The sequence below is a fragment of the Ruegeria sp. AM9 genome (genome assembly GCF_056540565.1).
Genome location: NZ_JBQFWY010000002.1, coordinates 1 through 55,807, shown reverse-complemented (window position 1 = coordinate 55,807; position 55,807 = coordinate 1). Strand labels below are relative to the sequence as shown.

The window sequence follows — 55,807 nt, the reverse complement described above, 5'->3', positions numbered from 1 at the left end:
GGGTCGAGGATGACGGGCCGGGCATACCGCCCGATCAGCGGTCCGAGGCGGTGAAACCCTTTTCGCGCCTCGATCCGGCGCGCAATCAGAATCAGGGCACCGGAGTCGGGCTGGGCCTTGCTATCGTGTCGGATATCGCGCGCGCGCATGGCGGCGTGCTGCGCCTGAGCAAGAGCGAACGTTTGGGAGGCCTCTGCGCCGATATCATCATCGGACGTTGACGCCGTGGCGGTCATCGCAGCCCGGCAACCGACTTTTGCATGGCAACGATCAGGGCGTCCCGCGTCCGCGCCAGTTCGGTCGTGGATTTTCCTGCGGCTGCGGCCTCGACCCCCTGTGTCAGCACGCGTGTGACCCCTTCGGTAAGGTGGACCTGACCCAGATCATCCCACCAGCCGTTGAACGTGTCCGTGAAGTGGTCGCAGAAGGCCTGCAACCCGCCGTCACCTGCGCCGAGGTTGAACAGCATGGTCGGCCCCATTGCCGCCCAGCGCAGGCCGGGTCCGGCCCAGATGGCTTTGTCCACATCCTCGACCGACGCGACGCCAGAGACGACAAGGCTGATCGCCTCGCGCCAGATCGCGGCCTGAAGGCGGTTGGCGACATGGCCGGGGACCTCTTTGTGTAGCCGGATCGTGGTTTTCCCGACGGCCTGATAGAAGTGCTCAGCCGCATCAACCACGCCGTCGGCGGTGCGCGTGTTGCCCAGCACCTCGACCAGAGGGATCAGGTGCGGCGGGTTGAACGGGTGCCCCAGAACGAAGCGCGACGGGTCGGTCCATCCCGGCTGCATCTGGCTGAGGGTCAGCCCCGAGGCAGAGCTGGCAACGATCGCATCGGATGTCAGGGCGGGCTCGATCTCGGCAAAGGTGGCGTGTTTGATCGGCAGGCGTTCAGGGACGTTTTCCTGTACGAAAGCGGCACCCTCGACCGCACGGGCCGCGCTGGTATGAAACGTGATGGCATCGGGCGTGCCGCGGGCCGCCAGCCCAAGCTCGGTCATTGTGGGCCAGGCGGTTTCAATATAGGCCCGAACCTTGTGCTCGACATCCGGGTCCGGATCGAACATCGCCACTGATCTGCCCGAGGCCAGAAACAGCGCCGCCCAACTGGCGCCAATGGTGCCGCCGCCCAGACAGGCGGTGTGTGCGAACTCCATCAGAATAGCCCCGGATTGAGGGGAGAAGCCGCCGTCAGGCCGCCATCCACGGTGAACAACTGGCCGGTGGCAAAAACGGCCTCGTCCGAGGCCAGCCAGACCGCCATGCTGGCGATATCCTCGGGCTTGCCAAATCGGCGTGTCGCGTGTCGGGCCAACGCGTCGCGCCGGGCGGTATCGGGGTTGGCTGCCAGATCAAAGCCAGCTTCCAGCATTCCCGTTTCGATCCAGCCGGGGCAGATCGCGTTGCAGCGTATCTTGGGGCCGTGATCCACCGCAATTGACCGGGTCAGCCCATGCACAAACGCTTTGGACGCGTTATATAGGGCCATCGACGGGTCCGCGACCTGACCCGAGATTGAGCCGATATTTATGATCGATCCACCCTCGGACATGCGCGGGATGTAGGCGCGGCACATGTTGAAAACGCCTCGGCAATTGGTGCCGATCACCGCGTCCCAATCTGCGTCCGTGCTGCCGGTCACAGTCTTTTCAACCTGAACGCCCGCGTTGTTGACCAGAATGTCCGTGCCGTCCGTTACGTAGGCCAATTCGTCGACTGCGTTGGCATTGGTGACGTCCAGCGGATACCAGATCACGCTGTCCGACAGCTCTTCGGGCCTTGCGCCGCGTCCGCAGGTCGTGACGGCAGCCCCTTCGCGCAGGAAGGCCTCGACAATCCCGCGCCCGATGCCTTGGCGGCCACCGGTCACCAGTGCTCGTTTCCCAGCCAACCGCATCAGTGTGCCACCATCACATGCCGCACAGATGTATAAGCATCCAGCGCGTAGACCGACATGTCACAGCCGGTGCCCGAACCCTTCATTGCGGCCCAGGGCATTTCCGCTGCGGGCATCCCATGCGTGTTCACCCAGGTCATGCCATAGCGCAGTTGCGCGGTCATTTTCATTGCGGTCGAAACATCCCTTGTCCAGATCGACGAGGCCAGACCATAGCGCCCGGAATTGGCGATCCGCAGCGCGTCTTCAGCCTCGGAAAAGCGCGACAGGGTGACGACCGGGCCGAAGACTTCGCTACACGCGATCTCGGCACTATTGTCGACATTGGCCACAACGGTCGGCTGGTAGAAAAAACCGGGGCCGTCTGCGATCCGCCCGCCCACGGTGATCTCGCAACTGCTGCGGGTGCGGTCAACGAACCCCGCAACGCGGTCCCTTTGGGTGGCCGAGACGATGGGGCCCATTTCGGTGCCCTCGGCCTTGGGGGCGCCGATCCTGATCTGGCTGACCTGCTCCGAGACAGCCGCAATGAGCTTGTCGTAGATCCCGTCCTGCACCATCACCCGGCAGGGTTGGGCACAGTCCTGACCCGCGTTGAAGAATGATCCGTAGCGGATCGTTTCCGCCACCGTGTCGATATCGGCATCGTCGAATACGATGACCGGGGCTTTGCCGCCAAGTTCCAGATGCACGTGGCGGATTTGGTTCGACGCCGCCCTCATCGCTGCCATTCCCGTGGCGGGAGAGCCGGTGATCGAAATCCCCTCGATCCGCGGGTCGTTGATCAGAGTGTCTCCGACCGAGGTCCCCCGACCATGCACCACATTCAGCACGCCTTTGGGCAGCACATCGGCCAGCAATTCCGCCAGCCGCAACGTGGCCAGAGGGGTAATCTCGGAGGGCTTCATGACGATGGTGCAGCCCGCCGCCAGCGGGGCCGCAATCTTCCAAGCAGCCATCATCAGCGGATAGTTCCACGGCGCGATCGAAGCGACAGGGCCGATCGGGTCCTTGCGGATCATCGAGGTATGCCCCGCGGCATACTCCCCGGCCACCGACCCGGTCATCGTGCGCGCAGCTCCGGCCATGAACCGGAACGTGTCGATGGTCAGCGGCATTTCCTCATCGCGGGCCATGGGCCAGGGTTTGCCAACATCCAGCGTTTCCAGTTCCGCCAGTTCCTCGATGTTCTCTTCGATCACGTTGGCAATCGCGTTGAGATACCCGGCCCGGTCGGCGGGGGTGCTGAGGCGATAGGTTTCAAACGCCTCATGCGCCGCACGTGTCGCAGCCTCGATCTGATCTGGCGTGGCTTCGGGCACTTGCACGACGGTTTCTCCGGTCGTCGGGTCCAATACCGAGAGAGGTTCTCCATTGCCAGCGACCATCTCTCCGTTGATCAGCATCCGTGTTTGCATGTCTTCCCCCATCTGTCCGGTAATCTCATACCTTCATCTGCTGAACCTGCGCGCTCAGCCCACCGTCCAGAACCCATAGCTGGCCGCTGGCATAACGCGCCTCGTCCGAGGCCAGCCAGTTGACCAGATTGGCGATGTCGTCCGGCGTTCCATAGCTGCGCATCGGGTGCACATCGCGTACGGCTTGCTGCAACTGATCGATGGTTTTGCCGCCGCCACCTGAGCCATCGCCGGAAAAAAAGCTCTGCAACATGGGGGTGTCCACGTAGCCAGGGCAGATCGCGTTCACGCGGATACCTTCGGGGCCATGATCGCAGGCCATCGCTTTGGTCAGCGCATGAACCGCGCCCTTTGTGGCGCAATAGGCGGCAAGGCCGGGATCTGCGATGAACCCGTCATAGCTGCCGAAATTGATGATCGAGGCGCCGCCGCCTGTGGCAGCCTTCCGCAGCAAAGGCAGAGCGTGCTTCGAGGTCAGAAAGGTGCCGGTGACGTTGACCGCGAAAGAGAGGTTCCACTCGTCAAGGGTGGTGTGCTCGATGGTCTTTTCGATCTCGATCCCTGCGGCATTGACCAGAATGTCCAACTGGCCCGCGTCCTGAGCGACCTGGTCCATCGCCGCAATGGCGTCTGCTTCCTGTGTCACGTCGAGTTTGACAAAAATGCTGCCGTCATCGTCATGTGCGGCCAAAGACCCTTTGGGCGTCAGGTCGGCGGCATAGACCCGCGCACCTTCACGCAGAAACCGGGCCACGATGGCGCGGCCGATCCCGCCGCGTCCGCCGGTGACGAGAGCGGTCTTACCTTCCAGCATCATTCTTTGGTCTCCTGCAAAGGCGGATAGCGATAGCGTTTGGCCGCAATGGTCCAATCCATGTGATTGCGCACATAGTCCTGTGAGGCATCCCGTGGTGGGTTGTAGTCCCAGCTTTCCCCGGGGTTAGCCGCCATCGCAGCGTGAAGGGCGCGCCGGGATTTTTGCGTGGCGATGATATCTGCGCGCAGTTTTTCACTGTCCCACCGCTGAGAAACGCGGGCTGCGAAGTGCGCGGCATGATCCGCATAGTCCGGTTCAGTCGCACGGTTCATCTTTTCCATAGGATCAGTGGACAGATCATAAAGCTGCGGCGGGTCCGGGTCGCAGTGGATATATTTCAATGGTCCGCTGCGGATCATGAAAACCGGATAGGGCGTCATCTCGGCGCAGTACTCGCCGATGGCTTCGTCCACCGGGTCAGCCTGTCCGCGTGCCAGTGGCATCAGCGAGCGACCGTCCACGGGTTCTCCGAACACGTCAGCGCTGCCTCCGGCGATGTCGACGAAGGTCGGCAACAGGTCAAGCAGTGAGCAGGCGTTTGATGCGGTGCCGTGTGCGACGCCCGGTCCGGCCATGATCAGCGGCACGCGGGCAGAGTGTTCGAAGAAGTTCATCTTGTACCACAGACCCCGCTCGCCCAGCATGTCGCCGTGATCGGCGGTGACGATGAGGATGGTGTTGTCCAGCTCTCCGACATCACTCAGCGTCTTCACCAGCGCACCCAGCTTGCTGTCGAAATAGCTGACATTGGCCAGATAGGCACGGCGGGCGCGGCGGATTTCTTCATCGGTCAAAGGGACATAGCTGGCCTCGATCCCATCCATCACCCGGCGCGAGAACGGGTCCTGTTCCTCGGGCGTCAGGGTGAATTCCGGCATCGGAACATCGTCGTCCGAATAGAGGTTCCACCACTCCGGCTTGGCGACATACGGGTCATGCGGGTGGATGAAACTGGCGACCAGGCAGAACGGAGCCTCGTCCCCTGCGGCCCGATCCCGGCCCCGGTCGATCAGCCAGCGGCGGGCGGCAAACTCGACCTCGTCATCATAGTCGGTCTGGAAGGTGGCGATGGCCTCGCCGCTTTCCTTGACGGTTGCCATGTTGTGATACCACTTGTCGATGCGCTCGTCCGGAGCCTCCCAATCGGGGGTCCAGGCAAAGTCCGACGGATAGATGTCGGTGGTCACGCGATCCTGAAACCCGTGTTTCTGGTCCGGGCCGATGAAATGCATCTTGCCCGACAGACACGTGCGATAGCCCAAGGCCTGAAGGTAATGCGCGAAGGTGGGGACCGAGGCGCGGAACTCGCTGGCATTGTCATAGGCGGCGATCCGGCTGATCAATTGCCCCGCCATGAAGGCAAACCGCGACGGCGCGCAGAGCGGTGAGTTGCAGTAGGCTGCGTCGAACCGCATTCCACGCGCGGCCAGCGCATCCATATGGGGCGTTTTCACCGTTGGATGGCCGTAAGCACCGCAGAAATGCGGTGCCAGCTGGTCGGCCATGACCACGACGATATTCGGCGGTGTCACGGTGCTGCCTGCGCGTAGGCGTCCAACACCAGCCCGTGGAAGTGATGCACGGCATGTTCCGATTTTCCCGAGCCGTTCGGGTCATGCACGATGCGCCCCTGAGTAAACGCAGGCGTGCTCATACCGCGCTGTACGCTTTCGACGATGTCGATATCTTCACGTTGCAGAACCTCATCTAGATAGCGGATGGCTTCCAGTTCCGCCGCATCCGGCTCGGGGGTTTCGAGGAAGAAGTCATAGGTTTCCAGCGTGCGGTCCGGACCCATCGGAATGATGTTCAGCACAATCATCGACGACCGACCCGGATAGCGCATCAGGCAGGTCGTGGGCCACAGCCACCAGACCGCATGGGTGCGCACCGTCGCATTTGACACGTCATAGGCGGCGTTCGCACCTTTGCCCGCCTCGGCCATGTGGCTGGAGTAGATGCCGTAGGTGGTCACTTTGTAGGTGTCCATATCTACCAGATCACAGAAATCCTTGTGGGCGGTCGGGCAGTGATAGCATTCAAGGAAATTGTCGACGACATTCTTCCAGTTTGACTTGATTTCATAGGTCAGGCGGTGGCCGAATGTCAGGTTCTCGATGTCCGGGGCCCAGTGGCGAATTTCGGTCTCCAGATTGCCGGAAACCTCGCGCAGAGGTCGCGCGTCAGGGTCGAGATTGACGTAGATGAAGCCTGCGAATTCCTCGACCTGCACCTGATCCAGGCAGATCTCCTTGGTGTTGAAATCGGTCAGACTTTCGGTTTCGGGCGCGCGGACCAACTGGCCGTTCAGCTTGTAGACCCATGCGTGGTAGGGGCACATGATGCGGGTTGTTTCGCCCTCGCCGGACAACAGGTGATGCGCGCGATGCTTGCAGACATTGTAGAAGGCGCGCAGCGTACCTTCGCGGTCGCGCACCACGGCAACGGGCCGGTTTGCAATCTCGACAGTCACATAGGATCCGGGCGCACGAAGCTTTTCGACATGGCACACCCATTGCCACGTCTTGGCGAGGATTCCATTCAGGTCCACCTGATGCCATGCCGGGTCCACATAGGCCTCGGCCTTCAAGGATTGCGTGTTGAACGGGTCGGGGCTGAACCCTTCGGATATCCGGTCGAATTGCTCTTTGGACGGCAGCGCGCTCATTTTGGGGGCTCCACAAAAGTCGTCCGGGACTGGCCCGGCGGGTTGCTTGCTGTGGGTATGATCCCCGGAAACGGGCTATGGCGCTTAACTTAGTACGCCACGAGTTTAACTTTTAACGCCATCTGAAAATGTCAGGCTTTGGGCTTACGGTGCATCGGCCAGGCACGGTATTCGAAAGGTACGCGGCCTTCGGTGCGGTCCTGGCTTGGGGGCAGTCCAAAGCGATCCTTGTAGGCCCGACTGAAATGGACCTGACTTGCAAAGCCCGACGCCATGGCGACCTGCGCAATCGGCAATTCGGTCTGCGTGACCAGACCGCGCGCCCGATCCAGCCGGATGTCACGATAATACAGGGCAGGGGTCTTCTTGATGTAGGTTGCAAACAATCGGTCGAGTTGGCGATGTGAGACACCTACCTGTTCGCAGATCGCAGGGATTGGCAGGGGGTCTTCCAGATGCGCCTCCATCACCTGAATTGCCGTCTTCAGGTTGGCCGGAACCAGCGCGCCCAGCGGCTCGCTGCCTTCGGGCTGCTGCATGGCGGCAGGGCCGCGCAGACGGTCGTGAAAGATATACCGCGCGGCCGCATTGGCCAGCGCGCTGCCATGGATGCCCTGCACGATCTTCAGCGCAAAATCCACCGAGGCGCCGCCACCGCAACAGGTGATCCGGTTGCCATCCAGTGCAAAGAGGTTCTCGACCACTTCGGTATCGGGGTACAACTCCTGAAAGGCGTCGATATGCTCGTAATGGACGGTCGCGCGTCGCCCTGTCAGTAACCCGGCCTGTGCCAGCACGAATGCGCCTGTGTCCAGCGCGCCCAAGGTGGCACCGGACCGCGCCCATTGGCGCAGGACGCTGCCGAGCCTGTCGGTCAGGTGCCTCTCGGGGTTCCAACTGGTCGAGACGATGGCGATGCCGGGCGGCTCGGGGCCGAGATCACCCAGCGCTTGCGTTTCAATTCCCGCCCCATTGCTGGACACGCAGAAGCCGCCGGTTTCCGACGCGAACACCCATTTGAAATAGGACCGTCCATCCAGATAATTGGCTGCGCGGAACGGATCGATGAATCCCATCGTAGCCGACATGTTGAAGCTGGGCGCGACGATGACGACAAGGCGGGTCGGGGGCTGGATCGTCTCGACCATGTCTTTTTGACCTCGCGCTTTGTCCTTCGGTTCAAAAAGAAAGCGATTTGGGAAAACAGTGCAAGATCGGATGCGGTGGAACGTTATCGTCAAGGCAGGGATATGGTAGGCCCGGCAGGACTTGAACCCGCAACCAAAGCGTTATGAGCGCTCTGCTCTAACCAATTGAGCTACAGGCCCGCCTGAGCGCTTTGAGTACCACGGTGAACGCCCGCGTCAAGCCTGACCGTTGCAACAGGGCGCACAATCGAATAACCCGCGCGGGAACCATTCATGAGGGGCTGGCCATGACGACGGGCAAGAACGGAATCACCTATGCCGATGCAGGTGTTGATATTGATGCGGGGAATGCTCTGGTCGACCGGATCAAACCTGCAGCCAAGCGGACCAACCGCTCGGGCGTAATGAGCGGGCTGGGCGGATTTGGTGCTCTGTTCGATCTGAAAGATGCCGGGTATCAGGACCCGATTCTGGTTGGCGCGACCGATGGCGTGGGCACCAAGCTGCGGATCGCCATTGATACTGGCGTTGTCGATGGCGTGGGTATCGATCTGGTGGCGATGTGCGTCAATGACCTGATCTGCCAGGGTGCCGAGCCGCTGTTCTTCCTCGACTATTTCGCCACCGGCAAGCTGGACACGGACACCGCAGCGCGGATCATCGAAGGCATTGCCGAGGGCTGTGTGCAGTCCGGTTGTGCGCTGATCGGTGGTGAAACGGCTGAGATGCCGGGCATGTACCCCGACGGCGATTTCGATCTGGCCGGGTTCTCGGTCGGCGCGATGGAGCGGGGGGCGCATCTGCCCACGGACGTGCAAAAAGGCGACGTTCTGCTGGGGCTGGCCTCGAACGGGGTGCATTCCAACGGCTATTCGCTGGTACGCAAACTGGTTGATATCTCGGGGCTGAGCTGGGATGCGGCGTCTCCGTTTGGTGACGGTTCGCTGGGCGAGGCACTGCTGACCCCCACGCGTCTGTACGTGAAGCCCGCGCTGCAGGCGATCCGGGCAGGGGGCGTGCATGCGCTGGCCCATATCACCGGCGGCGGCCTGACTGAAAACTTGCCGCGCGTTCTGCCCGAGGGGCTGGGTGCCGAGATTGACCTGAACGCCTGGGACCTGCCGCCCGTCTTCCGCTGGATGGCCGAGACCGGTGGAATCGTCGAGGCCGAGATGCTGAAGACTTTCAACTGCGGCATCGGCATGATCGTTGTCTGCGCCGATGATCGCGCCGACGAACTGGCCGCACTGCTGGCCGGGGCGGGTGAGACGGTTTCGCGCCTCGGTACCGTCACCGACACCCCCGGCATGGCCTATTCGGGCAAGCTGTTGTGAGCGAAAAGCGCGTCGCCATCCTGATTTCAGGCGGTGGCTCCAATATGGTGTCGCTTGTCGACAGCATGGGCGGAGATCACCCGGCGCGGCCCTGTCTGGTGCTGTCGAATGACGCCGAGGCCGGCGGTCTGAAAAAGGCCGCCGAACGTGGCATCCCGACCGCATCGGTGGATCACCGTCCGTTCAAAGGCGACCGCGCTGCGTTTGAGGCCGAATTACTGAAGCCGCTGGAACAGGCGCAGCCAGACATCGTTTGCCTTGCCGGGTTCATGCGGGTTCTGACCGGCGATTTCGTCTCGCGCTTTCAGGGACGGATGCTGAACATTCACCCCTCGCTGCTGCCGAAATACAAGGGTCTCAACACCCACGCCCGCGCGATTGAAGCGGGGGATGCCGAGCATGGATGTTCCGTTCACGAGGTGACGGCGGCGCTGGATGATGGCCCGATCCTGGGGCAGGCGCGGGTGAGTATCGAACCGGGTGATACGCCTGAACAATTGGCTGCCCGCGTGCTGGTGTGGGAGCACAAGCTCTACCCCGCAGTGTTGCGCCGTTACGCCAGTGAGGATCGGACTCCGGTGTTGCTGCCCTGATCGTCTGAGGGTGATTTACACACGTGTCATAATCGGCCTATGGTCTGCACCACGGCTGGGTACGGACAAGATGATCAGCCGAAGAAAACAAGAGCAAGAACAGCACCGCGCATGAAAACCCTGACAACGACGCAAGAGCTGGCCGATTTCTGCAAGGCCGCGGCGGAATATGACTATGTCACCGTAGATACCGAGTTTCTGCGCGAACGGACCTACTATTCAAAACTCTGTCTGGTGCAACTTGCGGTGCCGTCCGAGGACGAAGACAGCGCGGTTCTGGTCGATCCGCTTGCCGATGGTCTGTCGCTGGACCCGCTGTATGAGCTGTTCGGCAATGAGAATGTCGTCAAGGTCTTCCACGCCGCCCGTCAGGATCTTGAGATATTCTGGGTCGAGGCGGGTGTTTTTCCCACACCCCTGTTCGACACACAGGTCGCTGCGATGGTCTGCGGCTTTGGTGAGCAGGTCGGTTATGAAACGCTTGTGCGCAAGGTCTGCAAGCAGGGGGTCGACAAAACCTCGCGCTTTACTGACTGGTCCCGGCGACCGCTGTCCGAGGCGCAAAAGACTTATGCGCTGGCTGACGTGACCCACCTGCGCCAGATTTATGAACACCTCGCAGCCCAACTGAAGAAATCGCAGCGCAGCCACTGGGTGGCCGAGGAGTTGCGCACGCTGACCCAGCCGACGACGTATGACATTCGTCCCGAGGATGCGTGGAAACGTGTAAAAACCCGGACGAGTTCCGCCAAATTCCTGGCCGTGGTGCGTGAACTGGCGCAGTTCCGCGAGGCGTATGCGCAGGAAAACAACGTCCCGCGCAGCCGGGTGTTCAAGGATGACGCGCTGATCGAGCTGGCCTCGACCAAGCCGAAATCGCCCTCGGATCTGGGTGGTTCGCGCCTGCTGCTGCGCGAGGCCCGCAAAGGCGCGATTGCCGAAGGGATTCTGGCCGCCGTGAAAAAGGGGGTGAACTGCCCCGCCGATCAATTGCCGCGCGTAGATAACAGCCGCGACAAGCTGAAGGTGAACCCGGCGCTGGCGGATTTGCTGCGGGTGCTGCTGAAATCGAAAACCGAAAGCTCGGGCGTGGCGGCCAAGCTGATCGCCACCAGCTCGGAACTGGATCAGATCGCAGCGGGCGAGCGGGAATTGCCCGCCATGTCGGGTTGGCGGTTCGAGGTGTTCGGGGAAGATGCCTTGAAGCTCTGCGAAGGCAAGATCGCACTGGCCGCAAAGGGCCAGAACGTCGAGGTCGTATCCCTGTAACGCCTTTTACCGGCGCCGGGATTCCAGCGCGTTCTGCTGTCCCACGACCCGCACCAGACGGGTGCTTTCCAGGTCTTTCGGGCTGATATTGATGGCATCAGACACCATGCGCGACCGCTCGGTGCCCTGATTGGTCGCCTTTTTTGGGTAATCCACGCGGAACGTGAATTCCAGAACGCCGTTCTTCTGATTCTCTTCGCTTTCGGTGCGCACCAGCCGGGCGTTATAGGCCCCCTGCCGCGCCGCGGTGCCCGACACATAGACAATTGCGCCGCCCGGGGTGGGCTCGATCCGCAACTCGTCAATTCGAGCGATCGGGACACTGTTGTCCTCTTCCTCGGGGCCGGAAAACAGCCCGATGCCTTCGCGTTGCTCTGGAACCAGGGCGTCGGCATCATAGGCGGCGGTTTCGGCCGGGTCAGCCGATGTGCTTGATCCGAACCAGTTGGACGGGTTGACCCGCGAGTCCCGCCAGCTGCTGCAGCCAGAGACGGTCAAGGTGGCGACCAGAAGAACAGTAAACGTTTTTTGCATGGGGCAGGCGTCCAGAGCAGTAATTCCAGCAATGGGTTACCGCAAATTCCTCTGTTTGAAAAGCCACGCTTGGGGGTGGACAGGCGCAGGTCGGCGGCATAGGTCACAGTTATGATCGCAACAAAAGGACCGCCGCAAAATGGCTACGCCTGCCTTTGAGGACATCGTCGAGGATTTCGAGTTTTTGGAGGACTGGGAAGACCGGTACCGCCACGTCATCGATCAGGGTAAGGCGATGGAGCCCCTGGACAACGCGCTCAAGGTGCCGGCCACCAAGGTCCATGGCTGTGCCAGTCAGGTCTGGCTGCACCCGATTATCGAGGATGGCGTTTTTCGCTTTGATGGCGACAGTGACGCGCTGATCGTGCGGGGGCTGATCGCGGTTCTGCGGTCATTGTATAATGGCCTGCCGGTCAGCGAGGTTCCCAGGGTGGATGCAGGGGGTGAACTGGCGCGTCTGGGTCTGAACGATCACCTGTCGGCGCAGCGTTCGAACGGGCTGCGGGCGATGATCGAACGCATTCGCGAGGTCGCGCAGGAAAACGCCTGACGCGGATCAAGCCGTCGGTTTGCGGGTTGCCCAATCTGTCAGCGTGGATTCCAGATCGCCATAGCCGGTAAAGCGGCGTTCAAATTTCAGACCCATCCGCTCGGCACATTCACGGGCGCGTTCGGTCAGGTCCGGATCGTCGATCTGTGCCTGATAGACCAGCTTGGTGTAATTGCCGAAATACATGTCGCGCAGCTCGGGGTGCCGGTCTAGGCCCAAGGGTTTCCAGACAAAGGCATCGAACTGCCGCGCCAGAAAATCGGTCAGGTAAAAGGCGGTGGTTTCATCCTCGCCCCGGGCCTCAAAGGCCTGATTTCCTTCGAAGAAAGAATAGCAGTGGGGGCCTTTGACCATCTCGACGCCCAGTTCCGCGCAGGCTTTTTCCAGCAGACCGCCGGTGCCGCAATCGGCGTAGACGACAAAAATCTGGTCGTATTGAGCGCGATGCTTGGCCACCGCGTCCCGAACCGCTTGGGTGATCTTTTCCGGATGGACATGCAGAATCGCGGGCAGGCAGGTCAGGGCCATGTGATCCCAGCCGTTGCGGCGCTTCAGGTCCAGAATCTCGCGCGCAAGCGCACCGCAGGCCAACAGCAGGATCTGCCCCTGCGTGTCAGAAGCATAGCCCTTGGTGGTCAGGCTGGCATCGTCCGGCAATTTGTCCTGCTGCATCGGGTACCTCTTGGAAACTATGCGACAGATAGTGTGGCCTGCGGAAACAAAAAGGGCCGCCCGAAAACCGGACGGCCCCTGAACAATCTAACGTGTCCGATCAGCCGGCCAGTTGGTTGTGCTTGCGCGACACGAAGTCCTTGGCCATTTCCACGGCCACGGCTGCGTCACGGCAGTAACCGTCTGCACCGATCGCTTTGCCGAATTCTTCGTTCAGCGGCGCGCCGCCGACCAGAACGATGTACTCTTCGCGCAGGCCTTGCTCGACCATGGTGTCGATCACGACCTTCATGTAGGGCATGGTCGTGGTCAGCAGGGCCGACATGCCCAGAATGTCAGGCTTTTCGGTTTCCAGCGCTTCCAGGTAGTTTTCGACCGGGTTGTTGATGCCGATGTCGACAACCTCGAAACCGGCGCCTTCCATCATCATCGAGACAAGGTTCTTGCCGATGTCGTGGATGTCGCCCTTCACGGTGCCGATGACCATCTTGCCAACGCGCGGTGCGCCGGTTTCGGCCAGCAGCGGCTTGAGGATGAACATGCCGCCCTTCATCGCGTTTGCGGCCAGCAGAACTTCGGGGACGAACAGGATGCCGTCACGGAAGTCATGGCCAACAACGGTCATACCGCCGACCAGAGCTTTGGTCAGGATGTCGTAGGGGGTCCATCCGCGCTCCAGCAGGATGTTCACACCTTCTTCGATCTCTTCTTTCAGACCGTCGTAAAGATCGTCGAACATCTGCTCGACAAGTTCTTCGTCGTTGAGTTCGGACAGGACGATGTCTTCTTCGTCGGACATGGGGCGCTTCCCTGAGCTGTGCGGACCATCGGCCCGTGGTGGCATTTTTGCCGTTTTGGCCAAAACGCCGCAGTTTGACTGTGACGATTGCGACCTCAGTAGTTTCGAGACCGACCTATACGTCAAATTTTTACACGGCTCGACAGAATTTTCTGCAAGATAATCCTGCATCCCGTTCATTTTCCATTTCCGCCCGTCCTGCGCGATCAAGTGGCTGAAATCAACGTGAAACTGTAAGGCCTTCTTGCTGGATCGCGTAATTGTATATATATCTCGGTATGGAACATAACGGGAACAAATATGACTGCATCGCATGTCCGGGGCCGCGGGGTCGTCACAAACACAGCAGGCCGGTTCGAGCAATTCGACACCGTACCCTGCGATGACGGCTGGGAAATGGAAGAGGATATCCCGCCTCTGCGGACCGACGTCAGGGACGAGATCGCGCGCAGCCTGATCACCTATAACCGGTCGCCGGATCTGCCATTTGATCGCTCGATCAACCCGTATCGCGGGTGCGAACATGGCTGCGTGTATTGCTTTGCGCGCCCGACTCACGCCTATCTGGGATTGTCGCCGGGGCTGGACTTTGAAACCCGCCTGATTGCCCGCCCGAATGCGGCGGATGTCCTGCGCAAAGAGCTGTCAGCCAAGGGCTACAAAGTGGCAACCATCGCCTTGGGGACGAATACGGACCCGTATCAGCCGATAGAGAAAAATCGCAATATAACAAGAGATTGCCTGTCGGTTTTTCAGGAGTTCAACCATCCGGTCGGCATTGTCACCAAGGGCGCGTTGGTCGAACGCGATCTGGATATTCTGGCACCAATGGCCGCCAAGGGGTTGGTTCGGGTCGGGATTTCGCTGACCACGCTGGATGCGGATCTGTCCCGGAGGATGGAGCCGCGCGCGCCGTCTCCGCGGCGGCGGTTGGTCGTCATTCGCCGCCTGACCGAGGAGGGGGTGCCGGTGCGGGTCATGACTTCTCCGGTGATTCCGGGGCTGACGGATCATGAACTGGAATATCTGCTTGAGGCGGGCAGGGATGCGGGCGCCGATTCCGCCAGCTGGATCATGCTGCGCCTGCCGCGTGAGGTGTCGGACCTGTGGCAAGGCTGGCTTAAGGATCATGAGCCTGAACGCGTCGAAAAGATCATGTCAAAGCTGCGGGAAATGCATGGGGGCAGGGACTATGACCCGCGCTGGGGCCATCGGATGCGCGGAGAAGGAGAGTATGCGGGGCTAATTGCCAAGCGGTTCACGCTGGCTGTCAAACGTCTGGGATTGACGACGCGCACGCCGCCCTTGCGATGCGATCTATTCGCCCGCCCGGCCCAGATCGGCGATCAGTTGAGCCTGCTGTAACAAAAAAGCCCCGGACGCAGGTCCGGGGCTTTGGCATTCAATCGCGGCGGTCAGCGGTTTTCGATATCCACGTAATCGCGCATGGTTTCGCCCAGATACAGCTGGCGCGGACGGCCGATCTTGTTCTGAGGATCGGCGATCATTTCTTTCCACTGACTCACCCAGCCAACGGTGCGCGACAGCGCAAAGATCGGGGTGAACATCGAGGTCGGGAAGCCCATCGCCTCGAGAATGATGCCCGAGTAGAAGTCCACGTTCGGGAACAGTTTCTTCTCGGCGAAATACGGATCTTCCAGGGCTTCGCGCTCCAGCTCTTTGGCGACCTGCAGTTTCGGGTTGTCTTCCACACCCAGCAGATCAAGCACCTCGTCGGCTGATTGCTTCATCACCTTGGCGCGCGGGTCGAAGTTCTTGTAGACGCGGTGGCCAAAGCCCATCAGGCGGAACGGATCGTTCTTGTCCTTGGCGCGGGCGATGTATTCGGGGATGCGGTCGACGGTGCCGATCTCTTCCAGCATTTCCAGGCAGGCCTGGTTGGCGCCGCCATGGGCTGGACCCCAAAGGCAGGCAATACCGGCGGCGATACAGGCAAACGGGTTGGCGCCCGAGGAGGACGCCAGACGCACGGTCGAGGTCGAGGCGTTCTGCTCATGATCCGCGTGCAGGGTCAGGATACGGTCCATGGCACGGCTGAGGATCGGGTTGACCTCATATTCCTCGGCCGGAACGCTGAAACACATGCGCAGGAAGTTCGACGCATAGTCCATATCGTTGCGCGGATACACGAAGGGCTGACCGGTGTGGTATTTATAGGCCCACGCGGCAATGGTCGGCATCTTGGCGATCAGCCGGTGCGAGGCGACCTCGCGCTGGTGCGGATCGTTGATATCGGTCGAGTCGTGATAGAAGGCCGACATTGCACCCACAACGCCCACCATGATCGCCATCGGATGCGCGTCGCGGCGGAACCCACGATAGAAATACTGCATCTGTTCGTGCAGCATTGTGTGGCGGGTGATCGTGGTTTCGAATTTCTCCAGATCCTTGGCCGCCGGCAGCTCTCCGTACAGCAGCAGGTAACAAACCTCGAGGAAGTGGGATTTCTCGGCCAGTTGGTCAATCGGATAGCCGCGGTGCAGCAGCTCGCCCTTTTCACCATCGATATAGGTGATGGTGCTGTCGCAGCTTGCGGTCGATGTAAAGCCGGGGTCATAGGTAAACACGCCAGCCTGACCATAGAGCTTACGAATGTCGATTACGTCGGGCCCTGCGGTCGGCGAATGAACCGGCAACTCGTATGTTTCACCATGGACTTTCAGAGTGGCTGTTTTGTTGTCGGTCATTTCTGTCCCTTCCTCAATCATGCGCGTGCCGAAAAAGCAATCGGCTGTGCGGTCGGCGGTCATGCACGGATGTGCTGACCGGGTCGTAGCGGAGCAGCGTTACCTGAATATGAACCCAGGATTAGTTTGCTGCGTCGGAAAGCCGCGCCAGGGTTTCATCGCGCCCCAGCACAAGCATCATGTCAAAAACCGAAGGTGTAACAGCGCGGCCCGCGAGTGCCGCCCTGAGCGGGCCGGCCAGCTTGCCAAACTTGACCCCCTGTGCCTCGGCAAAGGCGTTGAGGACCTCCTCCAGTTCGTTCCGCGACCAGCTAGCATTTTGCACGTGCGGCGTCAATTCTTTCAGTATACCGTCGGATACAGATTGTAGGGCCTTGGCCGCTTTCTCATCCGGCTCAATGGGGCGGGAAATCAGCGCAAAGTGAGCCTTTTCAAGCAGTTCCGGGAAAGTGCGGGCGCGGTCCTTAAGACAATACATCGCACGTTCCAGATCACCGGATTGTGTCGCCGTCAGAGCAGGAAGTTCCGCTGCGTCCAGATAGGCCTCGATTTCATGCCGCAGCGCAGCATCATCGGCAATCGCAATATGCTGCCCGCAGAGATTTTCGAGCTTTTTCAAGTCGAAACGGGCCGGGCTCTTTCCAATCCCGTCCAGATCGAACCACTCTTTCGCCTGTGCGTCGGTAAAGAACTCGTCGTCACCGTGGCTCCAACCCAGGCGCGCCAGATAATTGCGCATACCTGCTGCTGGGTAACCCATCGCCTGGTATTCCTGTGCACCCAGAGCGCCGTGACGTTTCGACAATTTCTTGCCGTCAGGCCCGTGAATCAGCGGGATATGCGCCCAGACCGGAACGTCCCAGCCCATCGCTTCATAGATCATCATCTGACGCGCGGCATTGTTCAGGTGGTCGTCGCCCCGGATCACATGGGTCACGCCCATATCGTGATCGTCCACCACTACGGCCAGCATATAAACCGGGGTTCCGTCCGAGCGCAGCAGGATCATGTCGTCCAACTGATCGTTGCGGATGGTCACGTCGCCCTGCACCTGATCGCGGATCACGGTCGCTCCGTCTTGCGGAGCCTTGATGCGGATCACGAACGGTGCGTCCGGGTGGGTCGCCGGGTCGGCATCGCGCCAGGGGCTGCGGAACAGGGTGGATTTCCCTTCGGCCCGGGCCTGTTCGCGGAACGCGGCGATCTCGTCCTGCGACGAAAAGCACTTGTACGCCTTGCCCTCGGCCAGCAGCTGATTGGCCACTTCTGCATGGCGCGCTGCACCTTCGAACTGGCTGATCACGTCGCCATCATGGTCCAGCCCCAGCCATGCCATGCCCTGTAGAATCGCCGCTGTCGCCTCGGGGGTCGAGCGTTCGCGGTCGGTGTCCTCGATCCGCAGCAGGAACTTGCCGCCACGCCCGCGGGCATACAGCCAGTTGAACAGCGCGGTGCGGGCACCACCAATGTGCAGAAAACCGGTGGGCGAAGGGGCGAAACGGGTGACGACCTGATCGGACATTGTGTGGATTAACCTTTTGGTAACCGTGTCTGGCATAGTTTGGCGCCTGTCTAACGAGCCCGAAGGACGGGGGCAACCATGCGTGTTCTGGCACGGGTCGAGGCCGCATTGCTGAACCAGACAGGGTATTTGTTCCAATGGTCTCCGGTATGTCTGGCTATCGGTATCGGTCTGTACTTCAGTCTCCGGTTTGAACCGGGCTGGCAGGTGTACTCGTGCCTGCTGGCGCTGATGTTGGGTCTTGTCTGGGCCGGTCGCAAAGTGCGAACCGGTTGGGCTGCGTTGGCAATGGGGGGTGCGTTGATCGCGGCAGGTTTTGTACTTGCCGGTGCGCGGGCCCACTCGGTCGCAGAGCCGGTCCTGTCCTGGCGTTATTACGGCCCGGTCGAGGGGCGGGTCGTGGCCATGGATCGCTCTGCCTCGGACGCGTTGCGGGTGACGCTGGATCAGGTGCGCATAGGGGATGTGCCCGAGGACCGGCGACCGCAGCGCGTCCGGCTTTCATTGCATGGTGAATCGGCCGATCTGGCGCCGGGCCAAAGGATCATGACGACAGGCCACTTGTCGCCGCCACAAGGCCCGGTCGAGCCCGGAGGTTTCGATTTCCGCCGCCATGCCTGGTTCCAGCGTCTCGGTGCAGTCGGATACACCCGCGTTCCGGTGATGACGGTTGCGCGACCGGAAGAGGCGACCGAAGGAGTGCGTGTCACGGCCTTGCGGATGGCGATTTCCGAGCGGGTCCGTTCGATCCTTCCCGGTGAGATCGGAGGGTTCGCAGCCGCGGTCACAACCGGCGACCGCAGCGGTATGGGGCAGGAGACACTGAAATCGCTGCGCGCCTCGAACCTTGCGCACTTGCTGGCAATATCCGGTCTGCATATGGGCCTGCTGACCGGGTTCGTGTTTCTGGTCTGCCGATTGGCCCTTTCTGCCTTTCCCTCCGTGGCCTTGCGCCTGCCGGTGCGCAAGCTGGCGGCGCTCTGCGCGCTGGCTGCGGCTGTCATCTATTTGATGCTGTCTGGTGGCAACGTCGCCACCGAGCGGGCCTTTGTCATGGCCAGCGTCATGCTGGGGGCCGTCCTGATCGACCGCCGCGCAATTTCCCTACGAGTCGTTGCTGTGGCTGCTTTGATCGTCTTGGTGCTGCGTCCTGAATCTCTGCTGAGTCCCGGGTTCCAGATGTCCTTTGCCGCGACGACCGCGCTTGTCGCCGTGTTTGGCCAATTGCGGGACTATGGGCCGATGCCGGGGCCGAAATGGACGAAACCTGTGGTGGGGCTGCTTTTGTCCTCGGCGATTGCCGGGTTGGCGACGGCTCCGATCGGGGCGGCGCATTTCAATACGATGTCGCACTATGGGTTGCTGGCCAATATGCTCTCGGTGCCGGTTATGGGGACGGTTGTGGTACCAGCGGCCTTTGTCGCGGCGCTGTTGGCCCCGTTCGGGTTAGAGGCACTTGCACTGCACGTCATGGGATTGGGGTTGCAGTGGATTTTGATTGTCTCGGACAAGGTGTCAGGTCTGGATGGCGCCCAAGGATATGTCGTCAGCCCGCCGCACTATGTTTTGCCGATGTTTGCCCTCGGTGCTTTGTGGCTGGCGCTGTGGCACGGGCGGGCAAAATGGATAGGGGTTGCGCCGGTGGCGGCAGCCTTTTTGCTTTGGGGGCAGGGACACCGCCCCGAGGTTCTGATTGCGGATTCTGGAGGATTGGTGGGTGTCATGACTGAAAACGGTCGTGCGCTCAGCAAGGAAAAGGGCAGCGGGTTTATTGCCACTGTCTGGCTGGAAAATGACGGGGATGGTGCGGATCAGGTCAATGCCGCTCACCGCTGGCCCGACACGTCAGGCGGAATTCAGCGGTATGTCTGGCAGGGCAAGGAACTGGTTCACGTGACTGGAAAACGCGCAGCGCAAGGGTTTCAGGAATGCCGGAAGAACCAGATCGTCGTGTCGGCGGTACCTCTGGACCTGACCGGAGATTGCGGCCTTTTCGACCCGGATCGCCTGAAAGAAACCGGAAGCTTGGCTTTGTCCGGTGGCGGCCTGACAACCAGCCGAGAGGCCACCGGTCACCGGCTATGGTCCCCGGAGATGGCCGGGAACCACCGGGCAAAGCAACCTCAGTAGCTGCGGATCAGTCCAACCAGCCGCCCCTGAACCTTGACCTTGTCTTCGGGCAGAACGCGGGTTTCATATGCTGGGTTCGCGGCCTCAAGCGCGATGGCGTTGCCGCGCCGGAAGAATCGTTTCAGCGTGGCTTCCTGATCCTCGACCAGCGCCACAACGATGTCGCCGTTATCCGCCACTCTGGTTTCGCGGATGACCACGACGTCACCGTCATTGATACCCGCGTCGATCATCGAATCTCCGCGGACTTCCAGCGCGTAATGCTCACCTTTACCGGAAACCATGCTGCCGGGGACCGCCACACGATGCGAAACATGGCTGATCGCCTCGATCGGGACACCTGCCGCGATGCGACCCATCACCGGCAGTTCCATCGCGTCCACGGTGACGGGCTCGAAATTCGCCGGGCGCGGACCTTCGGGCCTGTCACCCTCGATAACACGCGGTTTGAAAGCGGCAGTAGGTTCGCCGCCAAGACTTTCCGGCAGTTTGACAATCTCAATGGCGCGGGCGCGGTGGGCGAGGCGGCGGATAAAGCCGCGTTCTTCCAGCGCGGTGATCAGACGATGGATGCCGGATTTCGATCGCAGATCCAGCGCAGCCTTCATTTCATCGAAACTGGGCGGAACGCCGTCCGCCTGAACGCGTTTGTGGATGAATTCCAACAAATCCAACTGTTTCTTGGTCAGCATTGCTCACACCTCGTCGGTCATGCGTTTTCTTTTGTTCTACGCATGTTCACGTTTTGTGTCAACGGATTTGAGCGTTGGCTAGATCGGCAGGTACAGCACCTCATCCCCGGCAGCGCGTGCAGCATCGTGCGGTTCGCGTAGCAACAGGGCATTGGCCTGCGCCAAAACACTCAGCAAAGAGCTGTCCTGATCCGCACAGGCGCGAATGCCCTGATCGTCCAGTATCGCGCGCATGTAGTGTTCGCGTGGGCCGTTTTCGCCGATCGGTTCGGCCAATCGGGCGCGCTGAAACGGGGGCAGAACCTGCTCAACACCCAACATGCGACGCACCATCGGGATCAGGAAAAGATAGCCGCAAACCATTGCGCTGACAGGATTTCCCGGCAGACCAACCATCGCGGCATCGCCTAACCGACCGGCCATCAGAGGTTTCCCCGGACGCATCCGGATTTTGTAGAAGGACCGTTCCATCCCCAGCGACTGTGAGACATCGGCGACAAGATCATATTCGCCAACCGAGGCTCCGCCGATGGTGACGACCAAATCGGCACCTTCTGCCAGCCCGAAGGCGGTTTCAAGCGAGGCAACGGTGTCGCGTGCAATCGGCAGGACGCGCACTTGTGCGCCCGCGTTTTCCAGCAGAGCTTTCAGGCCAAATGTGTTCGACGCGATGATTTGATCGGGGCCGGGGGTTTCGCCCGGCATGACCAATTCATCCCCTGTCGAGATCAGCGCGACCACGGGTTTGCGCGTGACCGGAACTGCCGGAATGTTCATGGCCGCCATCAACGCAACATCCTCGGGGCGCAGAACGCGCAGAGCTGAGATTTGGGAGCCGGTTTGGAAATCGATACCGGCAGGGCGGATGTTGGACTTGGATCCGGGTTCATCGGTGATCGTCAGCAGATCACCACGACGGACGGTATCTTCTTGAATAACAACAAAATCAGCGCCTTCGGGTACCGGAGCGCCGGTGAAGATACGTACCGCTTGGCCCGGTCCGACGGTGCCTTTGAACCGACGCCCGGCGGCGGATTCACCGATGACCTTGAACATCGCGTGCAGTTCGACCTCGGTCGATTTCAGGGCATAGCCATCCATCGAGGACGCGGCAAAAGGCGGCTGGTCGCGGGTGGCACTGACGTCCCGCGCCAGTACGCGCCCGGCGGCTTCGACAAGCGGAACGTTTTCGGCGTTCAGCGGAGAAACAAGATCAAACAGCAGCGCCCGGGCGTCTTTGACCGTAATCATTTCGCCTCGTAACGTCCTGATTTTCCGCCGTCTTTCAGCAAGACGCGAAGGCCGCCAATCTCCATCGCCTTATCGACGGCCTTGGTCATGTCATAGACGGTCAGTGCGGCGGTTGAAGCTGCGGTCAGCGCCTCCATCTCAACCCCGGTCTGGCCCGAAGTCTTGACGGTCGCCTCGATCTGAACACCCGGCAGGTCGGGGTCCAGCGTCAGCTCAACAGCCACCTTGGTCACCGGCAGCGGGTGGCACAGCGGGATCAGGTCAGGTGTTTTTTTTGCACCCATGATACCGGCCAGACGCGCGACGCCCAGAACGTCACCCTTCTTGGCGCGGCCTTCGGAAATCAGATCAAAGGTTTCCTGCGCCATTTTGATATGGGCGGCGGCAACCGCCACCCGGTCGGTGACGGCCTTGTCCGACACATCGACCATGTGCGCCTGTCCTTGAGCGTCGAAATGGGTCAGTGGCATTACATCACTCCGGGGATCAGCGGGTTCGCCAGCAATTGGCGGGTTGCGGCTGTGACATCGTCCTGACGCATCAGGCTTTCACCGATCAGGAAGCAGCGCGCGCCATAGCGGGCGATGTCGGCCAGGTCTTCGGGCGTGCTCAGACCGCTTTCACATACGATGGTCCGGTCGCCCGGCACCAGTTTCGACAACCGGCGCGTGGTATCAAGCGAGGTCTCGAAGGTCTTGAGGTTGCGGTTGTTTATCCCGATCAGCGGGCTTTTCAGCTGCGTCGCGCGTTCCAGTTCGGCTTCGTCATGAACCTCGATCAGAACGTCCATGCCCCAGTCGAAGGCAGTCTGCTCCAGCTCGGCGGCCTGGCTATCTTCTACCGAGGCCATGATGATCAGAATGCAGTCCGCGCCCAAAGCGCGCGCCTCGATCACCTGATACGGGTCGTACATGAAATCCTTGCGCAGCGCGGGCAGCGATGTGGCCGCGCGGGCTTCGGTCAGATACTCTTTGGCCCCCTGAAAGCTGGGCGTATCGGTCAGCACCGACAAGCAAGCCGCGCCGCCGTCTTCATAGGCTTTTGCCAGCGCGGGCGGGTCGAAATCGGGGCGGATCAGGCCTTTGGACGGGCTGGCTTTCTTGACCTCGGCAATCAGGCCATAGCCTTTGCGTGTGGCCTTTTGCAATGCGTTCGCAAAGCCGCGAACTTCAGGGGCAAACCGTGCTTCGCCTTCCAGAAGGTCCAGAGGTTTCTCTGCCTTGTCTGCGGCGACTTCCTCAAGCTTATAGGCTTTGATTTTGTCCAGTACCGTCTCTGTCATGCGGCCTCCTGAGTCATTCGGGCCAGTGCGGCGATTTTTTCTTTGGCTTTTCCGCTGTCTATGCTTTCCACGGCTTTGGCAACCCCGTCCTTGAGGTCGGTGGCAGCATCTGCGACGACAAGCGCGGCGGCGGAATTCAACAGCACCGCATCGCGATAGGCCGAGGGCTGCCCGTCCAGCAGCGCACGGAAGGCAACGGCGTTTTCTTCGGGCGTGCCGCCGAGGATGTCTTCGAACGGATGAACTGGCAGGCCTGCGTCTTCGGGGTGAAGCTCGACCTCTTTGACACGGCCGTCTTCAAGTGCGGCGACCCAGCTGATGCCGGTGATGGTCAGCTCATCGGTGCCATCCGACCCGTGCACCAGCCATGCGCGATCCGAACCAAGCAGGCCCAGCGTTTCCGCCATCGGGCGGATCAATTCGCGGCTGAATGCTCCGGTCAGCTGGCGTTTTGCACCGGCGGGATTGGTCAGCGGCCCAAGGATGTTGAAAATCGTGCGTGTACCAAGTTCCTGCCGCGAGGGCATGACGTGGGCGATAGCCGGGTGATGCATTGGCGCCATCATGAAGCCGATACCAACCTCTTTCAAAGCGTTTTCAACAACTTCCGGACCAACCATCACGTTAATGCCTAGTTGCCCCAAGGCATCCGCAGCACCGGATTTCGAGCTGAGGTTGCGGTTGCCGTGCTTGGCCACGGTCACACCGGCCCCGGCCACAACAAACGCCGTGGCGGTCGAGATGTTCAGAGTGCCCTTGCCGTCACCCCCGGTGCCGACAATATCCATCGCACCTGGGGGCGCTTTCACAGCATTACACTTCGCACGCATCACGGCGGCGGCGGCGGCGTATTCCTCAACCGTTTCGCCACGTGTGCGCATCGCCATCAAAAGCCCACCGATCTGGCTGGGCGTGGCTTCGCCTTCAAACAGGATGCCAAAGGCCTTTTCGGCCTCGTCGCGGGTCAGAGACCGGTCAGCGGCGGCTCCGATCAGCGGTTTCAGAGCGTCGCTCATACGGGAACTTTCATCTCGGACAGGAAATTCTTGAGCAGGGCGTGACCGTGCTCGGAGGCGATGGATTCCGGGTGGAACTGGACGCCGTGGATGGGCAGCTCTTTGTGCTGCAGGCCCATGATGGTGCCGTCTTCCAGCTCGGCCGTGATCTCAAGGCAATCGGGCAGGGTGGTGGGATCTACCACCAGTGAATGATAGCGGGTTGCCTCGAACGGCGTGGGCAGCCCGGCAAACAGGCCTTTCCCGGTGTGATGCATGGTGCCCATCTTGCCGTGCACGATCTCATGACACCGGATCACGTCGCCGCCAAAGGCCTGCCCGATGGTCTGGTGGCCAAGGCATACGCCCATCAGGGGCGTCTTGGTCTCGGCAGCGGCCTCGGTCAGGGCCAGACAGATTCCCGCCTGATCGGGATCGCAGGGGCCGGGGCTCAGCAGGATGCCTGCCGGGTTCATCGCCATGGCTTCCTGGACGTCCAGAGCGTCATTCCGCCGAATGACCATTTCGGCACCAAGTTCGCCTAAATAGTGTACCAGGTTGTAGGTAAACGAGTCGTAGTTGTCGATCAGCAGCAGCATTTGGGCACTTGTCTCGGCTTGGGCATTTCGGGCTGGCGATACAGCCCCGGGCCACGGTATAATGTCGGGACATACATGCTCAGGCTTGCGCGGCAGCGTCAAGGGGACATCCGGTTCCTGATGCCGTGGCAAGTAAATGCCGCAACAGACGGCGAACATGCGATCGAAGCAGGACCAGAACGAGAGGCAATTGTTATGGGCGGATTTGTCAGCGGGATGATCGTGGGAACGGTCGTTGTTCTTGTGTTGGGGGCAGTGCTGTCTCTGAACACGCCACTGGCGAAAAAACCGGAAGTGGCAGTGTCTGCTCCGGAACCCGAGGTGGCCGAGGTTCCCGAAACCACCGCAGAGGCAACGGACACTGTCGGCGATGCCGATTTGTTGGACCTGCCACCGGCCGAACCCGAATCCACTTTTGACCAGACCGACACGTTGGCCGAACTGTCGGATGTCGAGGTCGAGCCCGAGGCCCAGCCCCAGGTGATAGAGCCTGCGGCTCAGGTTGATGAACCCGTCGCAGCACCTTCGGCACCGGTCAGCGTCTCGACTGAGGCGCCGGTTGCGCCGCAAGCCCCGCCAGTGGTGCAGGGATCGCCCAATGCCGAGGCCTTGCCCGAGGTGTCGCTGGACGCGCCCGAAGCCCAGCCCGAGCCGGTCGCCGAAGCCGAGGTGCAGCCCGACGTTGCCGAGACCACGCTTCAGGCCGAACCTGAAGGTGTCGAAGCCGAACCTCAACCTGAACCCGAGGTTGCACCGGAAACTGAATCTGTCGCAGCTGAGGTGGCACCTGAGCCAGAGGTGGCCGATACAGCTGTGCCTGAGGTGGAAACAAACCCCTTTGAGAACAGCCCAATTGCTGTCGAAGGCGACGAAGATGCAGCGCCGCGCGATCTGCCACGGATTGCATCCGTTCCCCAGATCGGAGGCGAAGGTGAGGCCGCAGCAGTGCCGGGTGTCGGCACGCGTGTTGTACCCCTGACCGAACGTGATGATGTGATCCAGATCACCGAAACCGGTACCGAGATGATCGTGCCGGGCAAGCCGATCGAGGCCTACGCGGCCGATTTCGATAACCCCGAGGCCAAGCCGCTGATGTCCATCATCCTGATCGATGATGAGGGCGCATACGGCGCCGAAGCTTTGCAGGACTTCCCATACCCGCTGACCTTTGCGGTCAGCCCCTCTGATCCGGAAGCCGCCGAAAAGATGAACCGGCACCGCAAGGCCGGTTTCGAGGTTCTGGCTCTCGCCGATCTACCCGAGGCCGCCAGCGCACAGGATGCCGAGGTTTCTTTGGCGGTATGGCTTGATACGCTGCCGGAAACGGTGGGTATCCTTGAGGGCGTGGATTCAGGAATTCAGGGCAACCGCAAACTGGCCGATCAGGTGGCCGCGATTGCCGCCGGTACGGGCCGGGGTCTGATCACGCAGGATAACGGGTTGAACACCGTGCAAAAGCTGGCCGCGCGCAACGGCGTGCCCTCGGGTGTGATCTTCCGGGATATTGACGGCGCGCGTCAGGATCCCAAGATCATGCGCCGTTTCCTGGATCAGGCCGCGTTCCGCGCCGGGCAGGAAGGTACCGTCGTGATGCTGGGCCGCCTGCGCCCCGACACGATCTCGGCCCTGCTGCTGTGGGGGCTAGAGGATCGTGGCAACCGCGTCGCAATGGCCCCGATTTCCGCGGTGATGATGAAAGAAGTTCAGTGAAGTCTGAAGAAAAGAGACGGTTGGCCTCAAAGGCCAGCCATTTTTCTATGAGTTGCCCGACCCCGTGAATCGTGCAGCATCCGCAGCAGCCCGCCGGATGGCGTTCGATTTGTGAACGGTCTCCATATATTCGTATTCGGGGTCGCTGTCGTAAACGACACCGCCGCCGGCCTGAATATAGAGTTTGTGATCCTTCACGATGGCCGTCCGCAGGGCGATACACATATCCATGTCGCCACCGGCGCTGAAATAGCCAACACCGCCGCCATAGACGCCGCGTTTTTCCGGCTCCAGCTCGTCAATGATCTCCATCGCGCGCACTTTCGGCGCGCCCGAGACGGTGCCCGCAGGCATCCCGGCAAAGAACGCATCCAGTGCGTCTTTGTCTTCGGCCAGCTCTCCGACCACGTTCGAGACGATGTGCATCACGTGGCTGTAGCGTTCGATGATGAACTCTTCGGTCGGACGCACGGTGCCGATCTTGGACACGCGACCGGTGTCGTTGCGGCCTAGATCCAGCAGCATCAGGTGCTCGGCCAGTTCTTTCTTGTCGGCCAGCAGATCGGCCTCGTTGGCCTTGTCCTCTTCGGGCGTTGCACCACGGGGACGGGTGCCAGCGATCGGGCGGATCGTGACCTCATCCCCGAAGACGCGCACCAGAATCTCAGGGCTGGCACCAACGACCTGAAAGCCGCCGAAGTTGAAATAGAACATGAAGGGCGACGGGTTGGTTCGGCGCAACGAGCGATACAGGGCAAACGGTGGCTGCGGGAAATCCTGCGTCCAGCGCTGCGCCGGGACGACCTGAAAGAGGTCGCCCGCACGGATGTATTCCTTGGCCTTTTCAACCGCTTCCATATAGCCGGACTTGGTAAAGTTCGACACCGGCGGCGCGACCTCGGACGCATCCCCCAGATCGCGGGTTTCGGCAGGCATGGCGCGTTCCAGATCGCGCACCGCGTCCATCACACGCTCGGCGGCCTGCGCATAGGCGGCCTTGGCCGATTGTCCCTCGGCCACCCAAGCGGGCGAGACAACGGTGACTTCGCCTTTGACACCATCCAGAACAGCGATCACCGAAGGGCGCAGCATGATCGCATCAGGCAGGCCCAGCGGGTCGGGGTTCACGTCCGGCAGGTATTCCACCAGCCGGACCATGTCATACCCCAGATAACCAAACAGTCCCGCCGCAGCCTGTGGCAGGTCGTCGGGCAGTGCGATGCGGCTTTCGGCCAGCAACGCGCGCAGGTTGTCCATCGGGTTACCGTCCTGCGGATTGAACGCCTCGGCATCGAAGCGAGCCGAGCGGTTCAGTTCGGAGGCTTCCCCGCGACAGCGCCAGATCAGGTCCGGCTTCATGCCAATGATCGAATACCGCCCGCGAATCTCTCCTCCTGTCACCGATTCCAGCATGAACGCGTCTTTCTGCGCGCCCGTCAGCTTGAGCATCAGGGACACGGGCGTGTCCAGATCAGCTGCCAGACGGGTATAGACGACCTGATTTTCGCCAGCCTCATAAGCGCGGGCGAAGCTGTCAAACTCGGGGGTCAGGGCCATATTCGGTCTCTTTTAATAGCTTGACTGCACGGCGTTCAGCGCGCGCTGATCAATCACCGGACGGGCGCGGGCCTGCGCGTCGCGAACATAGGCGTCAAAGATGTTCTGCGCCAACGCCTGGTTCAGCTGAGCCTCAAGCGCGGCCTGAGCCTGACGCAGTTCGTCGGTTTCGGCAGGCGCCAGCAGCTCTTCCAGACGGACGATGAATGCCGAGCCTTCACCAGGAACGGTGCGCAGCTCGCCGGGTTCCATTTCGAAAACCTGCACCATGAAATCCGCAGGCACATCATCCAGGAACGCAGTGCGGGTCAGAGCGTTTTCCACGCGGAAGGGCAGGCCGGTGGTGGTAAAGTCGCCATCCGCGTTCAACTGCTCAAGAACCGCGTTGGCCTGCTCTTCCAGTGCTTTGCTCGTTTCAGCCTGCGTCCACGCAGCCACCACGCGCTCACGCGCTGTCTCCAACGGTTCGGGGCGTTGGGGCAGAACCTGGTTCAGGCGCAGGGCAAAGATCGAGCCGTCCTCAAGGAACGCAACCTCGGGGAAATCGCCTTCGTTCACAGCCTCGGCGACGGTGCGGAACCCGTCATAGGCGGCAACACCATCGTCGCTCTGGCGGGTCCAGTCGATCTGCCCCAGTTCCATCTCGGTCTCAGAGGTCAGCTCTTCCAGAGTGGCGCCACCGGCCAGCATGTCATTGATGTCTTCAGCCTGTGCTTCGATCTGACGGCGGGCGCGGTCAGCGGCCAGTTCCTCGCGCAGGGCAGGTGCGGCGTCTTCGAACGAGGTCGTGTTCTCGGCCAGCGAGCCATTGATGCGGAACAGGGCAGGGCCAAAGGTCGACGGCAGCGGCCCAACCACGGTGTCCAGATCGGCGGCAAAGATGGCCTCGGCCGCTTCGCCAAGATCTTCGCGGGTCACGTCACCAAGGTCGATGTCGCTGAGTTCCAGCTGGCGGTCCCGTACCAGTTGTTCAAACGTGGTACCGCCGACCTCAAGCTGGGCCATTGCAGTTTGCGCGGCCTCCTCGCTGGGGTAGGTCAGGCGTTCGACCAGACGGCGCTCGGGCTGGTGGAATTCGGATGCGCGCTGATCATAGAGGCGACGCACTGAATCCTCGTCTACCTCGACACTGTCCAGCAGCATTTCCGGCGACAGAATCGCATAGGTCAGTTGCTTGGTGCGGGGCAGGGTGAATTGACCCGTGTTCTCATCATAATAGGTCTGAACCTGTTCATCGGTCGGTGCGGCGACAGGGGTGGTCAGCGCATCCGGCCCGACCGTGGCCACGGTAAAGCTGCGGCGGGCGCCGACATAGTCGGTCAGGACCTGCGTCAGAACCGAGGGCATCTCAACCCCGCTGACCACCGCGTTCTGAACGATGGTACGCGAGGATTCCTTGCGCAGGTCTGATTCGAACTCGGTATCCGTCATTCCGACCTGTTCCAGTTGAAACTGATAGGCGTCACGGTCAAACGAACCATCCACACCTTGAAACGCCTGAATGGCGACGATTTCCTTTTGTAGGTTCTCGTCTCCGATCGAAATGCCCAGCTCACCAACTTCGTTGTCCAGCGCGGCCAGAGCGGTCAGGCGCGACAAGGCCAATCGGTCCAGCCCGAAGTCTTGCGCCTGCGACATTTGCAGAGGTTGGCCGGTTTGACTTTCGACCGCGCGAATTTCGCGCTGCAGCTCACGGACATATTCGTTGATCGAGACCTCTTCGTTGCCGACCTGCGCAACGGTGCGCACGGTGCCGGTCAGGCTGGTTGCGCCAAAGCCTGCAAGGCCCAGCATCAACAGGCCCATGATAATCCAGACAAAGGTCTTCGATAGGTTTTTAACGCCTGCGGCCATGGTGCCCTCTTATTAATGCGGCAAGTTACTGCCCTGTCGGTTGCGGCCCTGAATACGATGCACGCCGCCGGGGGGCAAGCTCAGAAGGACAGGGCCTGTAGCCGGTCGAACAATTGTGCGATTCCGGCGCGGTCGAGATTGGCAAACGCGACGCGAACCTGACGTCTTCCTGCCGGGTCGTCTTCGGGCATGAACATTGTGCCGGGCAGCAGCAGGATACCGGCCTCGGGCACCAGACGACGCGCCAGTTCATCCGAAGGGATGTCGAACGGGTGCTCGAAATACGCGAAATACGCCCCTAGACCCAACAGGCGCCAGCCCTTGTCGGCCAAGCAGGGCAATTCTTCCTGAATCGCGGCGCGGCGGTCGAGGATTTCAGCGCGCTCTCCGGCAACCCATTGCGACAGATTCCGCATCCCCCACAGCGCCGCGAACTGGCCGATCTGGCTGGGGCAGATTGCCACTGTGTCCAGAAATTTTTCGATCTCGGCCAGCAGGTTCGCACCAGTTGCGATCGCACCGACGCGGTGACCCGTCAGGCGATAGGCTTTGGAAAATGAATAGAGGTGGACCAGAGTCTCCTGCCAATCTGGTTGGCTGAACAGATCATGCGGCGGGCCGCTGCGGCTGTCGAAATCGCGATAGGTTTCATCGACCAGCAGGCGAATGCCCGCCTCGCGCGCAAGATCATAGAAGGCGCGCACCAATTCCGAGGGGTACTCCACGCCGCCCGGATTGTTCGGGGTGACCAGAACGATTGCGCGGGTTTTATCCGTGATCAGGGCGCAGGCCGCCTCGGGGTCGGGCAGCAGTTCATCATCAGTTTTCAGGTCGATGGCGCGAACGCCCGCCATATCCAGCCACATTTTATGGTTGAAGTACCAAGGGGTTGGCAGGATAACCTCGTCCCCTTCATCGGTGATGGCCGAGATCGCGGCGGCAAACGCCTGATTGCAACCTGAAGTGATGGCAACGTGATCCGCCGCGAGTTCAGCGGCGTAATGCTGGCCGATTTGCGTTGCCAGTTCCGCGCCTAAATCGGGATTGCCCAGAACCGGGCCATATAGATGCGCGCTGTCTTCGGTCACGGCGAACTCGGCCATGGCCTGACGCAGCGCCAAGGGTGGCGGATCAACCGGCGCGGCCTGGCTGACATTGATCAGAGGCCGGTCCTCGGAAAAGACCACGCCCTCCAGCCAGCGCCGCGCCTCCATCACCGGAGGGGCGAAAGTGGCGGCGGTGCGTGTCCGGGTCATGCGTGGTCCTGGATGTTCAGCAGAGGATCAGTCGGTACCGCGATAGGGCTCGACATATTGCAGGGCCATATCCCACGGGAAGAAGATCCACGTGTCCTGGCTGACCTCGGTTATGAACGTGTCCACCATCGGGCGGCCTTTGGGCTTGGCGTATACAGTGGCAAAATGCGCTTTGGGGTACATCGCGCGCACCAGTTCCAGCGTTTTGCCGCTGTCGACCAGATCGTCGATGATCAGAACGCCTTCACCATCGCCCATCAGATCAACGTCGGGGGCTTTCAGCACCTCGGCCTCGCCCTGCGCCTGATGGTGGTAGGACCGCACACTGATCGTATCGACGGTGCGAATGTCCAGCTCGCGGCTGACGATCATCGCGGGCGCCATGCCGCCGCGGGTGATGGCAACAACGGCGCGCCACGCGCCGTCATCCGGGCCCTGACCGTCCAGCCGCCACGCCAAAGCGCGCGAGTCGCGGTGAATCTGGTCCCAGCTGATGTGAAAGCCTTTTTCGTGGGGCAGGCGGTCTTTGGCGCTCATTTCTCTTAACCCTTTTCAACGTCGGGGGCGTCGACGGCCTTCATGCCGACGATGTGATAGCCCGAATCCACGTGCAGATTCTCACCGGTGACACCGCTGCTGAGATCGGACAGCAGATAAAGCGCCGACTTGCCGACATCATCGATGGTCACATTGCGGCGCAGAGGCGAGTTATACTCGTTCCACTTCATGATATAGCGGAAGTCGCCAATGCCGCTGGCGGCCAGTGTCTTGATCGGACCCGCCGAGATCGAGTTGACGCGGATACCGTCCTTGCCCAGATCCTCGGCCAGGTATTTGACCGACGCTTCCAGCGCCGCTTTGGCAACGCCCATCACGTTGTAGTGCGGCATCACCTGTTCGGCGCCGTAATAGGTCAGGGTAACGGCGCTGCTGCCCTCGGACATCATCTTTTCCGCACGCTGCATCACGGCGGTGAAGGAATAGACCGACACATCCATGGTCAGCTTGAAATTCGCGCGGCTGGTATCGACGTAACGACCGCGCAGTTCGTTCTTGTCGGAAAAGCCGATCGCATGAACGATGAAGTCCAGCTTGCCCCATTTCTCTTCCAGCGAAGAGAACAGCGCATCAATCGATGCTTCATCGCTTACGTCGCAGGGCAGGACGATTTCGCTGCCCAGTTGCGCCGCCAGCGGATCGACCCGCTTTTTCAGAGCATCGCCCTGATAGGAAAAGGCAAGTTCGGCTCCGGCTTCGGATAAAGCGCGGGCAATTCCCCATGCGATCGATTTATCATTGGCCAGTCCCATGATGAGGCCGCGTTTTCCGGCCATCAACTGATTTGACATGTTCGGTTCTCCGCCTGTCTTCGCTTTATGTTGGGTTGGTTTATGCCATTGGTTGCGCTGCTTCAAGGCCACGAACTCTTGCCCACAGCGGGTTCTCGCCCTAGGGTAGTTAACAAAAGTTTCCGGGGGATGGAAATGACCGAGCGTGGTGGCATTTTTGCCGGCGCTGATCCGTTTGAAATTTCGGATCGGTGGCTTGCAGAGGCCAAAGACAGCGAATTGAATGATCCCAACGCCATAGCGTTGGCGACCGTGGACCCGGACGGGATGCCGAATGTGCGCATGGTGCTGTTGAAAGAGATCGAATCCGATGCCTTCGTGTTTTACACCAATTACGAAAGCACCAAAGCGGCCGAGCTTGAAACGGCAGGCAAGGCGGCGTTTGTCATGCACTGGAAATCTTTGCGGCGCCAAATCAGGGTTCGTGGTACAATCACCCGGGAAAACGGGCCGCAAGCCGATGAATATTATGCGTCCCGCTCATTGAAGAGTCGCCTCGGGGCCTGGGCCTCGAAGCAGTCTCAGCCTCTCAGCAGCCGGTCTGCCCTTATGGCAGAGGTTGCAAAGGTGACCGCGAAACTGGGGCCGAACCCTCCGCGGCCGCCATTTTGGGGCGGATATAGGCTGGTGCCGACCGAGATCGAGTTTTGGGCCGATGGAGCTTTCCGGCTGCATGACAGGTTCCAATGGCGCCGGGATCAGGTGGGCTCGGCATGGGAAGTGCAGAGGTTGAATCCATGACGTTCGCGTATCGTGAAATGCAACGCGCAGGAAATAAAGGATTTTTTCGGCTTGAATTTGCGCGCCATTCCCATACACATCGGACCCTTAACGAACTGTTAAAATTCGCGATAGGAAAACCGTGCCAGACGATCTGAACAACATGTACCGCGTACGTGGACACGTGAAATGGTTCGACCCCGCCAAGGGGTACGGTTTCGTTGTGTCTGACGAAGGCGGTCCGGATATTCTGTTGCATGTGAACGTGTTGCGCAATTTCGGTCAAAGCTCTGTCGCCGACGGTGCCGGAATCGAGATCATGACGCATCGCACCGACCGCGGTGTTCAGGCGGTCGAGGTCATCAGTGTCGATCCGCCCGCGCGGACCGACTCGATGATGCTGGCGGATTTTGCCGAGCTTGATCCGGTGGTGATCGCGGAAGCGCCGCTCGAAGCTGCGCGGGTGAAGTGGTTCGACAAGGGCAAGGGCTTTGGGTTCGCCAATGTCTTTGGCCGGGGCGAGGACGTGTTCCTGCATATCGAAGTGCTGCGCCGGTCCGGTCTTGCCGATCTGCAACCGGGCGAGGCGCTTGCGATGCGCGTCATCGACGGCAAACGCGGGCGTATGGCGGCTCAGGTGCTGGCCTGGGAATCCGCATTGGACGACTGATTGTTCATGACCAGGTTTCTCGCGGTTCTTGCAAGTATTACAATGCTGTGGGCCGGAGAGGTTCTGGCGGCATGTCGCGAAGACCGTGTCGGTCTGCGCAATGATAAGACCCAGATTACCTTCAATGTTGAACTGGCGATAAGTCCGCAGGACAGGGCGCGCGGTCTGATGTTCCGCGAGTCGTTGCCGAAGCGGTCCGGGATGCTGTTCGTGTTCGACCCGCCGCAGCGGGTGGCGTTCTGGATGAAGAACACTCTGATTCCCTTGGACATCATTTTTCTGGACCGCACCGGCATGGTGACCCGCGTGCATGAAAACGCGATACCCGGCGACGAGAGCCAGATCTATGGTGGCGATTCGGTGTTTGCGGTTCTGGAAATCAATGCCGGGCTGGCGGACCGTTACCTGATCACTCCGGGAACCCAGATGCAGCACGAAGTTTTTTCGCAAGGCCCTGCAATTTGGCCCTGTTAGGGCTTTTCAAATCAGATGGGCATCGTTAGGAAGGCGCACGGTCCGGGGCGTGGCGCAGTCTGGTAGCGCACCTGTTTTGGGTACAGGGGGTCGTAGGTTCGAATCCTGCCGCCCCGACCACTTCTTTCCTTTAAATCGGTGAACCTCCCATCGTCCGGAACAGCGCGCCAAGCGCCTGGTCCAGGGCTTTGCTTTCCACCGGAACGTTGACTGCTGGCCCCTTTTTCTGTGGCACGTTAAAGAACAGCTCAGCATCGACACGGTAACCCGACGTGTTTTTGGTCGATGTCATGCGCATGACGCTTTTAGGCAAATCCTGCGGATACCCATCATAGTTGAGAATCAGATAGGCGGTGGTGTCAGGCGGCAGCAACTCGGCGCATTCAAAAACCCGATTCCCGGTTTTTTCGAACTGCTCACCGGGGCCTGCGCATTGGGTTTCAAACGTATCGAAAAGCCGTTTTGGGTAGGTCTCGAACTGCGCACTGCGCGTGGGCGGGGGCAGATCTTGTGGTGTGCAGGCCACGATCAGCAGCAGTACTGGAAGTAAGCGAAACACCAACATCTGACCTGACCCCCTCGGTAAGTCGTTTTACACGTAGCGAATTTTATCCACCCCATCGCCGGGCGGTGTTTTGATTCTTGTTCAGCCTATCCAGCTTAGTGCCAGTTTACCAAATGCCGGTAACTGTGCCGAGAAACACAGTTAATTCCCCTGAGCGCTTTTCGGGGCGGGTTCAGCGGTCGGTGGATGAACCTGTGGAGGAATCGCAATCCGTCAATAAACGGCGCCTCGAAACTTTTGGGTCAACAAAAAAGATTTTGAAAATGACTGAAAAATGACATTGACGATCTATGGCTGAATACGCCAAGTTGTATGGGCCGAAAGGAGTGCCACTAAATCTGGTAGAATGATCAGAGTGGGGCATGGGGCGAGGGTCGGAAAGCACATCTATTTAACGTGCAACCGTATAGACGGTTTCGCGCTGTAAGAAACAGCGCCCGGTCGTTTGCGTCCAAATTTCTGGCACGGCTGACGGAATGCTGAAATGCCCCTGATGCCAACGGACAAGTTGTTTGAATCTAGGGCTGCGGACATGAAGATTGACAGAAAATTCACCAAATCGGGGCAGGACGCATACGCAGATCTGGACTTTGTCTCTGCGACCTCCGAGATTCGGAACCCGGACGGCACCATCGTTTTTCGCCTCGACGAAATCGAAGTTCCCACCAAGTGGAGCCAGGTGGCCAGTGACGTCATCGCACAGAAATACTTCCGCAAGGCCGGTGTCCCTTCGGCCCTGAAAAAGGTCAAGGAAAAGGACGTTCCCGAATTCCTGTGGCGTTCGGTTCCGGCTGAGGGCTCTGAATTTGGTGGTGAAACCTCTTCCAAACAAGTGTTCGACCGTCTGGCCGGTGCCTGGGCCTATTGGGGCTGGAAAGGCGGCTATTTCTCGACCGAAGAAGACGCCCGCGCCTATTTCGACGAGATGCGCTATATGCTGGCGACCCAGCGCGCCGCGCCGAACTCGCCGCAGTGGTTCAACACTGGTTTGCACTGGGCTTACGGTATCGACGGACCCGCGCAGGGGCACCACTATGTCGACTATAAAACCGGCAAGCTGACCAAATCGAAATCCGCTTACGAACATCCGCAGCCGCACGCGTGCTTCATCCAGTCGGTCGATGATGATCTGGTGAACGAAGGCGGCATCATGGATCTGTGGGTGCGCGAGGCGCGCCTGTTCAAATACGGCTCGGGCACCGGGACCAACTTCAGCCATCTGCGTGCAGAAGGCGAAGCGCTGTCTGGTGGTGGCAAGTCCTCGGGTCTTATGGGCTTTCTCAAGATCGGCGACCGCGCCGCTGGCGCGATCAAATCAGGCGGGACAACCCGTCGAGCAGCAAAGATGGTAATCGTCGATGCAGATCACCCCGATATCGAGCAATTCATCGAATGGAAGGTGATCGAAGAGCAGAAGGTGGCCTCGATCGTTGCCGGATCGAAGATGCACGAGAAGATGCTGAACGGCATTTTCGAGGCCATCCGCAGCTGGGACGGTGCGCAAGACGATGCGTATGATCCCAACAAGAATGAAAGCCTGAAGAAAGCGGTTCGCGAGGCCAAAAAGGTAGCGATCCCAGAAACTTACATCAAGCGCGTGCTGGATTACGCCAAGCAGGGCCACGATAGCATCGAATTCCCCACCTACGACACGGACTGGGATTCGGAAGCCTATAGCTCGGTATCGGGTCAGAACTCGAACAACTCGATCCGTGTGACCAACGCCTTCTTGACCGCCGTTGAAAAAGACGCCGATTGGGAGCTGATCAACCGCACCGATGGTAAGGTCGCCAAGACCGTCAAGGCGCGGGATCTGTGGGAAAAGGTCGGCCACGCCGCCTGGGCCTGCGCCGATCCGGGCATCCAGTTCCATGACACCGTCAACGAATGGCACACATGCCCCGAAGACGGTGAGATCCGCGGCTCGAACCCGTGCTCGGAATACATGTTCCTGGACGATACGGCCTGTAACCTGGCGTCGATGAACCTGCTGACCTTCCTCAAGGATGGTGAGTTCCAGGCGGCGGACTATATGCACGCCTCGCGCCTGTGGACCCTGACGCTGGAAATTTCGGTGACGATGGCGCAGTTCCCGTCGAAGGAAATCGCGCAGCTGTCTTATGACTTCCGTACCCTGGGTCTGGGTTATGCCAATATCGGCGGCCTGCTGATGAATATGGGCTACAGCTATGACTCGGATGAGGGCCGCGCTATTTGTGGCGCACTGACCGCGATCATGACCGGTGTGGCCTATGCGACCTCGGCCGAGATTGCCGGAGAGCTTGGCCCGTTCAAAGGTTACGAACGCAACGCCGACCACATGCTGCGCGTCATCCGCAATCACCGCCGTGCATCGCAGGGCGTGACCGAGGGTTATGAGAAGCTGGCGGTGAAGCCGGTGCCTCTGGACCACGGCAACTGCCCGGACAAGCGTCTGATCGATCTGGCTATGTCGGCCTGGGATGAGGCGCTAAGCCTCGGTGAGAAAAACGGCTATCGCAACGCGCAGGCCACCGTGATCGCGCCGACCGGTACCATCGGTCTGGTTATGGATTGCGATACGACGGGCATCGAGCCGGACTTCGCTCTGGTCAAGTTCAAGAAGCTGGCCGGTGGCGGTTACTTCAAGATCATCAACCGTTCGGTGCCGTCGGCGCTGGAAAAGTTGGGTTATTCTTCGGCTCAGATCGAAGAGATCGTGGGGTACGCGGTCGGTCACGGCACCATCGGCAACGCGCCGGGGATCAACCACACCTCGCTGACCGGTCATGGCTTTGGCCCGAACGAACTGGCCAAAGTGGATGCCGCGCTGGAAAGCGCCTTTGATATCCGGTTCGTCTTCAACCAGTGGACACTGGGCGAGGATTTCTGCACCGGCGTTCTGGGCATCCCGGCGACCAAGCTGAATGACCCCACCTTCGATCTGCTGCGCCATCTGGGCTTTACCCGCGCGGATATCGAAGCGGCGAACGACCATGTCTGCGGAACCATGACTCTGGAAGGTGCGCCGCATCTGAAAGAGGAACACTACGCCATCTTCGACTGCGCCAACCCGTGCGGCAAGAAAGGCAAGCGTTTCCTTGGGGTTGATAGCCACATCACCATGATGGCAGCGGCGCAGAGCTTCATCTCGGGCGCGATCTCGAAGACGATCAACATGCCGAATGACGCGACCATCGAAGATTGCCAGAAGGCCTATGAGCTCAGCTGGTCGCTGGGTGTGAAAGCCAACGCGCTCTATCGTGACGGCTCGAAACTGTCGCAACCGCTGGCCGCGGCGCTGGTCGAGGATGATGACGAGGCGGCGGAAGTTCTGGAAAGCGGTTCGGCGCAGGAAAAAGCCGTCGTTCTGGCCGAGAAGGTGATCGAGAAGGTTGTGGTCAAGGAAATCATCCGCAGCCATCGCGAAAAACTGCCCCATCGCCGCAAGGGATACACCCAGAAGGCAATCGTCGGTGGCCACAAGGTCTATCTGCGGACGGGCGAGTTCGAAGACGGCAAGCTGGGCGAGATCTTTATCGACATGCACAAGGAAGGCGCTGGCTTCCGGGCGATGATGAACAACTTCGCCATCGCGGTCTCGGTCGGCCTGCAATACGGCGTGCCGCTGGAAGAGTTCGTCGATGCCTTCACCTTCACCAAGTTCGAACCGGCTGGGATGGTGCAGGGCAACGACTCGATCAAGAACGCGACGTCGATCTTGGACTACATCTTCCGCGAACTGGCCGTGTCCTATCTGGACCGCACCGATCTGGCCCATGTGAAGCCCGAAGGCGCAACCTTCGACGATCTGGGCCGGGGCGAAGAGGATGGTTTGTCCAATGTCTCGGAAATCAGTGACAGCGCGGCCTCCAAGTCTTTGGAAGTGCTGAAACAAATCAGCTCGACCGGGTATCTCCGCAAGCGTCTGCCCCAAGATCTGGTGGTCTTCAATGGCGGCCAGGCCGAGGTGAACGGCATGGCCGAACCGGCGCCCACCTTTGAAGCGCCTGCGGCCGAAACAGCGGTCGCGACCGGCATGGACGCACGGACCAAGGCCAAGATGCAGGGCTATGAGGGCGATCCTTGTGGCGAATGCGGAAACTACACACTGGTGCGCAACGGCACCTGCATGAAATGCAACACCTGCGGCGCAACCAGCGGGTGTAGCTAAGGCTACCGCCCCGGCAACCCGGGGCGCAGGGGTCGGAACGCTGCCACAGGTACCGGCCCCGACGAATACGGAGCAAGGCGCTGAGACTTACCATCGATGCCTCGCTCCACTCGGCCGACATGCCCGTGTCGGTCGGGAACAGGGTGGGGCGGAATATTTGCTCTTTCCCACTCTTTCACGGGGCGGGTGCGCTCGTCCCATGCGCAGTCCAGGCCGCAGGCAAAAAAACACCGGGCGGTCAACGAAATGAGCCTGGAAGGCGAAACTGACAGGGGGCTTCGGCCCCCTTTCTTTTTTGCAGCCCATTTGCCGGGTTTTGAGCAGAGCCTTGCCGTTTTGCGATGTGTCTGTCGGGCAAGTCTCGCCGAATGCATTTGGGGGATTTTTGCCGAGCAACTTGCCGCAGGTGCGACTCGGCCAAACACGCAAAGATTGGCGCGATACGGACAAATTCCCCTGATGCGGGTGACATCAGGATTGAGGACGGTGTTTGTGTTGGGTGTCCGGACGCAAAACCAAACAGAACTCAATCAGGAGGCATCACAATGAAACCGCAAACACTGACCGTAATTTCCGCCTTTGTCCTTGGACTGCCGGTTATGGCCATTGCAGACACGACAGCCGATGCAAACGGCGATGGTGTACTGACAATTGAAGAGGTTCAGGCCGTTCTGCCCGAAGTTGACACCGACACATTCTCGGCGATGGACGCAAACGGCGACGGCGCGCTGGATGAGGCCGAAATTGCCGTGGCGCAGGAAGCAGGGTTGTTGCCGGCGACCGACGGCTAACCCCGAATTAAAGGGCGGCCAGAAAATTTCTGGCCGCTTTTACAGTGCCTTATTTGGCGAGGTGAATGTTGAACCTGTCGCGAATCTCAGCATCCAAAATCGGATCGAACCGGGCTGGAGACGGGGACGACAGGATTTCTTCCTTCCGCTTGATCGCTTTTTCAATCAGACCGGGTTTGCCTAGCTCTGCCCATTCCTTGGGCGAGGTGCGGTCACCGAACGTTGGATAGACATAATCCGCCTGCATCCGGCTGAGCGTGGCGTCGGTGCCCAGATAGTGGCCCGGACCGCCCATGCAGACCTCGGCGATCTGATCCAGCGCCAGTGTTTCATCGTTGACCTCAATCCCGCGTACACAGCGTTGCGCCTGTCCGATCAGGTCGTCGCTGAGGATAAGGCTTTCCAGGCAAAAGCCCAGCAATGAGGCGTGCATACCTGCCGCTTCGTACACCATGTTCACGCCCGATAGCCCGGCCATGACATTCGAGCACATCTGCTCCCATCCGGCTTGCATGTCGGGCACTTTCGAGTCGGACGCTCCGGCGGCTGCACCACCCGGCAGATCATAGAACCGGTGCATCTGGGCGCAGCCCGCGGTCAGCAGGGCCTGTTCGCCGGACCCGATCGACATGGCGCCGGTGCGCAGGTCCAGGCCAAAGGGCCAAGTGCCAAAAATCGCTGGGGCAACAGGGCTTACGGCGTTTACATAAACCAGTCCGGCCAGGCATTCCGCCGTGGCTTGGGTGATCGCCCCGGCGATTGTCGAAGGTGCGGTCGCCCCGGCCATTCCTGCCGACAGCAACAGAACGGGCATCCCTGCCTTGATGCACAGTTCCATGACCTCGCAGCTTTCGGTGGCGAATTTCATCGGTGGCACGACAAAGCAGTTCGAGTTCGAGATGAACGGACGCTCACGGAATTTATCTTCGCCGCCGGCGATCGTGTAGATCATCTCCATCGCGGGCGCCACGTGATGCGGTTCGGTGAAGGATGTGCCGATATGCTTGAAGGTGCCCGAACAGCAGGCGTAGATCGTGTTCAGATCCATTTCCAGGTTGTCCGGAATGTCTCGGCAGACCATCGGCCGCTGAACAAAGTGAATATTTTCAAGCTGTTCACAGATACGGGATGCGTCATGCAAATCCTGCACTGTTGAATCCCGGTATTCATTGCCGTGAACATCAACCATACTGACGGCCGCGCCTGCGGTGCCGTAGTGGACCTTGGTGCCGGACAGGTTCAGATCGGTTTTGCCATCGCGGCTGTACAGAGTGACCGAGCGGTTTGCCTTGGCGACCGTGTCCTCGACCAGCGCGCGGGGAAAGCGGATGCGGCCATCATCGCCCAAAGTGCAGCCAGCACCGACTAGGTAATCGATCCCGCTCTGCGGCGCGTCGGCCAGACCGATGGTTTCCAGTGCGGTCAGCGCAGCTTCGTGAATACGTTCGATCTGTGCCTGGGTCAGAACATTGAGGACGCCACCCTCCATACCGGGGCGGATGGGGCGCAGATGTTCAGGCAGTGCTGTCGCACGGGCAGCACGGCGCGCGGCGCGTCCGCCGCTGCGGGAAGAGTTACGGGTTTGATCGGTCATGGGGCAGAATCCAGTAAATAAGGCGTCGTGAGGCTAGGGGTGTCACGCCTTGGGCGGCCGCCCACGCGCCGCACGGCCCCGATCCGCACCGATGGTGCGGCTGATCAGCCGGATCTTCCAAACTTCGTTTTGCATGTGGGTCCTCACATATTGGCGGTCAGTATTCCGACGTGCACCGGCGCTTTCTGTCCTGTTTGCGACCTGAGAGTTCAAAAGCGAAGCTGTGATGCATGTGTCACGGCGTTTGTTTGTTTCAAAAGAATTTTTCCCGCTATGGCAGAAATCTGTTATGGTTCCTTCACTTATTTAAGAGTGGTTCGTGATCTCAATTGAATCTTAATGATCGTGAACCAAGTTTCTAAGTTACGTTGACCCGAAAGACCAAAGTCCCGACGGAAGGTTCTTTAGGAGAGTTTTATGAAAGCCCTTAAGGTCGTCTGCCTCTTTTTGGTGGCGAGCATCGCAGCCCCCGCAATGGCTGAGGATTGGACCGGGGCTTATGCCGGATTCAGCTTTGGATATGCAGAAGCCGACGGCCCGAACGGGTCAAGCGGCAACGACACGGCCTTTGGCCCTCATATCGGCTATGACCGGGACTTCGGCAGCTTTGTTCTGGGTGGTGAACTGGAATACAACCATCTGTCCCTGGGCCTGAGTGATGGCGAGGGCAGTCTGGACAGCATGACCCGCCTGAAACTTCGCGGTGGCTATGATTTTGGCGGCGCCTTGGGATATGTTGTGGTCGGCGCGGCCCGGTTGGATGCTTCGGTCGACAACGATACGGCGGCCGTCTACGGAATCGGCGTGGCCTATCCGATCAACGACCGCTTTGTGATCAGCGGTGAGGCATTGCGGCAGGATTTCGATGACGTCACCCGGACAGATGGCGGGCTGGACGCGAGTGTTTTCAACCTGCGCACATCCTTCCGGTTCTGACGCCTGTCAGCCAACGGCGGAGTGATGTTCCGACAATTCAGACGCAAAGGTACAGATCGTGGACAGGGCGGTTGCGAATCTGTCGTCGTCAATCGTCATTGCCACACGGATATGGCCTGCGGCTGCGGACCCGAAACTTTCACCCGGCATAACCGCAATCGCGTGCGTATCCAGAAGGGCGTTGGCGAATCCATCACCGCTGAGCCCGGTGGCACGGATATCCAGCATCAGATACATCGCGCCCTGCGCCGGAACCAGTCCGATGGTGTTCTGCGCCTCGAGAATACCAATCGCCAGCGCGCGGCGTCGGCGGAAGGGGTCGGCGATCTGTTCCTCCAGATCGTTGCCCGCGTTCAGTGCGAAACTGGCGGCGTCCTGGATAAATCCGGGTACGCCATAGGTTGTGTGCGTGGCGAGGTTGATCAGATGCGAGATCACCTTTTCGGGGCCGACGATCCAGCCGCAGCGGGACCCGGTCATCGCGTGGGATTTCGACATTGAACCAACGACCAGCGTGCGCTCGGCCATGCCCGGTAGGGTACGGGGCGAGATATGCTCTCCCTCCCAGACCTGCGTGTCATAGACCTCGTCCGAAATCAGCCAGAGATCACGCTGGCGGCACACCTTGGCGATCCCTTCGAGGGTCTGGCGGGAATACACAACACCGGTGGGGTTGTTCGGCGTGTTGACCAGCAAAGACACCGCGCCATCGGCGGCGGCCTCGATCTGTTCGGCGCGCGGCTGGAACGCGTCTTCGGCGGTGGTTTGGATTGATCGGGCCACAGCTCCGGCCCCCCGGATCGTGCCGGGGTAGGTGGCGTAATACGGGTCGAGATACAGCCCCACGTCGCCGGGATCACACACCGCGACATGGGCAGAAAACAGCGCTGATTGTCCACCGGGCGTGATCAATACGTTGTGGCGCGTGGTGGGCACTCCGGTGCGTGCCTGCAGCCGGGCGGCCACTGTGTCGCGCAGCAGGTCGGTGCCGGGAACCATCGCATAACCGGTGTGACCTTGCCGGGCGGACAGATCCATCGCCTCAAGGATCGACGCATCGGTGCGGATGTCGTGCTCGCCAATCGTCAGCTCGGTCACTGCGTAGCCGTCGCTGATCATCTGGCGGGCGCGATAGAACACGTCCCAACCGTCGCTGCCGCCTTCGGTCAGATGAGTAATGCGCCGCGACAGTTTCATGAGCCGTCTCCGTCTGGTGTCTTGCGCAGACAGGGCCAGAGGCATTGGAAATTGTCAATCAGCGACGTCGGGGCGTGGAACTCGGGGCTTGGCGCAGAGCGGTCTGCGTGGTACTGGAACAGTATGAACCGTATGACCTGCATCATTATCTGCTGCATTACCTGCTGATTTATCAAGCGGGCCGGTTTCTTTCGTTTTCATCCCTGAGACAAGTTGCTAAGCCCGCGCCAACGCGAGAAGCCACGCTGTCTTTAGGAGCTGACCGATGACGACGATCAAACTGCACAACACCCGGACGCGGACGAAAGAGGATTTCGTTCCGATCAGCGCCGACAATGTGCGGATGTATGTCTGCGGACCGACCGTCTATGACCGCGCTCATCTGGGAAATGCACGACCGGTGGTGGTGTTTGATGTGCTCTATCGCTTGCTGCGGCACACGTATGGCGCGGATCACGTGACCTATGTGCGCAATTTCACCGACGTGGACGACAAGATCAACGCAACCGCGCTGGCTCGACAGCAGGCTGGTGCTGCGGGCACGTTGGAACAATTGGTGCAGGAGCGTTCGGACGAGACCATTGGCTGGTATCTGCATGATATGGGCGCGCTGGGGGCATTGGAACCAAACGAGATGCCGCGCGCTACGCAATATATCGACCAGATGATCGCTATGATCGAAGGGCTGATCGAGAAGGGCCACGCCTACGCAGCCGAGGGGCATGTCCTGTTTGCCGTGGATAGCTGGAAAGAGAAGTATGGCGCTCTGTCCGGTCGGTCCGTCGATGACATGATCGCAGGCGCGCGGGTTGAGGTCGCGCCTTACAAAAAGAACCCGATGGATTTTGTGCTGTGGAAACCCTCGACCGATGAGTTGCCAGGCTGGGACAGTCCCTGGGGCCGGGGGCGACCGGGCTGGCACATCGAATGCTCGGCCATGAGCTATGAACTGCTGGGCGACAGCTTTGACATTCACGGTGGCGGCAACGACCTGATGTTTCCGCACCATGAGAATGAAATTGCGCAAAGCTGCTGCGCGCATCCCGAAGGGGAGTTTGCGCGGGTCTGGCTGCACAATGAGATGTTGCAGGTAGAAGGTAGGAAGATGTCCAAATCTCTGGGCAATTTCTTCACCGTTCACGACCTGTTGGAACAGGGCGTTCCGGGCGAAGTGATCCGCTTTGTCTTCCTGCAAACTCACTATCGCAAGCCGATGGACTGGACTGAGAAAAAGGCACGCGAGGCCGAGGCGACACTGCGCAAGTGGCGGGCGCTGACAGCGGGCATCGAGCCCGCCGCCAGCGCGGCGCCCGCAGTAGTCGCTGCGCTGAGTGACGACCTGAACACGGCGGGCGCTTTGGCCGAGCTTTACCGTCTGGCTGCGGATGGGGATGCGGCGGGGCTGCTGGCGAGTGCGCAGTTGGTGGGGCTCTTGTCTGACGAGATGGGCGCGTGGGCGGATACCGCTTCGGTGGATCTGTCTGCTCATGCGAGCCGGTTGGCGGATGCGCGGGTCGTTGCGATGCAGAGCAAGGATTTCTCGGAAGTGGACCGCCTGAAGGCCGCATATATCGCCGCCGGTTTGGAAGTTCGCATGAGCAAGGACGGGGTCGAACTGGTGCCCGGTGCCGGGTTTGACGCGGCCAAGCTGGAGGAGGTGTGATGTCAAAGGAACGGCTGTACCTTTACGACACGACCCTGCGCGACGGGCAGCAAACGCAGGGTGTGCAATTCTCTACCGCCGAAAAGGTTCAGATCGCGCAGGCTCTGGACGAGCTGGGCGTGGACTATATCGAAGGCGGCTGGCCCGGGGCGAATCCGACGGACAGCGCGTTTTTCGAGGTCGCGCCAAAGACCTCGGCCCGTCTGACCGCGTTTGGCATGACCAAACGGTCGGGTCGGTCGGCCGAGAATGACGATGTTCTGGCCGCGGTGATGAATGCGGGGACGCAGGCCGTCTGTCTGGTTGGCAAATCGCATGACTACCACGTCACCCATGCGCTTGGAATCTCGCTGGAGGAGAATGTCGAGAATGTTCGCGCCTCGGTCGCGCATATCGTGGCGCAGGGGCGTGAGGCGCTGTTCGATGCCGAGCATTTTTTTGACGGCTACAAGGACAATCCCGGTTACGCGGTCCAGGTGTGCCGGGCCGCTTTGGACGCTGGCGCACGATGGGTTGTGTTGTGTGACACCAATGGCGGCGCGCTGCCGGCTGAGGTGTCGCGGATCGTGTCCGAGGTGATTGCTGCAGGGCTGCCGGGGGATCGGTTGGGCATTCACACCCATAACGACACCGAAAACGCGGTGGCCTGTTCTCTGGCCGCTGTCGATGCGGGGGCGCGGCAGATTCAGGGTACTCTGAACGGATTGGGTGAGCGTTGCGGCAACGCCAACCTGACGGCGCTGATCCCGACGCTGTTGTTGAAGACCCCCTATGCCACGGGTTTTGAGACAGGGGTCAGCTTGCAGGCGCTGGGTGGTCTGACCCGCATCAGCCGGATGCTGGACGATATCCTGAACCGGGTTCCCAGCAAGCAATCGGCCTATGTCGGAGCTTCGGCCTTTGCTCATAAGGCGGGGCTGCACGCCAGCGCGATCCTCAAGGACCCGTCGACCTATGAACATGTCGAGCCGGGCGCGGTCGGGAATGCGCGGATCATTCCGATGTCGAACCAAGCGGGGCAATCGAACCTGCGCAAACGCCTGAACGAGGCCGGTCTGGTCGTCGAAAAGGGCGACCCGGCGTTGGGGCGCATTCTGGACCGGATCAAACAGCGCGAGGCTGAGGGGTATTCCTATGACACCGCGCAAGCCAGCTTTGAACTGCTGGCGCGCGATGAGCTGGAGCAATTGCCCGAGTTCTTCGAGGTCAAGCGCTACAAAGTCACTGTTGAGCGGCGCAAGAACAAGTACAACAAGATGGTCAGCCTGTCCGAGGCTGTGGTTGTCGTGAAGGTCGACGGGGAAAAGAAGCTCTCGGTCAGTGAGTCCATGGATGAAAACGGCAGCGACCGGGGGCCGGTGAACGCACTGGCCAAGGCGCTTTCGAAGGATCTGGGGCAGTACTCGCAGATTTTGGCCGATATGAAACTGGTCGATTTCAAGGTGCGCATCACTCAGGGTGGGACCGAAGCGGTAACCCGCGTGATCATCGACAGCGAAGACGGGCGGGGGCGGCGGTGGTCGACCGTGGGCGTCAGTGCGAACATAGTCGACGCCTCGTTCGAGGCGTTGCTGGATGCGATCCAGTGGAAACTGGTACGCGATTGCGGATCGCAGACGGCGGTAGCCGAGTGACCGTGGAATTCAACGACGACGTCAAGGCTTGCGCAGAACTGGTGCATCGTGCCGATCCCGACCGGTTCATGGCGGTGATGGCGGCACCCGTCTCGGTGCGGCCGCTGTTGTTTCCGCTCTACGCGCTGAATGTCAAGGTCGCGCGCGCCCCTTGGGTCACGCAAGAGGCGATGATCGCCGAGATGCGCCTGCAATGGTGGCGCGATGCGCTGCAGGAGATTGCCGAGGGGAAACCTGTGCGCAGGCACGAAGTCGTGACGCCTCTGGCGCAGGTTCTGTCACCGCATCTTGCTGCGATGCTGGATGAGTATGTGGCCGTCAGGCGCTGGGACATTTACCGCGATCCGTTTGAGGATGAGGCGCATTTCGACGCCTATATCAACCACTCAGCCGGGTCGTTGATGGTTGCGTCGGCGCAGGTTTTGGGCGCTGCGGACGAGGGCGTTTTGCGTGACTTCGGTTATGGCGTTGGCGTGGCGAACTGGCTTCGCGCCATTCCCGATCTCGAAGCACGGGGCCGTATTCCTTTGCTCGACGGCACGCCCGATGGCGTGCGGACACTGGCGCAGAAGGCGCTGGAGCGGCTTCAACGGGCGCGCTCCAGTGTGTCTGCTGTCTCGGCGGTTGCCCGGTCCGCGCTTTACGCCGGGTGGCAGGCGGAATGGGTTCTGCGGCAGACCGTGGCCCGCCCGGATCGCGTGGCCGCCGGGGATTTGGCGCAGGGTGAAATTCGCCGCAGGCTATCGCTGATGTGGACCGCAGCGAGCGGGCGCTGGTAGGGTCAGACTGTTTCCGCCTCGGACGGTTTCAGAACCAGCCACAGCAGCGCGCCGCCCGCCAGCGTCAGCAGCGGGATCATGGCGAGGTTCACCGCCGTCCAGCCCTCGACCGCGGAGCCGCCCGAACAGTTCATCAATCCGCCCGAGGCCAGTGATGCAAGCGTGACGCCGCCAAACACCAGCAGATCGTTCAGGCCCTGCATCCGGCCGCGTTCATTCACGTCATGCGAGGCGGCCAGCATGGTCGTGGCTCCAATAAAGCCAAAGTTCCAACCAACCCCCAGCAGGATCAGGGCGACGAAAAAATTGCCCAACTCGACACCTTGCAGGGCAACCACGCCCGCGCCAGCCAGAATAGCAAGGCCAAGGGCGACGATTTTCTCGACCCCAAAACGCGCGATGAGCTGACCGGTGAAAAAGCTGGGCACATACATTGCCAGCACGTGGCTGGTGACCACGTCGGCGGCGTCATTTGCGCTGAACCCACAGCCCACTACCGCCAGCGGGGTCGAGGTCATCACAAGGTTCATCAGCGCGTAAGACACCATGGCGCAGATGATGGCCACGGCGATGCGCGGCGTCTTCAGCATTTCCAGACGGGACCGTCCCGTTGGTGCGCCTTCCTCGGCTTTTGGCGGTGTTGGAATATCCAGAAAGAAGAACAGAGCCGAGCCAACGACATTCAGCGCGATTACCGCCATGTATGTTCCTAGGAACGGGATCACATAGGCGGTCGAGGTCAGCTTGACGATCTGCGGCCCGATGATGGCCGCAGCCAGACCACCGGCCATAACGTAAGAGATAGCCTTGGGGCGGAATGCATCCGACGCGGTGTCAGCGGCGGCAAAGCGGTAGAATCCGTGGGCGCTCATGTAGATGCCGGTTAGCAGGCTGCCCAGCAGGAAGATCGGGAACGAACCCAGATACAGGCCATATGCGCCTACCAAACCGCCACAGGCGCCGGCGGTGGCGCCGACCAGAAAACCGGCACGCCGCCCCCAACGCTGCATGATCGCCGAAACCGGCGTGGCCGCCAGCATCGAGCCCAGAACGATCAGCGAAATGGGTAGGGTGGCCAGACAGGGATTGGTCGCCAGCGACTGACCTGCAAGCCCGCCAACGATGAAGATCATCGGCATCTGAGACCCCAGCACGGCTTGCGCCGCCACCAATACGGCGACGTTGCGTTTGGCTTGGCTGTTGTCCGGGGTGGCGGCGGTCAGTGTCATGGGCCTATGGGTATCCGCGAAAACTCAGCCGCACAAGCGGGTTGCATATGCGGCAAAGCAGCCTAACGTGCACGTGATCATCAGCCCGGAGCGCGCATGTCCGTAGGACGTATCATCGAAACCAACGAATGTGTGTCGGAAGGCGCGACGTGGCTGGCCGAAACGTGTCCGCGTATGGCTTGGGCGATGGAGCAAACCGGACCGTTGCCCCTGCGCCGCCGTCCGGACGGGTTTGCGCAGTTATTGAGCGCGATTGTCAGCCAACAGGTTAGCGTCGCCTCGGCCAATGCGATCTGGAAGCGGTTGCTGGATGCCAAGCTCACCGGACCGCGCAAGATCATGTGGGCAACCGATGACGATTTGCGCGCCGTGGGGCTGAGCCGCCAAAAAATCCGGTATGCCCGTGCGCTGGCTGAGGCGCGAATTGATTACAAGGCCTTACGCGATGCTCCTAATGCAGATGTTGTTGCGACGTTGACTGAAGTGCCGGGCATTGGCGTCTGGACCGCCGAGATCTACGCGATGTTCTCGCTGGGCCGCGCCGACGTGATCGCGCCGGGCGATCTGGCGCTGCAAGAGGCCGCGCGGATCCTTTATGACCTGCCCAAACGTCCGACCGACAAGGAACTGCGACAGATGGCCGAGGCCTGGTCGCCGTGGCGGTCGGTTGCGGCGCGGGTTTTGTGGGCCTATTACCGGGTGGCCAAAGAACGAGAAGGGATCAGATGACACGGGTTTTGAATGCGCTCCGAAAAGAGCCGGTTTCGGGCGACACGCGCTCGGTCGTGGTGTTCGTGCACGGCTATGGGGCCAATGGCGCCGATTTGCTGGGTCTGGCCGATCCGCTGGGTGAACACCTGCCGGATACGTTGTTCGTTGCCCCGGATGCGCCCGAACAGATTCCCGGAATGCCAAACGGCTTTCAGTGGTTCCCGATCCCGTGGATTGACGGCTCGTCCGAGGAAGAAGCGCGGCGCGGCATGGAAATGGCGGTCGAAGACTTCAATGCCTTCCTCGACGCGCTGATGGTGGACGAAGACGTGCTGCCCGAGCAGGTGGTTCTGTTCGGATTCTCACAAGGCACCATGATGAGCCTGCATGTCGCCCCGCGCCGCGAAGACCCGGTGGCCGGGATTGTTGCGTTTTCAGGCCGGTTGCTGGAGCCCGATCTGCTGCCCGATGAGACCGTCAGCCGGATGCCAATCCTTCTGGTGCATGGGGACTCCGACGACGTGGTGCCGCCACAATCGCTGCCTGAAGCCGCCGAAGCCCTGCAGGCGGCGGATTTCAAGGAAATCTATGCGCATGTGATGAAGGGCACTGGCCACGGTATCGCACCCGACGGCCTGAGCGTCGCGCTGGCCTTCATGCGCGATAAGTTGAGCTTGTGACCATGATCGCGGTCCGCCCCATGATGCCCGAAGATGTCAGTGCGGCTTGCCGCATCCTCAACGATATCATCGAGATCGGAGGCTCGACCGCGTTGGAAATTCCGTTCTCCGACGCGCTGTTTGCGCAAAGTTACCTTGGTGGATCGGACATGATTTGCTGTCACGTTGCCCTGGACGATCAGGGTGAGGTGGCGGGCTTCCAATGGCTGGGAACGCATGATGCGCTGCCTGAGGATTGCGGAGATATTGCAACCTTCACCCGCCGCGCACCCGTGCTGAAAGGGGCCGGGCGCGCGCTGTTCGCGGAAACGGCCAAATACGCCGCCGGGGTCGGGCTGAACGCAATCAGCGCAACCATTCGCGCCGACAACGGAATGGGGCTGGGTTACTATGACAAAATGGGATTCCGTGACTACTCGGTCGCTTACGGGGTGCCGTTGCGGGGCGGAAGACCGGTCGACAGAATCACCAAACGGTTTGACCTGAGAAAGGACGCCCCATGTTGATCGTGACCGGAACTGTTGAGGTTTCGCCCGAAGGCGTTGAAAAAGCAGCCAAAGCCGCACAGGCGATGGTGGCCGAGACGTTGAAGGAACCCGGCTGTCTGGTCTATGAGTTCAGCCGGATTCTGGGGCATTCCACACGGTTTCGCGTCTATGAGGAATGGCAGGATCAGGCCGTTTTGGAGGCTCATTTTGCAGCGCCGCATATGGCGGTGTTTCAGGCTGTGTTGGCTGAGGCCGGCGTCGTCTCAAGCGATATCTACCGCGTTGTTGGCGGTGAAAAGCAGTCTCTGCGGTGACGCGTCAATCCCACAGATGACCCTCGGCGAACTCGACGGAATTGCCGGACGGGTCGCGCACGTAAAGCGAGCGTGCGCCGCTTGGCCAGTCGAACTCGGCATCCATAGGAACGTTCCAGTCCAGCAGATGTTTGCGCATCACATGGATCTGATCACGCGTCAGGATCAGGCAGACATGGCCCGGCCCGCGCGCGCCGTGAGGTGGGACCGGAAGGTCGGGATTGCCGGGTGGCTTCTCGGTTTCCTCCGCGTTGAACAGCAGCAGAACCGAGCCACCGACACGGAAGAACACGTGCCGGTCGGCAACCCGTTGGATTTTCTCCAGCGCCAGAATCTCGCCATAGAACTGTTCCGCCGCATCCAGGTCATCGACGTAGAGCGCGGCCTCGAGAATACCCGAGGGCGCGGGTATGTCCGGCGTGACTTTCATTCCGTAAGTATATCACAACACGCGGTTTTTGTCACCGGCGCGGGCGGCGGTCCCGTTTTCGCGGTGGGGCGGAGTTCAGTGCCGGGGCAGGCAGGCTGTCCCATTGGCCGGGGTCAAGGCCATCCAGGGACCAGTCGCCGATCCGGGCGCGGATCAAGCGCAGTGTCGGGTGGCCCACAGCTGCCGTCATCCGCCGCACCTGACGGTTGCGGCCCTCGCGTAGTGTCAGTTCGATCCAGCAATCGGGTACCGTTTGGCGCACCCGGATCGGAGGGTTGCGTGGCCACAGCCCCTCGGGTTCCTCCATCAATCGCGCCTTGGCCGGGCGTGTCTTTCCGTCCTTCAACTCGACCCCGTCGCGCAGGGCGTTTAGCGCGGCGGCGTCCGGCAGACCCTCGACCTGAACCCAGTAGGTTTTGGGCATCTTGTGCTTGGGGTCGGAGATCTGCGCCTGCAGCCGCCCGTTGTCGGTCAGCAGCATCAACCCCTCGCTGTCCCGGTCCAGCCGCCCGGCCGGATAGACACCGGGCAGGTCGATGTAATCCGACAAAGTGCTGCGCGGCGACTCCGCATTGGCGCGGTCGGTAAACTGCGGCAGCACGTCGAAAGGTTTGTTGAATCGGATGAACCAGCTCATGTCTCTCGCCATAGCCCGCAGGCCACATTGGTGCAACCTGTGGATAACTGTCACGCAAATGTTACGGATTCACCTTAACCAACACCCGAGATATTGTGGAAAATCAGGGCTTGTCAGAGTTTTAACACGATATATAGTTAAGTTAAGGCCGGGGCGGGTGTTCCCCGCTCTGATGTCAAAACGGGCAGAGCAGAGCGAGGAGCGATTCTGATATGGATGGAGACTTCAGGACCGAATTTGTCAGGGAACCCGGTGCGCTAAAGCATCATCCGGCATTGGTTTTGAACGCCGATTATCGCCCCTTGTCCTATTACCCGTTGTCCCTGTGGCCGTGGCAAGAGGCGATCAAGGCGGCCTGGCTGGATAGGGTGGACATCGTGGCCGAGTACGACGAGGTCGTCCGAAGCCCGAGTACCGAGATACGAATACCGTCGGTTGTTGTCCTGAAAGATTATGTAAAACCCAGAAAGCGCGTGGCCTTCACGCGCTTTAATTTATTTCTGAGGGACGAATTCCGCTGTCAGTACTGCGGCAGCAAGGGAGATCTGACCTTTGACCACGTGGTACCGCGGGCCGCTGGCGGCGTCACAAGCTGGCAGAACGTGGTGGCGGCGTGCAGCCCCTGCAACCTGAGAAAGGGGTCGAAATCACTGAGGCAAGCGGGAATGACCTTGCGAAAACCGCCGCGTCAACCCGATGCCGAGGTTCTGAGGAATATCGGGCGCAAGTTCCCACCGAACCACCTGCATGACAGCTGGATCGACTTTCTCTATTGGGATGCGGAACTGGACGAGTTCTAACGGCCCGCCCGCCACGCGGCGATCCAGACCAGTACCAGAACGCCCGACAGGATGGCGTTCCACCCGGCCATCGAAATGCCCATCATTTGCCACGGTATGTCATCGCAGCGCACCAGCGGGGCGGACATGATCTGATCCATCAACTCTTGCGTCGACAAGCCACCGATATCGCCGGAGGTACAGCTTGTGGGGCCTTCCCACCATTTTTGCTCGACCCCGGCGTGGAATACACCGATTGCTGCGGTTGTCAGGGCGGCGAGTGCGCCCAGCAGTGGCAGCAGATTTACGCGCGGCAGGACCAAAGCCACGGCACCGATCAGAATGGCCGCGCCATGTGGATACCGCTGCCAGATGCACATCTTGCAGGGCGCCATGCCGCCAAGATGTTGAAAACCCCACGCGCCAAGCAGCAGCGCCAAAGACCCGCAGCTTGCGATCAGGACCAGAGTGTTTTTGCGTGTCATAGGTATCTCACCGCAAGGAACCCGCCGAACAGAAGCACGACGAACAGCGTGAACATAAGGCCCAGACGCTTTTCAATGAAGGCCCGGATCGGTTCTCCGAAGCCCCAAAGCAGCCCGGCGACCACGAAAAAGCGCAGCGCGCGGGCCAGGATTGAGGTGGCGATGAAGGTGCCCAACGGCATCCCGGTCCAGCCAGACATGATGGTGATGACCTTGTAGGGGAAGGGGGTGACACCGGCGCCCAGAACGGCCCAGAAGCCGAAATCGTTGAAGCGGGTGTTGAATTCTTCCATGGCGTGCGCCTTGCCCATGGATTCCAGAATCGGCTGGCCGATACTTTCGTAGAAGAACGCCCCGATGGCATAGCCCAACAAGCCACCCAGAACCGATGCAACCAGAGCGACCGTTGCAATCAGCCACGCGCGCGACGGGCGGGCTAGGATCATCGGAATCATCAGCACATCCGGCGGGATCGGAAAGACCGAGCTTTCGATAAAGGCGACGAAAGCCAGCGCCCACAGGGCGTGCGGATGTTCGGCCAGACGAATGGTCCAGTCATAGAGCGAGCGCAACATCTGGTGCTAAAATCCTGTTCTAACCTAGCGCAAGCCAAACCATGCGCCCGCTGAGGCGTCAACCACCGCAGTGAAAACAAAACGGATTTGGGTTGGTTTTTGCCTCTGGACCTTCCCGGTCATGGACGCTAATCCAGTGTTCGTGGCCCAAGTGGCGGAATGGTAGACGCAGGGGATTCAAAATCCCCCGATGGCAACATCGTGAGAGTTCGAGTCTCTCCTTGGGCACCACGTAATCCTGCAGATGTTTCACGGCTACCAGCGCTTGGCCTTGCTAACCGTCCAGAACGTTGCCCTCTGGAAAGCAGTCGTCATTGATGATCTGAAAGCTCTGCTCTCTGTGCAGTCCGACCCAAGCGACCGAGTTTGTGAATCCCTTTACGATTCTGACTGTAAGATGTTTGGCCCCGTCCAATATCTGACGCATTTGATCAGAGGCATCCTGGAATAACAGTCTGCACGCAAGCCTGAGATCGACCTGATCATAAGGAACCCGTGTTTCACCGCGACGTCCGAAGGTCATTGTTACTTTGCCATCTTTTTCTTTGTCATAGTTTACCGGGGACCAACCTTTCAGCGAACCGGGAAAGGCCCATGTGAACATCACCTGTTCGTCATGGCTTAGACATGCCCCGTCCTGCACCGCTACAGGAAAAATATCTGTCAGTTTCTTGTCCTCGGCATCGACGAAGCGGAAGCCGAGGCGGTAGATATCGGTCCGGGTTACCCCTTGGGGTGGATTGGGTAACCGTGTCAAAACAGACCCACACACCGCCCTTAGAAACTCTCCGTCCAGGGTGTGTTGAGGTTCCTCGGAGCCCCGGACACGTAAGAAGTTCACGTTCATATCCAGCGCGTGTTCCCCCTGCAATGTGGTCCAGGTTGGATCGAAGCTTTGCCAAGTCACGTCACCGCTGGTGTAGGTGGGTCCAGCCCGCCCCAAGGGATGAAGTGTCTTTGGGCCTTCAATGAGATTGCTTGCCAAGACCAGAACGGCGGCGACGGCGGTGCAGATGAATATCAGCTTCAGGGGCAGCCTTTTCTTCGGCGGTGGCCTTGGCGGCACGTAATCGGGCGGCAATTCCTGAGTGGTATGTTCAGTTTTCAATGGGGTGTCGTCCGAGGCCATAATTTTGTCTTTGCTGCAAATACCCTTGCAGCTTGTCTACGAAATTCGACGATTCAATGGCAATGCAGATTGTTTTGGCGTGTTGTAATCGGCCACAGTCAAAACTGCCCTTCATTACGCCAAATGGCGGTTTCAGTCGGGTTTGCAAAGTTTGGAAGGTCTCGCGACCCCGCGGAACAAGCGTCTAAGCTGACAGGGTGCATTCAGCCGGATAAGCGGGGAAACTTTTGGAACTCGCCTCAAATCTGCGGATTGAACGCATCAACAGAGGCGCAGGGGTTGACAAGTTGAGTGTCTGAATGAAACGTCGAAGATGTTGGGAGATTTTGGAAATTCAGGCGCTTGGCCCCGTTGCAACGGGTTCAGGCTTGCCTTATCGGCGGGGGCCCTGGAGGGGGAGACGCTGGACGATTTCCCATCCACCATAAGAATTGGGAGTTCTCAAAAATGAAAAACAGCAGCAAGCTTAGCCTCGGCGCGGTTGTTACTGCGGCCTTTATGGCTCCGGCGGCGTATGCGGAGGAATTCATCACCATTGGCACCGGCGGTGTGACGGGTGTTTATTATC

The 55,807-nt window shown here is 60.3% G+C and carries 54 protein-coding genes and 3 tRNA genes (1 of these 57 cut by a window edge); 24 read left to right on the top strand and 33 right to left on the bottom strand.

The window, feature by feature from the left end:
- Positions 1-221, top strand: the 3' end of a protein-coding gene (locus ACR0DO_RS05110) for an ATP-binding protein (protein WP_480557043.1). The gene continues 1,099 nt to the left of window position 1, outside the view; the window shows 221 of its 1,320 coding nt (coding positions 1,100-1,320); its start codon lies beyond the left edge, outside the window; its stop codon occupies positions 219-221.
- A gap of 11 nt (positions 222-232) precedes the next feature.
- Here the strand turns inward: ACR0DO_RS05110 and ACR0DO_RS05105 are convergent, their stop codons facing one another.
- The 8 genes from ACR0DO_RS05105 to ACR0DO_RS05070 form a co-directional block, all read right to left on the bottom strand.
- Positions 233-1,159: a 3-hydroxyacyl-CoA dehydrogenase NAD-binding domain-containing protein gene (locus tag ACR0DO_RS05105; RefSeq protein ID WP_480557041.1), complete on the bottom strand. Its 927-nt coding sequence runs from the start codon at positions 1,157-1,159 to the stop codon at positions 233-235.
- Positions 1,159-1,899, bottom strand: a complete 741-nt coding sequence (locus tag ACR0DO_RS05100; protein ID WP_480557039.1) for an SDR family NAD(P)-dependent oxidoreductase — start codon at positions 1,897-1,899, stop codon at positions 1,159-1,161. Before ACR0DO_RS05100 ends, ACR0DO_RS05105 begins: the two co-directional genes overlap by 1 nt.
- The gene (locus ACR0DO_RS05095) at positions 1,899-3,317 is read right to left on the bottom strand and encodes a gamma-aminobutyraldehyde dehydrogenase (protein WP_480557037.1); all 1,419 of its coding nucleotides are present in this window, start codon (positions 3,315-3,317) and stop codon (positions 1,899-1,901) included. Before ACR0DO_RS05095 ends, ACR0DO_RS05100 begins: the two co-directional genes overlap by 1 nt.
- A 25-nt stretch (positions 3,318-3,342) precedes the next feature.
- Positions 3,343-4,131, bottom strand: coding sequence for an SDR family NAD(P)-dependent oxidoreductase (locus ACR0DO_RS05090; protein ID WP_480557035.1), 789 nt, complete (start codon positions 4,129-4,131; stop codon positions 3,343-3,345).
- Entirely contained in the window at positions 4,131-5,666 is a 1,536-nt protein-coding gene (gene betC, locus ACR0DO_RS05085; protein ID WP_480557033.1) for a choline-sulfatase, read from the bottom strand. Before betC ends, ACR0DO_RS05090 begins: the two co-directional genes overlap by 1 nt.
- Positions 5,663-6,802, bottom strand: coding sequence for an aromatic ring-hydroxylating oxygenase subunit alpha (locus ACR0DO_RS05080; protein WP_480557031.1), 1,140 nt, complete (start codon positions 6,800-6,802; stop codon positions 5,663-5,665). The genes betC and ACR0DO_RS05080 overlap by 4 nt, the downstream gene beginning before the upstream one ends.
- 131 nt (positions 6,803-6,933) lie before the next feature.
- Complete coding sequence (locus ACR0DO_RS05075; protein ID WP_480557029.1) at positions 6,934-7,950, bottom strand: GlxA family transcriptional regulator; 1,017 nt, start codon at positions 7,948-7,950, stop codon at positions 6,934-6,936.
- A gap of 103 nt (positions 7,951-8,053) precedes the next feature.
- Positions 8,054-8,130: transfer RNA gene (locus tag ACR0DO_RS05070), tRNA-Ile, on the bottom strand.
- A gap of 107 nt (positions 8,131-8,237) precedes the next feature.
- Between ACR0DO_RS05070 and purM the strand changes: the two genes are divergently transcribed.
- The 3 genes from purM to rnd all read left to right on the top strand — a co-directional run bounded on the left by purM (position 8,238) and on the right by rnd (position 11,146).
- Entirely contained in the window at positions 8,238-9,284 is a 1,047-nt protein-coding gene (gene purM, locus ACR0DO_RS05065; protein WP_480557027.1) for a phosphoribosylformylglycinamidine cyclo-ligase, read from the top strand.
- A complete protein-coding gene (purN, locus tag ACR0DO_RS05060) occupies positions 9,281-9,877 on the top strand; it encodes a phosphoribosylglycinamide formyltransferase (protein WP_480557025.1) in 597 nt (198 codons plus the stop codon). The genes purM and purN overlap by 4 nt, the downstream gene beginning before the upstream one ends.
- A gap of 111 nt (positions 9,878-9,988) precedes the next feature.
- Entirely contained in the window at positions 9,989-11,146 is a 1,158-nt protein-coding gene (rnd, locus tag ACR0DO_RS05055; RefSeq protein ID WP_480557023.1) for a ribonuclease D, read from the top strand.
- 6 nt (positions 11,147-11,152) lie between these two features.
- Here rnd and ACR0DO_RS05050 read toward each other — a convergent pair whose 3' ends face one another.
- The gene (locus ACR0DO_RS05050) at positions 11,153-11,680 is read right to left on the bottom strand and encodes a hypothetical protein (protein WP_480557021.1); all 528 of its coding nucleotides are present in this window, start codon (positions 11,678-11,680) and stop codon (positions 11,153-11,155) included.
- 139 nt (positions 11,681-11,819) lie between these two features.
- On the opposite strand from ACR0DO_RS05050, the gene ACR0DO_RS05045 reads away from it, so the two are divergent.
- Positions 11,820-12,230 carry a SufE family protein gene (locus ACR0DO_RS05045; protein ID WP_170443785.1) on the top strand — a complete coding sequence of 137 codons (411 nt, stop codon included), beginning with the start codon at positions 11,820-11,822 and terminating at the stop codon, positions 12,228-12,230.
- Positions 12,231-12,236: 6 nt separating this feature from the next.
- On the opposite strand, the gene ACR0DO_RS05040 is transcribed toward ACR0DO_RS05045, so the two are convergent.
- Complete coding sequence (locus ACR0DO_RS05040) at positions 12,237-12,902, bottom strand: DUF1638 domain-containing protein (protein ID WP_170671660.1); 666 nt, start codon at positions 12,900-12,902, stop codon at positions 12,237-12,239.
- 100 nt (positions 12,903-13,002) lie between these two features.
- Complete coding sequence (locus ACR0DO_RS05035; RefSeq protein ID WP_170443789.1) at positions 13,003-13,701, bottom strand: cobalamin B12-binding domain-containing protein; 699 nt, start codon at positions 13,699-13,701, stop codon at positions 13,003-13,005.
- 300 nt (positions 13,702-14,001) lie between these two features.
- Between ACR0DO_RS05035 and ACR0DO_RS05030 the strand changes: the two genes are divergently transcribed.
- Entirely contained in the window at positions 14,002-15,066 is a 1,065-nt protein-coding gene (locus tag ACR0DO_RS05030; RefSeq protein ID WP_480557018.1) for a PA0069 family radical SAM protein, read from the top strand.
- A 50-nt stretch (positions 15,067-15,116) separates the two neighbouring features.
- Here the strand turns inward: ACR0DO_RS05030 and gltA are convergent, their stop codons facing one another.
- Together gltA and gltX are read right to left on the bottom strand one after the other, a co-directional pair.
- Positions 15,117-16,409 (bottom strand): citrate synthase, encoded by a 1,293-nt coding sequence (gltA, locus tag ACR0DO_RS05025; protein ID WP_170443794.1) that lies wholly within the window; start codon positions 16,407-16,409, stop codon positions 15,117-15,119.
- Between the two features lie 121 nt (positions 16,410-16,530).
- Complete coding sequence (gene gltX / locus ACR0DO_RS05020) at positions 16,531-17,931, bottom strand: glutamate--tRNA ligase (RefSeq protein ID WP_480557469.1); 1,401 nt, start codon at positions 17,929-17,931, stop codon at positions 16,531-16,533.
- 78 nt (positions 17,932-18,009) lie between these two features.
- Between gltX and ACR0DO_RS05015 the strand changes: the two genes are divergently transcribed.
- Positions 18,010-20,061, top strand: a complete 2,052-nt coding sequence (locus ACR0DO_RS05015) for a ComEC/Rec2 family competence protein (protein WP_480557016.1) — start codon at positions 18,010-18,012, stop codon at positions 20,059-20,061.
- Here the strand turns inward: ACR0DO_RS05015 and lexA are convergent.
- The 6 genes from lexA to ACR0DO_RS04985 all read right to left on the bottom strand — a co-directional run bounded on the left by lexA (position 20,055) and on the right by ACR0DO_RS04985 (position 24,880).
- Complete coding sequence (gene lexA, locus ACR0DO_RS05010) at positions 20,055-20,753, bottom strand: transcriptional repressor LexA (RefSeq protein WP_170671652.1); 699 nt, start codon at positions 20,751-20,753, stop codon at positions 20,055-20,057. The two genes, ACR0DO_RS05015 and lexA, sit on opposite strands and share 7 nt — an antisense overlap.
- Positions 20,754-20,831: 78 nt before the next feature.
- Complete coding sequence (locus ACR0DO_RS05005) at positions 20,832-22,004, bottom strand: molybdopterin molybdotransferase MoeA (protein WP_480557014.1); 1,173 nt, start codon at positions 22,002-22,004, stop codon at positions 20,832-20,834.
- Positions 22,001-22,474 carry a cyclic pyranopterin monophosphate synthase MoaC gene (moaC, locus tag ACR0DO_RS05000; protein ID WP_480557012.1) on the bottom strand — a complete coding sequence of 158 codons (474 nt, stop codon included), beginning with the start codon at positions 22,472-22,474 and terminating at the stop codon, positions 22,001-22,003. The genes ACR0DO_RS05005 and moaC overlap by 4 nt, the downstream gene beginning before the upstream one ends.
- Positions 22,474-23,286 (bottom strand): indole-3-glycerol phosphate synthase TrpC, encoded by an 813-nt coding sequence (gene trpC / locus ACR0DO_RS04995; RefSeq protein WP_170671647.1) that lies wholly within the window; start codon positions 23,284-23,286, stop codon positions 22,474-22,476. Before trpC ends, moaC begins: the two co-directional genes overlap by 1 nt.
- Positions 23,283-24,302, bottom strand: coding sequence for an anthranilate phosphoribosyltransferase (gene trpD / locus ACR0DO_RS04990; protein WP_480557010.1), 1,020 nt, complete (start codon positions 24,300-24,302; stop codon positions 23,283-23,285). The genes trpC and trpD overlap by 4 nt, the downstream gene beginning before the upstream one ends.
- Positions 24,299-24,880 carry an aminodeoxychorismate/anthranilate synthase component II gene (locus ACR0DO_RS04985; RefSeq protein WP_170443808.1) on the bottom strand — a complete coding sequence of 194 codons (582 nt, stop codon included), beginning with the start codon at positions 24,878-24,880 and terminating at the stop codon, positions 24,299-24,301. Before ACR0DO_RS04985 ends, trpD begins: the two co-directional genes overlap by 4 nt.
- Before the next feature lie 120 nt (positions 24,881-25,000).
- On the opposite strand from ACR0DO_RS04985, the gene ACR0DO_RS04980 reads away from it, so the two are divergent.
- Positions 25,001-26,590, top strand: coding sequence for a divergent polysaccharide deacetylase family protein (locus tag ACR0DO_RS04980; RefSeq protein WP_480557008.1), 1,590 nt, complete (start codon positions 25,001-25,003; stop codon positions 26,588-26,590).
- 45 nt (positions 26,591-26,635) lie between these two features.
- Here the strand turns inward: ACR0DO_RS04980 and trpE are convergent, their stop codons facing one another.
- The 5 genes from trpE to fabI form a co-directional block, all read right to left on the bottom strand.
- Entirely contained in the window at positions 26,636-28,147 is a 1,512-nt protein-coding gene (trpE, locus tag ACR0DO_RS04975) for an anthranilate synthase component I (protein ID WP_480557006.1), read from the bottom strand.
- A gap of 12 nt (positions 28,148-28,159) precedes the next feature.
- Positions 28,160-30,001 (bottom strand): peptidylprolyl isomerase, encoded by a 1,842-nt coding sequence (locus ACR0DO_RS04970; RefSeq protein WP_480557004.1) that lies wholly within the window; start codon positions 29,999-30,001, stop codon positions 28,160-28,162.
- An 80-nt stretch (positions 30,002-30,081) separates the two neighbouring features.
- Entirely contained in the window at positions 30,082-31,257 is a 1,176-nt protein-coding gene (locus tag ACR0DO_RS04965) for an aminotransferase (protein WP_480557002.1), read from the bottom strand.
- A gap of 27 nt (positions 31,258-31,284) precedes the next feature.
- On the bottom strand, positions 31,285-31,794 hold the full coding sequence (gpt, locus tag ACR0DO_RS04960) for a xanthine phosphoribosyltransferase (protein WP_170443816.1): 510 nt from the start codon (positions 31,792-31,794) through the stop codon (positions 31,285-31,287).
- Between the two features lie 5 nt (positions 31,795-31,799).
- Positions 31,800-32,606, bottom strand: coding sequence for an enoyl-ACP reductase FabI (fabI, locus tag ACR0DO_RS04955; protein ID WP_170325040.1), 807 nt, complete (start codon positions 32,604-32,606; stop codon positions 31,800-31,802).
- A 135-nt stretch (positions 32,607-32,741) separates the two neighbouring features.
- Between fabI and pdxH the strand changes: the two genes are divergently transcribed.
- From pdxH to ACR0DO_RS04935, 4 genes are all read left to right on the top strand, one after another.
- Positions 32,742-33,347, top strand: coding sequence for a pyridoxamine 5'-phosphate oxidase (gene pdxH / locus ACR0DO_RS04950; protein ID WP_170443819.1), 606 nt, complete (start codon positions 32,742-32,744; stop codon positions 33,345-33,347).
- 142 nt (positions 33,348-33,489) lie between these two features.
- Positions 33,490-33,996: a cold-shock protein gene (locus tag ACR0DO_RS04945; protein ID WP_480442830.1), complete on the top strand. Its 507-nt coding sequence runs from the start codon at positions 33,490-33,492 to the stop codon at positions 33,994-33,996.
- Between the two features lie 6 nt (positions 33,997-34,002).
- Positions 34,003-34,470: a DUF192 domain-containing protein gene (locus tag ACR0DO_RS04940; protein ID WP_170443823.1), complete on the top strand. Its 468-nt coding sequence runs from the start codon at positions 34,003-34,005 to the stop codon at positions 34,468-34,470.
- Positions 34,471-34,513: 43 nt separating this feature from the next.
- Positions 34,514-34,590 (top strand) — tRNA-Pro (locus tag ACR0DO_RS04935).
- A 10-nt stretch (positions 34,591-34,600) separates the two neighbouring features.
- Here the strand turns inward: ACR0DO_RS04935 and ACR0DO_RS04930 are convergent.
- Positions 34,601-35,035, bottom strand: a complete 435-nt coding sequence (locus tag ACR0DO_RS04930; protein ID WP_480556999.1) for a hypothetical protein — start codon at positions 35,033-35,035, stop codon at positions 34,601-34,603.
- Between the two features lie 532 nt (positions 35,036-35,567).
- Here ACR0DO_RS04930 and ACR0DO_RS04925 point away from each other — a divergent pair.
- Both ACR0DO_RS04925 and ACR0DO_RS04920 read left to right on the top strand, forming a co-directional pair.
- A complete protein-coding gene (locus tag ACR0DO_RS04925; RefSeq protein WP_480556998.1) occupies positions 35,568-39,188 on the top strand; it encodes a vitamin B12-dependent ribonucleotide reductase in 3,621 nt (1,206 codons plus the stop codon).
- A 545-nt stretch (positions 39,189-39,733) separates the two neighbouring features.
- Entirely contained in the window at positions 39,734-39,979 is a 246-nt protein-coding gene (locus tag ACR0DO_RS04920) for an EF-hand domain-containing protein (RefSeq protein WP_480556996.1), read from the top strand.
- A 49-nt stretch (positions 39,980-40,028) separates the two neighbouring features.
- Here the strand turns inward: ACR0DO_RS04920 and ACR0DO_RS04915 are convergent, their stop codons facing one another.
- Positions 40,029-41,573, bottom strand: coding sequence for a trimethylamine methyltransferase family protein (locus ACR0DO_RS04915; protein ID WP_480556994.1), 1,545 nt, complete (start codon positions 41,571-41,573; stop codon positions 40,029-40,031).
- 417 nt (positions 41,574-41,990) lie between these two features.
- On the opposite strand from ACR0DO_RS04915, the gene ACR0DO_RS04910 reads away from it, so the two are divergent.
- Positions 41,991-42,509, top strand: a complete 519-nt coding sequence (locus ACR0DO_RS04910; RefSeq protein WP_480556992.1) for an outer membrane protein — start codon at positions 41,991-41,993, stop codon at positions 42,507-42,509.
- Positions 42,510-42,515: 6 nt separating this feature from the next.
- On the opposite strand, the gene ACR0DO_RS04905 is transcribed toward ACR0DO_RS04910, so the two are convergent.
- On the bottom strand, positions 42,516-43,706 hold the full coding sequence (locus tag ACR0DO_RS04905; protein ID WP_480556991.1) for a pyridoxal phosphate-dependent aminotransferase: 1,191 nt from the start codon (positions 43,704-43,706) through the stop codon (positions 42,516-42,518).
- A 265-nt stretch (positions 43,707-43,971) separates the two neighbouring features.
- Here ACR0DO_RS04905 and cysS point away from each other — a divergent pair, with 265 nt between their 5' ends.
- The 3 genes from cysS to ACR0DO_RS04890 are packed head-to-tail and all read left to right on the top strand — an operon-like array spanning position 43,972 to position 47,782.
- On the top strand, positions 43,972-45,369 hold the full coding sequence (gene cysS / locus ACR0DO_RS04900; protein WP_480556990.1) for a cysteine--tRNA ligase: 1,398 nt from the start codon (positions 43,972-43,974) through the stop codon (positions 45,367-45,369).
- Complete coding sequence (gene cimA / locus ACR0DO_RS04895; RefSeq protein ID WP_480556989.1) at positions 45,369-47,003, top strand: citramalate synthase; 1,635 nt, start codon at positions 45,369-45,371, stop codon at positions 47,001-47,003. Before cysS ends, cimA begins: the two co-directional genes overlap by 1 nt.
- Positions 47,004-47,005: 2 nt before the next feature.
- Complete coding sequence (locus tag ACR0DO_RS04890; protein WP_480557467.1) at positions 47,006-47,782, top strand: squalene/phytoene synthase family protein; 777 nt, start codon at positions 47,006-47,008, stop codon at positions 47,780-47,782.
- 2 nt (positions 47,783-47,784) lie between these two features.
- On the opposite strand, the gene ACR0DO_RS04885 is transcribed toward ACR0DO_RS04890, so the two are convergent.
- Complete coding sequence (locus ACR0DO_RS04885; protein WP_480556988.1) at positions 47,785-49,011, bottom strand: MFS transporter; 1,227 nt, start codon at positions 49,009-49,011, stop codon at positions 47,785-47,787.
- Positions 49,012-49,107: 96 nt separating this feature from the next.
- On the opposite strand from ACR0DO_RS04885, the gene ACR0DO_RS04880 reads away from it, so the two are divergent.
- From ACR0DO_RS04880 to ACR0DO_RS04865, 4 genes are read left to right on the top strand one after another with little or no spacing between them, the layout of a single operon-like run.
- Positions 49,108-49,740 (top strand): DNA-3-methyladenine glycosylase family protein, encoded by a 633-nt coding sequence (locus ACR0DO_RS04880; protein WP_480556987.1) that lies wholly within the window; start codon positions 49,108-49,110, stop codon positions 49,738-49,740.
- On the top strand, positions 49,737-50,402 hold the full coding sequence (locus tag ACR0DO_RS04875) for an alpha/beta hydrolase (RefSeq protein ID WP_480556986.1): 666 nt from the start codon (positions 49,737-49,739) through the stop codon (positions 50,400-50,402). The genes ACR0DO_RS04880 and ACR0DO_RS04875 overlap by 4 nt, the downstream gene beginning before the upstream one ends.
- Positions 50,403-50,404: 2 nt before the next feature.
- On the top strand, positions 50,405-50,908 hold the full coding sequence (locus tag ACR0DO_RS04870; protein ID WP_480556985.1) for an N-acetyltransferase family protein: 504 nt from the start codon (positions 50,405-50,407) through the stop codon (positions 50,906-50,908).
- Positions 50,902-51,204, top strand: a complete 303-nt coding sequence (locus ACR0DO_RS04865) for a putative quinol monooxygenase (protein ID WP_480556983.1) — start codon at positions 50,902-50,904, stop codon at positions 51,202-51,204. Before ACR0DO_RS04870 ends, ACR0DO_RS04865 begins: the two co-directional genes overlap by 7 nt.
- Before the next feature lie 4 nt (positions 51,205-51,208).
- Here ACR0DO_RS04865 and ACR0DO_RS04860 read toward each other — a convergent pair whose 3' ends face one another.
- Together ACR0DO_RS04860 and ACR0DO_RS04855 are read right to left on the bottom strand one after the other, a co-directional pair.
- Positions 51,209-51,634 (bottom strand): VOC family protein, encoded by a 426-nt coding sequence (locus ACR0DO_RS04860; protein ID WP_480556981.1) that lies wholly within the window; start codon positions 51,632-51,634, stop codon positions 51,209-51,211.
- 31 nt (positions 51,635-51,665) lie between these two features.
- On the bottom strand, positions 51,666-52,271 hold the full coding sequence (locus ACR0DO_RS04855) for an rRNA large subunit pseudouridine synthase E (protein ID WP_480556980.1): 606 nt from the start codon (positions 52,269-52,271) through the stop codon (positions 51,666-51,668).
- A gap of 212 nt (positions 52,272-52,483) precedes the next feature.
- Here ACR0DO_RS04855 and ACR0DO_RS04850 point away from each other — a divergent pair, with 212 nt between their 5' ends.
- Entirely contained in the window at positions 52,484-53,071 is a 588-nt protein-coding gene (locus tag ACR0DO_RS04850; RefSeq protein ID WP_480556979.1) for an HNH endonuclease, read from the top strand.
- Here the strand turns inward: ACR0DO_RS04850 and ACR0DO_RS04845 are convergent.
- Positions 53,068-53,535, bottom strand: coding sequence for a disulfide bond formation protein B (locus tag ACR0DO_RS04845; protein WP_170443858.1), 468 nt, complete (start codon positions 53,533-53,535; stop codon positions 53,068-53,070). The genes ACR0DO_RS04850 and ACR0DO_RS04845 overlap by 4 nt on opposite strands.
- Positions 53,532-54,110 (bottom strand): YqaA family protein, encoded by a 579-nt coding sequence (locus tag ACR0DO_RS04840; RefSeq protein WP_170443859.1) that lies wholly within the window; start codon positions 54,108-54,110, stop codon positions 53,532-53,534. The genes ACR0DO_RS04845 and ACR0DO_RS04840 overlap by 4 nt, the downstream gene beginning before the upstream one ends.
- Before the next feature lie 145 nt (positions 54,111-54,255).
- On the opposite strand from ACR0DO_RS04840, the gene ACR0DO_RS04835 reads away from it, so the two are divergent.
- Positions 54,256-54,341: transfer RNA gene (locus ACR0DO_RS04835), tRNA-Leu, on the top strand.
- 43 nt (positions 54,342-54,384) lie between these two features.
- Here the strand turns inward: ACR0DO_RS04835 and ACR0DO_RS04830 are convergent.
- Positions 54,385-55,239 (bottom strand): hypothetical protein, encoded by an 855-nt coding sequence (locus tag ACR0DO_RS04830; RefSeq protein WP_480556978.1) that lies wholly within the window; start codon positions 55,237-55,239, stop codon positions 54,385-54,387.
- Positions 55,240-55,807: the final 568 nt, after the last annotated feature.

Bases quoted from the DNA above. Each gene is read 5' to 3' on its own strand.
- ACR0DO_RS04965 (WP_480557002.1), bottom strand. From the start codon at position 31,257: ATGACCCGGACACGCACCGCCGCCACTTTCGCCCCTCCGGTGATGGAG.
- ACR0DO_RS04925 (WP_480556998.1), top strand. From the start codon at position 35,568: ATGAAGATTGACAGAAAATTCACCAAATCGGGGCAGGACGCATACGCA.
- ACR0DO_RS04880 (WP_480556987.1), top strand. From the start codon at position 49,108: ATGTCCGTAGGACGTATCATCGAAACCAACGAATGTGTGTCGGAAGGC.
- ACR0DO_RS04885 (WP_480556988.1), bottom strand. From the start codon at position 49,011: ATGACACTGACCGCCGCCACCCCGGACAACAGCCAAGCCAAACGCAAC.
- gpt (WP_170443816.1), bottom strand. From the start codon at position 31,794: ATGAGCGCCAAAGACCGCCTGCCCCACGAAAAAGGCTTTCACATCAGC.
- moaC (WP_480557012.1), bottom strand. From the start codon at position 22,474: ATGCCACTGACCCATTTCGACGCTCAAGGACAGGCGCACATGGTCGAT.
- ACR0DO_RS04855 (WP_480556980.1), bottom strand. From the start codon at position 52,271: ATGAGCTGGTTCATCCGATTCAACAAACCTTTCGACGTGCTGCCGCAG.
- ACR0DO_RS04945 (WP_480442830.1), top strand. From the start codon at position 33,490: ATGTACCGCGTACGTGGACACGTGAAATGGTTCGACCCCGCCAAGGGG.
- ACR0DO_RS05040 (WP_170671660.1), bottom strand. From the start codon at position 12,902: ATGCAGCAGGACAAATTGCCGGACGATGCCAGCCTGACCACCAAGGGC.
- ACR0DO_RS05005 (WP_480557014.1), bottom strand. From the start codon at position 22,004: ATGATTACGGTCAAAGACGCCCGGGCGCTGCTGTTTGATCTTGTTTCT.
- ACR0DO_RS04940 (WP_170443823.1), top strand. From the start codon at position 34,003: ATGACCAGGTTTCTCGCGGTTCTTGCAAGTATTACAATGCTGTGGGCC.
- trpC (WP_170671647.1), bottom strand. From the start codon at position 23,286: ATGACAGAGACGGTACTGGACAAAATCAAAGCCTATAAGCTTGAGGAA.
- ACR0DO_RS04970 (WP_480557004.1), bottom strand. From the start codon at position 30,001: ATGGCCGCAGGCGTTAAAAACCTATCGAAGACCTTTGTCTGGATTATC.
- gltX (WP_480557469.1), bottom strand. From the start codon at position 17,931: ATGTCCGATCAGGTCGTCACCCGTTTCGCCCCTTCGCCCACCGGTTTT.
- ACR0DO_RS05100 (WP_480557039.1), bottom strand. From the start codon at position 1,899: ATGCGGTTGGCTGGGAAACGAGCACTGGTGACCGGTGGCCGCCAAGGC.
- trpD (WP_480557010.1), bottom strand. From the start codon at position 24,302: ATGAGCGACGCTCTGAAACCGCTGATCGGAGCCGCCGCTGACCGGTCT.
- gltA (WP_170443794.1), bottom strand. From the start codon at position 16,409: ATGACCGACAACAAAACAGCCACTCTGAAAGTCCATGGTGAAACATAC.
- cysS (WP_480556990.1), top strand. From the start codon at position 43,972: ATGACGACGATCAAACTGCACAACACCCGGACGCGGACGAAAGAGGAT.
- ACR0DO_RS05015 (WP_480557016.1), top strand. From the start codon at position 18,010: ATGCGTGTTCTGGCACGGGTCGAGGCCGCATTGCTGAACCAGACAGGG.
- ACR0DO_RS04930 (WP_480556999.1), bottom strand. From the start codon at position 35,035: ATGTTGGTGTTTCGCTTACTTCCAGTACTGCTGCTGATCGTGGCCTGC.
- ACR0DO_RS04905 (WP_480556991.1), bottom strand. From the start codon at position 43,706: ATGAAACTGTCGCGGCGCATTACTCATCTGACCGAAGGCGGCAGCGAC.
- ACR0DO_RS04840 (WP_170443859.1), bottom strand. From the start codon at position 54,110: ATGTTGCGCTCGCTCTATGACTGGACCATTCGTCTGGCCGAACATCCG.
- ACR0DO_RS04850 (WP_480556979.1), top strand. From the start codon at position 52,484: ATGGATGGAGACTTCAGGACCGAATTTGTCAGGGAACCCGGTGCGCTA.
- ACR0DO_RS05105 (WP_480557041.1), bottom strand. From the start codon at position 1,159: ATGGAGTTCGCACACACCGCCTGTCTGGGCGGCGGCACCATTGGCGCC.
- ACR0DO_RS04985 (WP_170443808.1), bottom strand. From the start codon at position 24,880: ATGCTGCTGCTGATCGACAACTACGACTCGTTTACCTACAACCTGGTA.
- ACR0DO_RS04845 (WP_170443858.1), bottom strand. From the start codon at position 53,535: ATGACACGCAAAAACACTCTGGTCCTGATCGCAAGCTGCGGGTCTTTG.
- ACR0DO_RS04870 (WP_480556985.1), top strand. From the start codon at position 50,405: ATGATCGCGGTCCGCCCCATGATGCCCGAAGATGTCAGTGCGGCTTGC.
- ACR0DO_RS04920 (WP_480556996.1), top strand. From the start codon at position 39,734: ATGAAACCGCAAACACTGACCGTAATTTCCGCCTTTGTCCTTGGACTG.
- purM (WP_480557027.1), top strand. From the start codon at position 8,238: ATGACGACGGGCAAGAACGGAATCACCTATGCCGATGCAGGTGTTGAT.
- ACR0DO_RS05090 (WP_480557035.1), bottom strand. From the start codon at position 4,131: ATGCTGGAAGGTAAGACCGCTCTCGTCACCGGCGGACGCGGCGGGATC.
- ACR0DO_RS05075 (WP_480557029.1), bottom strand. From the start codon at position 7,950: ATGGTCGAGACGATCCAGCCCCCGACCCGCCTTGTCGTCATCGTCGCG.
- ACR0DO_RS05095 (WP_480557037.1), bottom strand. From the start codon at position 3,317: ATGCAAACACGGATGCTGATCAACGGAGAGATGGTCGCTGGCAATGGA.
- ACR0DO_RS05030 (WP_480557018.1), top strand. From the start codon at position 14,002: ATGACTGCATCGCATGTCCGGGGCCGCGGGGTCGTCACAAACACAGCA.
- cimA (WP_480556989.1), top strand. From the start codon at position 45,369: ATGTCAAAGGAACGGCTGTACCTTTACGACACGACCCTGCGCGACGGG.
- ACR0DO_RS04910 (WP_480556992.1), top strand. From the start codon at position 41,991: ATGAAAGCCCTTAAGGTCGTCTGCCTCTTTTTGGTGGCGAGCATCGCA.
- ACR0DO_RS04865 (WP_480556983.1), top strand. From the start codon at position 50,902: ATGTTGATCGTGACCGGAACTGTTGAGGTTTCGCCCGAAGGCGTTGAA.
- ACR0DO_RS04915 (WP_480556994.1), bottom strand. From the start codon at position 41,573: ATGACCGATCAAACCCGTAACTCTTCCCGCAGCGGCGGACGCGCCGCG.
- ACR0DO_RS05080 (WP_480557031.1), bottom strand. From the start codon at position 6,802: ATGAGCGCGCTGCCGTCCAAAGAGCAATTCGACCGGATATCCGAAGGG.
- ACR0DO_RS04875 (WP_480556986.1), top strand. From the start codon at position 49,737: ATGACACGGGTTTTGAATGCGCTCCGAAAAGAGCCGGTTTCGGGCGAC.
- trpE (WP_480557006.1), bottom strand. From the start codon at position 28,147: ATGGCCCTGACCCCCGAGTTTGACAGCTTCGCCCGCGCTTATGAGGCT.
- ACR0DO_RS05045 (WP_170443785.1), top strand. From the start codon at position 11,820: ATGGCTACGCCTGCCTTTGAGGACATCGTCGAGGATTTCGAGTTTTTG.
- fabI (WP_170325040.1), bottom strand. From the start codon at position 32,606: ATGTCAAATCAGTTGATGGCCGGAAAACGCGGCCTCATCATGGGACTG.
- ACR0DO_RS04980 (WP_480557008.1), top strand. From the start codon at position 25,001: ATGCCGTGGCAAGTAAATGCCGCAACAGACGGCGAACATGCGATCGAA.
- rnd (WP_480557023.1), top strand. From the start codon at position 9,989: ATGAAAACCCTGACAACGACGCAAGAGCTGGCCGATTTCTGCAAGGCC.
- pdxH (WP_170443819.1), top strand. From the start codon at position 32,742: ATGACCGAGCGTGGTGGCATTTTTGCCGGCGCTGATCCGTTTGAAATT.
- ACR0DO_RS04860 (WP_480556981.1), bottom strand. From the start codon at position 51,634: ATGAAAGTCACGCCGGACATACCCGCGCCCTCGGGTATTCTCGAGGCC.
- lexA (WP_170671652.1), bottom strand. From the start codon at position 20,753: ATGCTGACCAAGAAACAGTTGGATTTGTTGGAATTCATCCACAAACGC.
- ACR0DO_RS05035 (WP_170443789.1), bottom strand. From the start codon at position 13,701: ATGTCCGACGAAGAAGACATCGTCCTGTCCGAACTCAACGACGAAGAA.
- ACR0DO_RS04830 (WP_480556978.1), bottom strand. From the start codon at position 55,239: ATGGCCTCGGACGACACCCCATTGAAAACTGAACATACCACTCAGGAA.
- ACR0DO_RS05050 (WP_480557021.1), bottom strand. From the start codon at position 11,680: ATGCAAAAAACGTTTACTGTTCTTCTGGTCGCCACCTTGACCGTCTCT.